This is a genomic window from Chryseobacterium sp. ERMR1:04 (assembly GCF_001297705.1).
Lineage (GTDB): Bacteria > Bacteroidota > Bacteroidia > Flavobacteriales > Weeksellaceae > Chryseobacterium.
The window spans coordinates 115,344-173,014 of the sequence record NZ_LIRF01000004.1 but is presented as its reverse complement, the minus strand read 5'-3'; the positions used below and the strand labels follow the sequence as shown (position 1 = coordinate 173,014).

The 57,671-nt window shown below is 33.6% G+C and carries 48 protein-coding genes and 3 pseudogenes (2 of these 51 cut by a window edge); 21 read left to right on the top strand and 30 right to left on the bottom strand.

Going from position 1 to position 57,671, the window contains the following annotated elements:
* On the top strand, positions 1-339 hold the 3' end of the coding sequence (locus tag AMQ68_RS08220) for an ammonium transporter (RefSeq protein WP_054510168.1). 1,008 nt of this gene lie to the left of the window's left edge; the window shows 339 of its 1,347 coding nt (coding positions 1,009-1,347); its start codon lies beyond the left edge, outside the window; it ends in the stop codon at positions 337-339.
* 98 nt (positions 340-437) lie between these two features.
* Entirely contained in the window at positions 438-1,859 is a 1,422-nt protein-coding gene (locus AMQ68_RS08215; RefSeq protein WP_054510167.1) for an L-serine ammonia-lyase, read from the top strand.
* Between the two features lie 76 nt (positions 1,860-1,935).
* Here AMQ68_RS08215 and AMQ68_RS08210 read toward each other — a convergent pair whose 3' ends face one another.
* The 4 genes and pseudogenes from AMQ68_RS08210 to AMQ68_RS08195 all read right to left on the bottom strand — a co-directional run bounded on the left by AMQ68_RS08210 (position 1,936) and on the right by AMQ68_RS08195 (position 5,459).
* On the bottom strand, positions 1,936-3,591 hold the full coding sequence (locus AMQ68_RS08210; protein WP_054510166.1) for a serine hydrolase: 1,656 nt from the start codon (positions 3,589-3,591) through the stop codon (positions 1,936-1,938).
* A 14-nt stretch (positions 3,592-3,605) separates the two neighbouring features.
* On the bottom strand, positions 3,606-4,178 hold the full coding sequence (locus AMQ68_RS08205) for a YIP1 family protein (protein WP_054510165.1): 573 nt from the start codon (positions 4,176-4,178) through the stop codon (positions 3,606-3,608).
* 10 nt (positions 4,179-4,188) lie between these two features.
* A pseudogene (locus tag AMQ68_RS08200) lies at positions 4,189-4,460 on the bottom strand (DUF2089 family protein).
* Positions 4,461-4,613: 153 nt separating this feature from the next.
* Positions 4,614-5,459, bottom strand: coding sequence for a prephenate dehydrogenase (locus AMQ68_RS08195; protein ID WP_054510164.1), 846 nt, complete (start codon positions 5,457-5,459; stop codon positions 4,614-4,616).
* A 540-nt stretch (positions 5,460-5,999) separates the two neighbouring features.
* Between AMQ68_RS08195 and AMQ68_RS08190 the strand changes: the two genes are divergently transcribed.
* Positions 6,000-6,491 (top strand): GNAT family N-acetyltransferase, encoded by a 492-nt coding sequence (locus tag AMQ68_RS08190; protein ID WP_054510569.1) that lies wholly within the window; start codon positions 6,000-6,002, stop codon positions 6,489-6,491.
* Between the two features lie 95 nt (positions 6,492-6,586).
* Here AMQ68_RS08190 and AMQ68_RS08185 read toward each other — a convergent pair whose 3' ends face one another.
* The 10 genes from AMQ68_RS08185 to AMQ68_RS08140 form a co-directional block, all read right to left on the bottom strand.
* Complete coding sequence (locus tag AMQ68_RS08185; RefSeq protein WP_054510163.1) at positions 6,587-6,937, bottom strand: hypothetical protein; 351 nt, start codon at positions 6,935-6,937, stop codon at positions 6,587-6,589.
* 926 nt (positions 6,938-7,863) lie between these two features.
* Positions 7,864-10,137 carry a cation:proton antiporter gene (locus tag AMQ68_RS08180; protein ID WP_082384018.1) on the bottom strand — a complete coding sequence of 758 codons (2,274 nt, stop codon included), beginning with the start codon at positions 10,135-10,137 and terminating at the stop codon, positions 7,864-7,866.
* Between the two features lie 104 nt (positions 10,138-10,241).
* A complete protein-coding gene (locus tag AMQ68_RS08175) occupies positions 10,242-10,631 on the bottom strand; it encodes a hypothetical protein (protein ID WP_054510568.1) in 390 nt (129 codons plus the stop codon).
* Between the two features lie 110 nt (positions 10,632-10,741).
* The gene (locus AMQ68_RS08170) at positions 10,742-11,452 is read right to left on the bottom strand and encodes a LytTR family DNA-binding domain-containing protein (RefSeq protein WP_185113393.1); all 711 of its coding nucleotides are present in this window, start codon (positions 11,450-11,452) and stop codon (positions 10,742-10,744) included.
* Positions 11,430-12,275 carry a histidine kinase gene (locus AMQ68_RS08165; RefSeq protein WP_082384004.1) on the bottom strand — a complete coding sequence of 282 codons (846 nt, stop codon included), beginning with the start codon at positions 12,273-12,275 and terminating at the stop codon, positions 11,430-11,432. Before AMQ68_RS08165 ends, AMQ68_RS08170 begins: the two co-directional genes overlap by 23 nt.
* Before the next feature lie 136 nt (positions 12,276-12,411).
* Positions 12,412-12,783, bottom strand: coding sequence for a hypothetical protein (locus AMQ68_RS08160; protein ID WP_054510159.1), 372 nt, complete (start codon positions 12,781-12,783; stop codon positions 12,412-12,414).
* Entirely contained in the window at positions 12,783-13,976 is a 1,194-nt protein-coding gene (locus AMQ68_RS08155) for an alanine dehydrogenase (RefSeq protein WP_054510158.1), read from the bottom strand. Before AMQ68_RS08155 ends, AMQ68_RS08160 begins: the two co-directional genes overlap by 1 nt.
* Before the next feature lie 73 nt (positions 13,977-14,049).
* The gene (tsaE, locus tag AMQ68_RS08150; protein ID WP_054510157.1) at positions 14,050-14,457 is read right to left on the bottom strand and encodes a tRNA (adenosine(37)-N6)-threonylcarbamoyltransferase complex ATPase subunit type 1 TsaE; all 408 of its coding nucleotides are present in this window, start codon (positions 14,455-14,457) and stop codon (positions 14,050-14,052) included.
* A 91-nt stretch (positions 14,458-14,548) separates the two neighbouring features.
* Positions 14,549-15,700 (bottom strand): zinc-dependent metalloprotease, encoded by a 1,152-nt coding sequence (locus AMQ68_RS08145; protein WP_054510156.1) that lies wholly within the window; start codon positions 15,698-15,700, stop codon positions 14,549-14,551.
* 171 nt (positions 15,701-15,871) lie between these two features.
* Positions 15,872-16,333, bottom strand: a complete 462-nt coding sequence (locus tag AMQ68_RS08140) for a hypothetical protein (RefSeq protein ID WP_054510155.1) — start codon at positions 16,331-16,333, stop codon at positions 15,872-15,874.
* A 301-nt stretch (positions 16,334-16,634) separates the two neighbouring features.
* Between AMQ68_RS08140 and dnaG the strand changes: the two genes are divergently transcribed.
* From dnaG to AMQ68_RS08120, 4 genes are all read left to right on the top strand, one after another.
* The gene (gene dnaG, locus AMQ68_RS08135; RefSeq protein ID WP_054510154.1) at positions 16,635-18,611 is read left to right on the top strand and encodes a DNA primase; all 1,977 of its coding nucleotides are present in this window, start codon (positions 16,635-16,637) and stop codon (positions 18,609-18,611) included.
* 55 nt (positions 18,612-18,666) lie between these two features.
* Positions 18,667-19,356, top strand: coding sequence for an ATP-dependent Clp endopeptidase proteolytic subunit ClpP (gene clpP, locus AMQ68_RS08130; RefSeq protein WP_054510153.1), 690 nt, complete (start codon positions 18,667-18,669; stop codon positions 19,354-19,356).
* Between the two features lie 491 nt (positions 19,357-19,847).
* Positions 19,848-21,116 (top strand): esterase-like activity of phytase family protein, encoded by a 1,269-nt coding sequence (locus AMQ68_RS08125; protein WP_054510152.1) that lies wholly within the window; start codon positions 19,848-19,850, stop codon positions 21,114-21,116.
* 184 nt (positions 21,117-21,300) lie between these two features.
* On the top strand, positions 21,301-21,522 hold the full coding sequence (locus AMQ68_RS08120; protein ID WP_054510151.1) for a hypothetical protein: 222 nt from the start codon (positions 21,301-21,303) through the stop codon (positions 21,520-21,522).
* A gap of 58 nt (positions 21,523-21,580) precedes the next feature.
* Here the strand turns inward: AMQ68_RS08120 and tpiA are convergent, their stop codons facing one another.
* From tpiA to AMQ68_RS08095, 5 genes and pseudogenes are all read right to left on the bottom strand, one after another.
* The gene (gene tpiA / locus AMQ68_RS08115) at positions 21,581-22,342 is read right to left on the bottom strand and encodes a triose-phosphate isomerase (RefSeq protein ID WP_054510150.1); all 762 of its coding nucleotides are present in this window, start codon (positions 22,340-22,342) and stop codon (positions 21,581-21,583) included.
* Between the two features lie 68 nt (positions 22,343-22,410).
* Positions 22,411-24,601: pseudogene (locus AMQ68_RS08110) on the bottom strand (S9 family peptidase).
* A 30-nt stretch (positions 24,602-24,631) separates the two neighbouring features.
* Positions 24,632-24,982: a hypothetical protein gene (locus AMQ68_RS08105; RefSeq protein ID WP_054510149.1), complete on the bottom strand. Its 351-nt coding sequence runs from the start codon at positions 24,980-24,982 to the stop codon at positions 24,632-24,634.
* Positions 24,983-25,063: 81 nt separating this feature from the next.
* Positions 25,064-26,176 (bottom strand): BT_3928 family protein, encoded by a 1,113-nt coding sequence (locus tag AMQ68_RS08100; protein WP_054510148.1) that lies wholly within the window; start codon positions 26,174-26,176, stop codon positions 25,064-25,066.
* A gap of 2 nt (positions 26,177-26,178) precedes the next feature.
* Positions 26,179-26,745, bottom strand: coding sequence for a DUF1599 domain-containing protein (locus AMQ68_RS08095; RefSeq protein WP_054510147.1), 567 nt, complete (start codon positions 26,743-26,745; stop codon positions 26,179-26,181).
* 320 nt (positions 26,746-27,065) lie between these two features.
* Between AMQ68_RS08095 and folP the strand changes: the two genes are divergently transcribed.
* The 7 genes and pseudogenes from folP to ilvA all read left to right on the top strand — a co-directional run bounded on the left by folP (position 27,066) and on the right by ilvA (position 35,449).
* Positions 27,066-27,845 carry a dihydropteroate synthase gene (folP, locus tag AMQ68_RS08090; protein WP_185113397.1) on the top strand — a complete coding sequence of 260 codons (780 nt, stop codon included), beginning with the start codon at positions 27,066-27,068 and terminating at the stop codon, positions 27,843-27,845.
* 342 nt (positions 27,846-28,187) lie between these two features.
* A pseudogene (locus AMQ68_RS25920) lies at positions 28,188-29,159 on the top strand (aminotransferase class IV).
* A gap of 214 nt (positions 29,160-29,373) precedes the next feature.
* Positions 29,374-31,050, top strand: coding sequence for a dihydroxy-acid dehydratase (gene ilvD, locus AMQ68_RS08080; RefSeq protein ID WP_054510145.1), 1,677 nt, complete (start codon positions 29,374-29,376; stop codon positions 31,048-31,050).
* Positions 31,051-31,061: 11 nt separating this feature from the next.
* Complete coding sequence (gene ilvB / locus AMQ68_RS08075; RefSeq protein ID WP_054510144.1) at positions 31,062-32,807, top strand: biosynthetic-type acetolactate synthase large subunit; 1,746 nt, start codon at positions 31,062-31,064, stop codon at positions 32,805-32,807.
* A gap of 11 nt (positions 32,808-32,818) precedes the next feature.
* Positions 32,819-33,100, top strand: a complete 282-nt coding sequence (locus tag AMQ68_RS08070) for an ACT domain-containing protein (protein ID WP_054510143.1) — start codon at positions 32,819-32,821, stop codon at positions 33,098-33,100.
* A gap of 34 nt (positions 33,101-33,134) precedes the next feature.
* Positions 33,135-34,181, top strand: coding sequence for a ketol-acid reductoisomerase (gene ilvC / locus AMQ68_RS08065; protein WP_054510142.1), 1,047 nt, complete (start codon positions 33,135-33,137; stop codon positions 34,179-34,181).
* A gap of 2 nt (positions 34,182-34,183) precedes the next feature.
* A complete protein-coding gene (gene ilvA / locus AMQ68_RS08060) occupies positions 34,184-35,449 on the top strand; it encodes a threonine ammonia-lyase IlvA (protein WP_082384003.1) in 1,266 nt (421 codons plus the stop codon).
* Positions 35,450-35,834: 385 nt separating this feature from the next.
* Here the strand turns inward: ilvA and AMQ68_RS08055 are convergent, their stop codons facing one another.
* The 5 genes from AMQ68_RS08055 to AMQ68_RS08035 all read right to left on the bottom strand — a co-directional run bounded on the left by AMQ68_RS08055 (position 35,835) and on the right by AMQ68_RS08035 (position 44,200).
* Positions 35,835-37,304: a M28 family peptidase gene (locus AMQ68_RS08055; RefSeq protein WP_054510141.1), complete on the bottom strand. Its 1,470-nt coding sequence runs from the start codon at positions 37,302-37,304 to the stop codon at positions 35,835-35,837.
* Positions 37,305-37,318: 14 nt separating this feature from the next.
* Positions 37,319-37,555, bottom strand: a complete 237-nt coding sequence (locus AMQ68_RS08050; RefSeq protein ID WP_054510140.1) for a hypothetical protein — start codon at positions 37,553-37,555, stop codon at positions 37,319-37,321.
* A 43-nt stretch (positions 37,556-37,598) separates the two neighbouring features.
* Positions 37,599-39,803 (bottom strand): hypothetical protein, encoded by a 2,205-nt coding sequence (locus AMQ68_RS08045; protein WP_054510139.1) that lies wholly within the window; start codon positions 39,801-39,803, stop codon positions 37,599-37,601.
* Between the two features lie 160 nt (positions 39,804-39,963).
* Positions 39,964-40,629, bottom strand: a complete 666-nt coding sequence (locus AMQ68_RS08040) for a hypothetical protein (RefSeq protein WP_054510138.1) — start codon at positions 40,627-40,629, stop codon at positions 39,964-39,966.
* A gap of 1,117 nt (positions 40,630-41,746) precedes the next feature.
* A complete protein-coding gene (locus AMQ68_RS08035) occupies positions 41,747-44,200 on the bottom strand; it encodes a DUF5686 family protein (RefSeq protein WP_054510137.1) in 2,454 nt (817 codons plus the stop codon).
* 380 nt (positions 44,201-44,580) lie between these two features.
* Here AMQ68_RS08035 and AMQ68_RS08030 point away from each other — a divergent pair, with 380 nt between their 5' ends.
* Positions 44,581-45,960 carry a hypothetical protein gene (locus AMQ68_RS08030; RefSeq protein WP_054510136.1) on the top strand — a complete coding sequence of 460 codons (1,380 nt, stop codon included), beginning with the start codon at positions 44,581-44,583 and terminating at the stop codon, positions 45,958-45,960.
* 237 nt (positions 45,961-46,197) lie between these two features.
* On the opposite strand, the gene alaS is transcribed toward AMQ68_RS08030, so the two are convergent.
* On the bottom strand, positions 46,198-48,801 hold the full coding sequence (gene alaS / locus AMQ68_RS08025) for an alanine--tRNA ligase (protein WP_054510135.1): 2,604 nt from the start codon (positions 48,799-48,801) through the stop codon (positions 46,198-46,200).
* 820 nt (positions 48,802-49,621) lie between these two features.
* On the opposite strand from alaS, the gene AMQ68_RS08020 reads away from it, so the two are divergent.
* The 5 genes from AMQ68_RS08020 to AMQ68_RS08000 all read left to right on the top strand — a co-directional run bounded on the left by AMQ68_RS08020 (position 49,622) and on the right by AMQ68_RS08000 (position 52,764).
* Positions 49,622-50,176 (top strand): RNA polymerase sigma factor, encoded by a 555-nt coding sequence (locus AMQ68_RS08020; RefSeq protein WP_054510134.1) that lies wholly within the window; start codon positions 49,622-49,624, stop codon positions 50,174-50,176.
* Positions 50,177-50,188: 12 nt separating this feature from the next.
* Positions 50,189-50,461 carry a hypothetical protein gene (locus tag AMQ68_RS08015; RefSeq protein WP_054510133.1) on the top strand — a complete coding sequence of 91 codons (273 nt, stop codon included), beginning with the start codon at positions 50,189-50,191 and terminating at the stop codon, positions 50,459-50,461.
* Positions 50,462-50,540: 79 nt separating this feature from the next.
* Positions 50,541-50,993 carry a DUF417 family protein gene (locus AMQ68_RS08010; RefSeq protein WP_054510132.1) on the top strand — a complete coding sequence of 151 codons (453 nt, stop codon included), beginning with the start codon at positions 50,541-50,543 and terminating at the stop codon, positions 50,991-50,993.
* 137 nt (positions 50,994-51,130) lie between these two features.
* Positions 51,131-52,117 (top strand): peptide-methionine (R)-S-oxide reductase MsrB, encoded by a 987-nt coding sequence (msrB, locus tag AMQ68_RS08005; RefSeq protein ID WP_241775099.1) that lies wholly within the window; start codon positions 51,131-51,133, stop codon positions 52,115-52,117.
* A gap of 95 nt (positions 52,118-52,212) precedes the next feature.
* On the top strand, positions 52,213-52,764 hold the full coding sequence (locus tag AMQ68_RS08000; RefSeq protein ID WP_054510131.1) for a DUF4468 domain-containing protein: 552 nt from the start codon (positions 52,213-52,215) through the stop codon (positions 52,762-52,764).
* A gap of 31 nt (positions 52,765-52,795) precedes the next feature.
* On the opposite strand, the gene AMQ68_RS07995 is transcribed toward AMQ68_RS08000, so the two are convergent.
* From AMQ68_RS07995 to AMQ68_RS07975, 5 genes are all read right to left on the bottom strand, one after another.
* Entirely contained in the window at positions 52,796-53,455 is a 660-nt protein-coding gene (locus tag AMQ68_RS07995; RefSeq protein WP_054510130.1) for a hypothetical protein, read from the bottom strand.
* Positions 53,452-54,084, bottom strand: a complete 633-nt coding sequence (locus tag AMQ68_RS07990; RefSeq protein ID WP_054510129.1) for a hypothetical protein — start codon at positions 54,082-54,084, stop codon at positions 53,452-53,454. Before AMQ68_RS07990 ends, AMQ68_RS07995 begins: the two co-directional genes overlap by 4 nt.
* Before the next feature lie 4 nt (positions 54,085-54,088).
* Positions 54,089-54,652: a murein L,D-transpeptidase catalytic domain-containing protein gene (locus tag AMQ68_RS07985; RefSeq protein ID WP_241775083.1), complete on the bottom strand. Its 564-nt coding sequence runs from the start codon at positions 54,650-54,652 to the stop codon at positions 54,089-54,091.
* A gap of 414 nt (positions 54,653-55,066) precedes the next feature.
* On the bottom strand, positions 55,067-55,912 hold the full coding sequence (locus AMQ68_RS07980) for an ABC transporter permease (protein WP_054510127.1): 846 nt from the start codon (positions 55,910-55,912) through the stop codon (positions 55,067-55,069).
* Entirely contained in the window at positions 55,905-56,813 is a 909-nt protein-coding gene (locus AMQ68_RS07975; protein WP_054510126.1) for an ABC transporter ATP-binding protein, read from the bottom strand. The genes AMQ68_RS07980 and AMQ68_RS07975 overlap by 8 nt, the downstream gene beginning before the upstream one ends.
* Positions 56,814-56,987: 174 nt before the next feature.
* Between AMQ68_RS07975 and AMQ68_RS07970 the strand changes: the two genes are divergently transcribed.
* A protein-coding gene (locus tag AMQ68_RS07970) for an ATP-binding protein (RefSeq protein WP_054510125.1) crosses the window boundary here: on the top strand, positions 56,988-57,671 show its 5' portion. Its footprint extends 681 nt past the window's final position; the window shows 684 of its 1,365 coding nt (coding positions 1-684); it begins with the start codon at positions 56,988-56,990; its stop codon lies off the right edge, out of view.

Here is a 57,671-nt window from a genome sequence, read left to right as displayed (position 1 = left end):
TTTATTTCAGCCATTGTTTCTAATATGATGCTGAATTGGAAAGCATTGAAAAAGATTGATGATACTTTAGATGTTTTTGCTTGCCATGGAGTAGGAGGAATTATGGGAATGATTCTTACTGCCATCTTTGCCCATGGTGAAAACGCAAGTCTTCTGCATGGTGGAATTGGCGTGTTTGCTCATCATATGATGGCTTTAGTACTTGTTTCTATATTTGCATTTTTTGGCTCGCTATTGTTATATAAAATCACCGATAAAATTATCACCCTAAGAGTTTCGGAAGAGTCTGAAGAGATGGGGCTTGATTTATCTCAGCATGAAGAAAGCCTTAAATGGTAAGTTCAAATTTTCAAATAATTACGAATCCGTAGAGAAGACCGAGCTTCATAAGGATTTATCATGTATCTTTGTTTTTGAGGTAATATGATGAATTATTTATGGAATCAATATCAGTTTTTGAGATTATTAAAGTAGGAATAGGGCCGTCCAGTTCGCATACAATGGGGCCATGGAATGCAGCCTCTGCATTTATCAGAATTATAAAAAGAGAAAGATCAATTGCTGAGGTTAAAGAAGTTTTTCTGGAATTTTTCGGTTCATTAGCTAAAACGGGGATTGGTCACGGTACCGATATTGCCGGAATGCTTGGTTTGAATGGTGAAGATTTCAAAACCATCAATACATCAAAAATTGATGAGATGGTGGAAACAATAAAAAGAGATCAGATCCTAAATCTGGGAGGTGAAAAGAAAATTCCGTTTATCTACGGGCATCACCTTGTTCTTAATATGAAAGAGTCTTTGGATTTCCATCCTAACGGAATGATCTTCAAAGCTATCTTTGAGGATGGAACAGAGCTTGTTCAGGATTTTTATTCTGTGGGAGGAGGTTTTATTGCAAGTCAGGAAAAAAATTCAATAGAAAAACAATGTGTACGTACATTATATCCTTGTCATCATGGAAAGGATATTGTAAAATATTGTGAGAAGTTAGGGTTTAGCAAGGTTTCAGATTTGATTTTAATTAATGAAGAAAGCTGGAGAACTCAAGAGGAAACAAGAGCCGAAGCCCTTTACATTTGGAAACAAATTAAAGAATGCATCTATAAAGGCGTCAATAAAGAAGGAATTCTTCCTGGAGGATTAAATGTTTCCAGAAGAGCTGCCGGAATCAACAGAAAATTATTAGGAGAAGATAAGATCTATAAAAATAAGGATGAATGGTTTCAGATGGTAGTAGATGCCGAAGAAAACTTCACCAATATCAATAAATGGATCGCCTGTTTTGCATTGGCTGTAAATGAAGAAAATGCAGCTTTCGGTAGAATTATTACGGCTCCTACTAACGGAGCGAGTGGGGTAATTCCGGCTGTATTAATGTATTCTCAGGCTTTCACGCCTTTCACAAGCGAAGATGATATTACAAGATTTTTATTGGTTGCAGGAGAAATAGGAACATTATTCAAAAAAAATGCAACAATCTCTGCAGCAATGGGAGGTTGCCAGGCTGAGGTCGGAGTTTCTTCGGCAATGGCTGCGGCGGGACTAACAGAGATTTTAGGAGGAAGCATTGGTCAGGTTTTAATGGCTGCGGAAATTGCGATGGAGCATCATCTTGGCTTAACTTGTGACCCAATAAAAGGATTGGTTCAAATTCCTTGTATTGAAAGAAATACGATGGGTGCAATGAAAGCTATCACGGCAGCAAATATTGCTCTTGAAAGTGATCCTGCAAAAGCAAGAGTAACTTTAGATGAGGTGATTCAAACCATGTGGGAAACTGCTTTATCAATGAACGACAGATTTAAAGAAACATCTGAAGGAGGATTGGCCATTGCGGTGAATGTTCCGGAATGTTAAATTTTCAACCTGAATATAAGATATACTAACAGATAAAAAAATCCTTAGATCATATGGTCTAAGGATTTTTTGTTATTTATTTTCTGTTAAATACATAGGTTTTTCCACCTTGTAGAAGCTGTAGCTGATGTTTTTCTGAGTCGAAAATAATTTTGATACCCGCATCGTCAAATTTAAACTGATCTTTTTCTATATATTCCAATGGAAATGGCGGCTGTCCACTTCCCTGTGCGAGTAGTTTTCCGTCTTTGGAAATAATTTTTAATGCTAAAGGGATATCTTTTGAAGAATAGTCTCCCAAATACTTTTCCAGTTCTGAGGCTGGAATTTTTGTCTCATTAAATACCGGAAACTCAAAATCCTGATTATATATAATTCTTAAAATATCAATATAAAGCTTATTGTGAGGGAGATTTTCACCATTTATGGTAACAGCGAATGATAACTGATCCACTGGTTCGAAAGACAGCGAAGAATGTGTTCCCGCCGTATCACCACCATGTCCAAAATAAGTAATATTGTAGAAAGGGAATTTCATGATTCCTCTACCGAAATGTTTTTCATCTTTTTGAGGCATCATGATTTCCAACGTTTCTTTTTTTATCAATTGATTGCTGAATAAGGCATTAATAAACATATTCATATCCGTTGGGGTAGAAGTGATATCTCCTAAACCGATACAGTTGTTAAAGTTGAAATCCTTAACCTCACTCCAGTTATTATTTTTATATTGATAAGGCTTAAAAGTATTTCCTGCGTTATCAAGTACGGAAAACGTATTGTTCATTTTAGCTTTGTCAAGGATGTTTTCTTTCAGGATTACATGATAAGGCTGATTTTTTATTTTTTCTAAAATTCTACTCAAAAGAAAATAGCCGGAATTTGAGTATTGAGTTTTTTCTCCGGGCTGAAAGCTTACTCCATCTTTTTTTATTGCTGAGATGATGGCATCATTTCCCACAGGTTTTCCAAATAACCAATTGTTCTCAAGTGATTTTCCTACATAATCTCCTAGTCCACTGGTATGGTTCATTATGCTTCCAATAGTGATTTTTGCGGCATTGGGAATTTCAGGATAAAATTTAGACAGTTTATCAGACAAGCTTAATTTATTATTCTCAATCAGCTGAAAAATCATAACGGCAGTCATTAATTTACTGATGGAACCAATTTGATATTTGGTAAGCTCATCGTAGCTGCTATTTTTTATCTGGTCTTGTCCGAAACTTTTTTTGTATACTTCCTGACCTTTTCTGAAAATAGAAACACTGCCAATTCCTTGCTTGTTTTTGGCGATATAATCTAGAAAATCATCCATCTTTTTGGTATCAATGGCATGATCTTTAAGGTAAGGAATATCTGTAGTTTTTTCAGCAGAGTCAGCTGTTGTTGGTTTATTGGTGAAATTTAAAGGAAGACTAGCCCCATTTTGGATGAGGTTTCCTTCAAAATGATCTTTTTTAAAGATTCCCTTATATATCGCTTTTATGCTTTTGACTTCAAAGGTTAATTCATTATTGATAAACTCTGTTTTGTCTATAGCAATATCTTTTGTGCTTTGTTTAGGGCTGTTGAGGGAGGAGATGTATCCTGTGTTTGTTTTCTTGATATTAAGGATAACAGGAAGTATTGTACCACCGGTATCAAGGTCTCCTTTCCAAATTCCTTCAATAGTTTGGGCGTGACAAATCTGTGCTAAAAATAATAGCACTAATAAAAGTTTTATTTTCATAATCGTATGTGGGTTTAGTTATTGAAAATTTGGCAAATGACCATCGTAAGAAATGAGACGACACAAAAAAGAACAACACTTTGCCATTTTTTTATATTGGTTGCTGTTTTAAAGCCGTTATAGTAGATAGCCATGCTGTAGATGAGTATAGTGCATACAAATATTATGGTTGAAATCATTATAATAAAGTCTACAATAGGGAATGATCCTGTAGGATTTTTTTGATAGATTCTAACTGTTTTTGCTGCAGTATTTATGAAGGTCAGTTTTTGAAAAAGCAATAAAAAGGCAAGAGGTATTTGTGAGATTAAAACAGTATTCACAATATCGATAAATCGTGTTTTGGAATTTAAAATTTTGCCTAAAATAAAAAGAATGATAATGGATGAAAGAAAACTTATCAATGTAGGAATTGCCACCCCTTGAACAGATATTTTTTCCAGATTATTAATTCGATAGATGCTGCTGAAATAGCTTCCGGAAAAGTAACCAATTGCTATAACCATCGGGATAGATAGAATTCCGGCAATCAGTAAAGTTTTATCATTAAACCTTTCAAACGGATTGAAGACTGTTTTCCAATTCATAAAAATGATTTTAATTGTTAGCTTTTAATTGATCTATTTTCAAAATCAGGTCGTCCATTTTATTTCTCATGGTAGGGTAGGAAAGATCTGCCTGTTTTGCCACTTCTTTGATACTTCCACTCGATAAAAAAAGTTGAGGATAAAATCCTGCTCTTCTCTGTTTAGTTTAAGAAAAACAGGAAGCTCATAATCTCCACTCACTTCTGTTGTACAGCTTGGGCATTTCATCTGACTTACATTAAGCGTGTGATCACAACTTGGACAAATAATTGGCAGTTTCATTGAATATTGTTTTTACAAAAGTAATTAAATTTTTAATAAAGTTAAAAAATATTTTAACTTTATTAAAAAACATGTTGAATTTAGGCATAAAAAAAACTTCCAATATCGGAAGTTTGTAGGGTTGATTTATAGTTAGAAATGGTGAAAATGCGCCTATTTATCAAGTATTCCTCTTATTTTGTTCGCATTCGATATCAATTCTCCTAAATATTCGTAATTTTCTTTTTCTAAAGCAGATTTGAATTTTCTTAATTGGCTGATATGTTCATTTAAAACATCCAACACATTTTCTTTATTTTGTTTGAAGATCGGAACCCACATTTCAGGATGAGATTTTGCTAAACGAACGGTACTCGAAAAACCGGAACTCGCCAATTGAAAAATAGTATCTTCTTCGCGTTCCTTTTCCAAAACAGTGTTGGCTAATGCGTAAGAGGTGATATGTGAAATATGCGAAATATAGGCAGTGTGAACATCATGAGCTTCTGCATCCATATAGATTAAATGCATATCAAGACTTTCAACAATTTTTTCTACTAAAAGCAAAGCGTCTTCAGCAGATTCTTCTTTATTACAAATCACGCCCGCTTTTCCTGAAAAACTTTCAGAGATGGCTGATTTCGGACCGCTATTTTCCGTACCCCACATTGGGTGAAAAGCAACAAATCTTGAACGCTTCGGATGATCTTTTACAGACGAAACGATTCCGGCTTTGGTAGAACCTGCGTCCATTACGGTTTGTTTGTCAGAGATTAAATCTAAAACGCCGGGTAGTATTTTCCTTGCAGAATCTACAGGAATAGCGATGATGATGAGGTCCGAATTTTTTATTCCGTATTCAAGATCTACCTTGGCATCAATGATCTTTAAATCTAATGCTTCGTTAAGGTGTTCGTTACTGTTATCTATTCCGTAAATAAAATCTGCAATTCCTTTTTGTCTTAATTTCAATGCGATAGATCCTCCAATGAGACCTACACCGATGATGCTTATTTTCATCTTGTTAAATTTTTTAAAATAAAAAACCCCGCCCAAGGACGAGGTTTATGTTATGTTTATAAGAATCCCTATCCCAAATTTGAGTTTAAAATTCTATAATAATATGTTCTGTTGTTTGTTATCATAAAGCGAAGGTATAAAATATTTTTTACAATGTAAATATGATTCTTACATTTTATAATGAATATTTTTCAAATCCAATTCAAAAGATAAAGTCCAATTGATTATTGAATAATTCAGGTTCTTTTCCTATTCAATAAATATCCGGTATTTTGCTTTCAAATCATATAAACTGATTCGGCAAATATCATTGATTATTTATCGAAAATTCATCAAAATATTTAAAATAAAAATCCCTGGGGTTAACCAGGGATAAAAACTAATAACCATGAAAACTCAAATTAAACATGAGTTATTTGTCTATATTAAATAATCGTGCCAAAGATTATTTTCAAAATATGATATATTTACATGTTTTAAAAATTAGAGAGAATAATATTGTTACAAATAGGTACTTGAATGTTACAAAATGGATTCAAAATGAGCAGTGTTAAAATTGAATACCGTCCGCTATTGCCCTGTGAAAGTAAAGATTACAGGATGATAAGATTGGAAAGTTTGAAAGTGTTTCCCGAATCTTTTGGTGCCAACTATGAAGAATCGTTAAAAATTGAAAAATTTACATTAGAAGATAATATAGAAAATCCGGTTCAGGAAAAATTAATATTTGGTGCCTTCGATAGGAGTGAATTAATTGGAATTTGTGTTTTTGTAAAAGAGGGGATTTCTACAGGCAGCATTTATCAAATGTATGTTAAGAAAAATTATCAGGGAAAGAATATCGGGTTCGGATTAATTCAGTCCGTTATTCATGAAGCGGAAAATAGATTTCATGATATTGACATTGTTTTAGAGGTTACCGCTCATAATCTTGCGGCCTATCATTTATATAAAAAATTAGGCTTTGAAGAAATCAATATTGATTCAGAAAAGAATAATGGAAATAAAGTCATGAAGTATAGAAGGAATTAACTTTACAAAAGAGCCTAGATTATAAACCCAAGCTCTAGTTTTTTTAATTTACCCATTTTGTGGGTTATCATTTCTTATAAATAATTGAATGTTGTTTATACATAATCGCCATCATCACAGGTACTTAAATTTTCTACAATATACTTAAAGCCCTCATTCAATAATTGTTCATTAACAGCAGGTTGGGCTTCATTACATTTTAAAATGTCGTTATCCATTTCGTACAGATGCATAAATGTCTCGATTAATAAGGGGTCTCCTAATTCGAGTTCTTTAATTCTGCTTACATATTCGTCTTCTAATTCTGGGTGTAAATCCATCAGATCATGATAAAGAAACCTTTTCAAGTATTTGAAATAAGGTGATTTTAGGATATCATTTCCGTCTGGGAATTGAGGATCTCTCTCGGAAAAGTCAATGGTAAATGAGTCGCTTCTAACAATCATAATTAATTTTTTTTTATTATTTGTTTCCTCTTGGGCAGAGGGTGTTTTTATAGAATGGAAATGGGGAAGTGCTAAGCTTTTATCTACTTAAAGGTAGGGAATCTATTTTAAATGATAAAAATCTATTCAGATAGAATATCCACAATAATTGATGGGTGAAAATTTTAAACCATAATTAGGATTGTTAGGATCAATACCTATTTCTCTTATGGTTTACATTTCATTCGTTAAGGGGAACAAGGATTTCCTGTCGGTCTGCTTTAAAAGTATGGGTATTGTTGTAGAGTAGATCATCACCTCCTCAGCTGTCGTGTTCCCAGAGTTTTAAATTATACTTTTTACCCACCACATTTTCTGCTTCAATAATCAGTTTGATGGCTTGTCCTGAATGTAGGTCTTCTTTTAAAAGGTTTTTAGGTTAAGCAAGAGTGATGTAGGTTTCTTAAAAACGTTCTATCATATACTTGCTCCGAAGTTGTATGTAATCTATTACCATCAAGTGTGTTATAGGATAAAATTAATGAAAAATATTTCTAATCCCTAAGTATTCGTGTTAAAATTGAAAAATTGTAGTAGAACTACGATTGGATGAAAGTGGGATTTTAGATTTTGAACCTGTTTAAACGAATTAACAATTTAACCGCAAAAGAATCAAAAGCTATCGTTGATTAATTAAGGATTGGTTATTGAGAAAGGAAAAGTCTACAAAAGAATAATATTTCGACTCCGCTCAATATGCAAAGATTTTTAAAAACTTATGTGCTCTTATTTGTAGCCTAATGCTCAACTTAAAGTCACTAATGTGTTAATCTTTTGTCACTTTTGCGGTTAAAATAAAAGTTTAAACAAGTTGTTTGAGTACTAGAGGTATAACAAAAAAACCAACTCGAAAAGTTGGTTTTAATATAGTGAAAATGCAAATCAATTTATGGATTTGAGATGATGAGGGTTGATGGAATATCCGATAACCAAAGACTTTTGGTGTCAATCAAACTTTTCCAGCTTTTGCTGCTGATTAACATGAGATCTTGAGAATCCAAAAATTCTTTCTCAATCTTCTTCTCGTTATATAAGGTGATGTGATTGGGGGCAACCTGTTCGATGCTTCTGATCAATTCTTTTACTTCAATATTACTTCTGATCTGTCCTCCTGCATCAAGAATGATGATCTGAGAATTGTTATTATTGATCAGCCTTTTCGCATATTCAAGCAAATAAAAATCACTTAAATTAAAGATGGGAACAAATACTCTTTCTGCCGATTTAAAATCTTTTTCAACCAAAACGCCAACCGGAATATTTGTTTTATCTAAGATCTGCAACGTAAAGTCGTCAAAAGGAGAGTTGTTGAAAATATTACCTTTCCCTTTTACGGTATTTAAAAGTTTTTCGGGATTAATGATTTTAGTGGTAAATCCTAATAATCTTCCCAGTAAACTTCCTTCGTACATTGATTTTCCAAGCATGATCAGAAGCAAATCATAATTTCCTTTATTGGTAATATGAGTCAGCTCATTTTCAATATCTGTGGAAGCTTTGAAAAGGGTAGTTACCTCTAATTGAAGTTCGTGTGAAGTTTCAATAACATTTTTAAACTGTTCACTTTCGTATTCATCGATTTCATAAGCATGCATTTCGTCCACGGGAGCAATATTCATGGCAGTGATGCTCTTGTTTCCGTTCATCTTATTGGTGAAGTCGTGTGCTAATTTCAACAACGTACTTCCGGATTCCGGATTGTCAAATGATAGAAGAACGCGGTATTTAGGATCATTATCATCTTGGGTTTCATCTTCGTCTTTTTTAGATTTGAAAACATAATTGATGAAATCCAGTGCCGGCCCCGTCATAAAAGTGGTAAACAAGGCCATAATAACCATCATGGCAAAGATCTCAGGACTTAAAACGCCTAAATCATATCCAATATTCAGAACAATTAATTCCATCAACCCTCTGGTATTCATTAAAGCTCCAATGGTTAAACTTTCTTTCCAATTGATTCCGAGGAATTTTGCGGCGAGCGCGCTTCCTGCAAATTTTCCTATGACCGCAGTTAGAATAATGAAACCTGCGATCATCCATAAATGACCGTCATTTAATAATCCTATTTGGGTACGAAGTCCTGTAAATACAAAGAATAATGGAAGTAAAAGAACCAATGCAACATCTTCTACTTTATCAATAAACATGGTACGGAATTTTGCATTTTCAGGCATAATAGCTCCTGCCATAAAAGCTCCAAATAAAGCATGGATTCCGATCACTTCTGTTACATATGCAGAAAGGATCAGGGTAAGGAAGAAAATGGCAACCATTGGTTTGTTGATGGTGTTTTTTCCTGCTTGCAAGTCTCCGATTCTTTTAAGGAAAGGTCTTACAATTTTGATCATTAAAAAGACATATCCAATCGCCATGATAATGACGTAGATTGAACTTGCGAAAGATCCTGCTTTTACAATAGCAATAACGGCTGCCAAAATACACCAGGCAGTAATATCATCGGCTGCAGCACAGGTAATAACAATGGTTCCTAGTTTTGTTTTTTGAAGATTTCTCTCCTGAACAATTCTTGCCAATACCGGAAATGCGGTGATACTCATGGCAATAGCGATAAATAAAGCGAAGGAGGTGAACTGAATTCCGTCCGGAGCAAATTCTTTATAGATAAAATAGGATAGCCCGATGCCTAATGCAAAAGGGATAATAATACTTGCATGGCTGATGACTACAGCATCATGAGCTTTTTTTCTTAAAACACTCAGATCCAGTTCCATTCCTACGATGTACATGAAGAGGATTAATCCTATCTGGCTCAAAAACTGTAGGTTACCTAAGGATTCTTTAGGGAAAAGGAAAGTTGAAAATTCAGGAAAATACATTCCCAAAAGTGAGGGTCCTAAAACGATACCCGCAATCATTTCTCCAATTACCGTGGGTTGTTTTATTTTCATACAAAACCATCCGAACAATCTCGCCACAAGAATAATGGTAACGATTTGTGCTAACAACAACGCCAGCGGATGATGCAGATTGGTTTTAAAAGATTCTACAAAGTTCTCCCAAGTGGAACCTGTGCTTGTTTTTACAACAATATTTTGTCCCGCTTCTAATGTTTGTCCTTCTACGATGAAGTAATACATCAGGCAGGAGAAAATGGCAATTGTAGCCACGTAAAAAATTAGATTTCTATACTTCCCCAAATTCATAATTCCAATATTTAAATGCAAAGTTGATAAGAATATAGTTATGTTAAATACTATTCTTTTTAAAATGTAATAAATGACCTCAATAATGTAATGAAAAGCTATTTGAAAGAATAGCCAAGACCAATGCCCACTTTCCACGAACCGTTTTCTGCAGCGGTTTTAGAGTTGTAATACATCGGGATTTGTAGTGCCATTTTTTTGTAAACTGCAGTGAGTCCTATTCCCAGATTGGGAGTGATCATATTGTTTTTAGTTCCAGAAGATTTGTCTTCTTTAATTCTCAATGATGGAAGCATTCCAAGGATGAATTTAACATCTTTGTGCGTTACATTTACATTCGGTCCGGTAAAGTTGATGAAGGCCCCATAATCCACATATCCGGCTACTGCAACTCCATCAAAAAAAGCAACTTTAACTTTAGCAGCTGATTCCTGAGCGAAACAACATCCGGATATGAGAATTCCACAAACATAAAAAAGTTTTTTCACAATCAAATTATTTAATCAAGCCGCAAAAGTACGCTGCCTACCTATGTTAAATAGGAGGGATGTAATGAAACGGATAAAATTTGTAATGAAATAGAAAACGTATGAAAAATCTACTTTCCAAACATTTCCAATAATGAATTTTTATAGGTGTCTCCAATCTGAAGTTTAATGAAGTTATCTCCGTCTACCAATATTGAGGTGATAATTTCGTTGGTTGAAAATACTTTGATGGAAGATAATGCAATGATCTCTTTTTTATTAACCTGTGCAAAATCTTTTGAGGGAAGCATTTCCAGAAGAGATTTAAAACTGAGGTTTTTCAGAACGATGGTTGTTCCATCGTTGAGCATGATTTCTTTATCGCGGCTATCGATTTCTGAAGTTTTAATGTAAGCAATCTGTTCGGTGAAGATAATGGTTTTCCCAATGTTGGTATTCCATTCAATAAAGTCTTTTTTTTGAGGGGCTGCAACCAATTCTTTTGCTTTTTCAAATGCTTGGATCAACCTTTCTTTTTTAATCGGTTTTCTTACATAATCTACCACATTTAAATCAAATGCTTCTGCCGCATATTCTTTATAAGCAGTTGTGAATATTATTTTTTTTGAATCTGAAATAAGTTCAGCTACCTGAATGCCTGTCATTCCCGGCATTTCAATGTCTAAAATGCAAAGATTACAATCAAGGTTGTCAATTTCGTTCAGGAAAATTTTAGGATCGTTGAATGCTTTTACCACTTCTACATTCTCAATTTGTTCACACAGAAGTTTTAAATAGCTGATCGCCAGTAATTCATCATCAAGAATAACGCACTTTATCATAGAATTCACCTAAATTAATTACCAATTCGGCTGTGAAGATACCGTTTTTTGAACTTTTAGTAAGCTGATAATAATTGTTGTAGATCATTTTTAATCTTTGATCTAAAGACTGGCTTCCAAATCCGCTTTTTTCTTTTTCCAACACATTCTTTAACGAAGCTTTATTGCTCACTTTCATGGTGAAAATCCTGTCTTCCAATTCTAATTGAATGGAAATAAAAGAATCCTGTGCTAAGAAATCGGTATGTTTAAAAGCATTCTCAATAAGATCAACCGTAATAAGAGGCGCGAAAACTTTCTCTTCAAAAATTTCATCCGATTTATCAATTTTAGATTTAATTCTAAAGTCGAAAAGTGGATTGATTTTTATTTTATTGATTTCAATTAAGCTCAAAGCAAAAGTAAGTTCTTCCTTTGGACTTACAAATTTATTGTTGCTTTCGTATAGAATATAATCAAGAACATTGGCTAGTTTATCCAATGACATATATGTTCTCTTTGGTTTTTTATGTGTTGCGTATAGAATATAATCAAGAACATTGGCTAGTTTATCCAATGACATATATGTTTGATAGGCATGGGACTGAACCGAATTTAGGATGTTTTTAAACAAATGAGGGTTCAGTTTTGTACCGATATGTTCTAACTGAACCTCGTTTAATCTTTGTTCGATCAGTTTATTGGTTTCAATCAGTTTCGTATTTTTCTGTTTGAATTTTTGATTCTGACTAAACAAATAAATCCCCACCGTTACAAAAAAGAAAATAGCAAATACTCCAATGAATATCAGGTAATCATGAATCATGTAGTAATTGCCATCCATTAGTTGTAATGTATTTTGGTTATTTTTTAACGCCTAGTATTAGTGATGTCATGCTGAGCGGAGCCGAAGCGTCTCTACATTGAATTTTAGCGCAAAGGTTACAAAGTTCTTTCGATATAATTTGCTTTAAGAAAATCTATTTCAATTTCTTCAAAGAATTCAGCGTTACAATTTCTTCACATTTTTCAAATGTAACCTCGTACGTTGGGTTTTCTTTTGGGTAAAACAACAAATAATCAGGACATGGTTTTTGTTGAGCATGACTTCTGTCAAAATCTATGGTACCATTGGTAATGATTTCGTCTTTTAAGAATTTTTCGTTGATTTTGTAGGTACTCATTTCACTTTTGAAACTGTCAGAATACTTAAAATCTTTAGAAAGAGTTTCTGCAATCACACGGCTATTGGGTAAATAACCGCTGCAGCTTGCTCCTTTTTTGTTTAATATAAAAAATACAATAATTAGTCCTGGAATAAGACCAACCATATAAAACTTAAGCTTTTTCATTAGAAAATTAAAAGATTGATATCGTGATAAGTAAGTCCGAAACGGTCGCAGATTACTTTTTTAGTATGCCTTCCTTTATACATATATAAACTCTGCTTCATTTCATTTTTGCGGGTCAGCATATTTTCAAAACCACCTTCTTCATCGTAATTTAAAATGTAAGAAAGGAAAAAGTTTGAGATTGCTTTTGTGGTTGTTCTTGGCATTTTTGAAGTCAGGTTCGGAAGTCCGCAATGGATTACACCATGTTTAATAATGTAAGGATTTTCCATGGTGGTAAGCTCAGATGTTTCAATTACTTTTCCGTTATCGATTGTGATATCGATGATTACGCTGCCTTTTTTCATTTTCATTACCATGTCTTCGGTAACGATAGGTTGCATATTTAATCTTGGAAGAGCACCAATTACTACATCTGCACGTCGTAATGCTTTGCTTAATTCCTTCGGATCAATAATGGAAGTCGGAACTCGGCTGTCAACAATGCTGTGAAGCCTTCTTAATTTTGATAACGAATTATCGAAAACTCTTACGCTGGCACCCAGACCGATGGCGGCTTTGGTTGCGAATTCGCCTACGATTCCTGCGCCCAAAATAAGAACCTCAGAAGGTCGAACTCCTGTGATTCCTCCTAACATTAATCCGTTGGATAATGCTAATAATTCAGAAGCGTATAAGATTGAAACGGTTCCTGCAATTTCACCTACCAATCGTACTAATGCCAATTGCTTATATTCATCAACGATAAATTCAAAAGCAATAGCGTTGATTTTTTTCTCTGCTAATTTTAAGAAATACGCTTTCTCCCTTAAATTAATCTGAAGCGCCGATACCAAATAGGTATTCGGTTTCATATAATCTATTTCGTCTTCTGTAGGAGGGTTTATTTTTAGAATAAGATCCTGCGTGAAAGCTTCTTTGGGATCATTTGTTATTCTTGCTCCTGATTCAGAATACTGTAAATCTGTAAAAAATGAACCTTGTCCGGCTCCTGATTCAATGATGATCTCATGGCCGTGCTCTACCAATACCTGTACGGCATCTGGTGTGATGCATGTTCTTCTTTCATGAAGACAGGTTTCTTTAGGAATACCAATACTGAATTGTTTTCCTTTTTTAATAACCTCCAACTTTTCTTCTTGCGGCATTAATTCTTCTTCAGTAAATGGAGTAAAAATATGTGTAGTACTCATTTTTTTTAAAATAAATTATGTCTTACAGATAATTATTTGATGATTGAATTTATGTGACAAAGATACATAATATTTAGTCGAATGTGATTTCTCTTTCTTCGCCTGTGTTCACAATACTCATTGTGTGGTAGTTAAGTCCATACAACTCATCTTCATACACTTCAGGCCATTCTATAATGCATAAAAAAGCATTGTCCAGATATTCTTCAATACCAATGTCATACACTTCTTCAATACTTTTTAAACGATACAGATCAAAATGAAAGATTTTCCCTTTGGGTGTATTGTATTCATTAACAATAGAATAAGTAGGAGAGTTTACTTCATCCGAGCTTCCTAAGTTTTTAAGTAAAAACTGAGTGAATGTTGTTTTTCCTGCTCCTAAATTTCCTTTTAGTAAAAGAATAGGATGTTTCATTTCAGGAATAATGTTGTTCACTATTTCCTGCCAGTCTTCGATAGTATGTATGGTATAATTCATTTTTTATGAATAGTAATTCGACCTCAAAAATAGATAAAATTTAGCATAAAAAGCGATCTTCCTGTTTTTGGAAAACCGCTTTTGGGTTGAATTATTTTTTAATTATTTTAAAAGTATTTTCTTTTTGGGTGGTTCTATTTCTTATTGTAATGAGATAGAGTCCTGCCGGTTTATCGGAAAACGGAATTTTTAAATAATTACTTGTTAGTGCTGTTTGATATATCATTAACCCAGAAGAATTAGAAATCTGAATATCGAAGTGATCATTAGATTCTGTTTCTATCGTTAGTTCATCGATGACAGGGTTGGGGTAGCCCCTGATTTTATGGTCTTGATGCTTATCTATTGCTGTCAAAAAAGGAGCTGATGATGGGATGAATCCTGATATGCTGTAAATTCCTAATGAAGAATAGCTTGTATATCCAGTGTCAGGAGTTCCTTCCCCAATGCCTGAGACTGCCACGTAATATTTTCCCGGATTTAGGGCTGTATTAATACTTATGGGAATACTAAGATTCCTGGGATCCCCGGTATAAGTACCCATTAAAGTATTCTTTTCATTGTATAGATCAACTTTTAAGAGCAGATTACTATGTCTTTCCGTTGCCTGTATATTGAGTTTTACATTTCCTCCGCTTGTTGTAAAGCTAAAGAGATCTATATCATCGGTATATCCAATAACCCCTTGGTTTTGAGAACCAGAAACCTGTTGCCCTGAAACAACAAGTGGCGTTGCTGTAGCGGATGTATTTCCATGATCATCTACTCTGTAACCAACGCCATTAGCTATGCTTGTGATGATAGCAAGATCGTCCTGATGATTTGTTCCATTGGTGTATTCTGCTTTGCTCCATTGGGTTACATTTCTGTAGTAACCTGCTCCCATAATCGGGGCCCAGTTTCCATGTCCACTATAATAGGTGTATTGGTTTTGTCCGTCGTGTCTTAAGCCTAAGGTGTGTCCAAATTCGTGAGATAAAATTTCACCTATGTATTTTCCGTAAGTGCCTGCTCCTGAAGTGAAGGCCCAGCATGGTAAATCTGAAAAGGAAGAGAAATTATTCACCAGTGCGAAACCTGCTCCTCCTGGATAAGCGGTATCGGTGGTTGTGACAACGCATCTCCTTCTTTTATTTTGCGGATAAGTATTAAAGACAGCTTCATTAGTGGTAACGTTGAGATTAAATGCACGAAAGTCTTCTGCAGTAATTTCCCAGGCTTCTAGAATTTCATCACTATTCATTCCTGAAGGAGCGGCATTGATAGGGTTTCCTGCATTCCAACCGCTACCTGCAGGAAGGTAATGCCCGTCAAAATCTAATAATAAACAACCCGCTGCTCCTGGAAGACTTTGGAGGTTAGCGATATCAATATTCTTTGTGTTCTTGCGTGAATATTTTCTCTTTTCCTGTATTTAGGAATTTGAAGGTCTGATAAAATCTGTACAAATGATGTTGTTTATATTATCTTCTTTAATAAAAGCTTCTTCATTGTTGTCAGAATAATAAGTGTATGCTTTTTTGTCTTTTAAAAAGATGAGTCTTCCTTCTAATTTTTTATCTTTTATGACAAGGCTGAAGCTTCCTGATGCTCTGCCCAATATCTCTCCTTCGAGTTGTATCTCAGAGGAAGATCTTTCTTTTAGGTAATTTACTTTTGCATGAAGTGTTTCTGAATGAGGTAAGGGTAGTTTTATTTCTGGATTGTTTTTAGATATTGTTGCTAATTGTGCTTGTATTTGTTTTAAAAACTCGTTTGTGGTTCCTAAGGAATAAGGATTTTGTGTCTCTGTAATGACTTGGGTATAATAATTAGATGTTGCAATAAAGAAAATAAATAGAAATACCCATTTTTTTAAAATTGTGTTTTTTTTCATTAGATAATAAATTGTGAATGAATTAATATTTTGTGTTTTGTTTATTTTTAAGTCATATATAAATGTTTATGTTTTTGTTTATTGTAAATTTAGTTACATATATCTTTTATATTCGTATTTTAATGATGCATAATAAAAATGACATATATGTGTATTATTAATAATATCTATAGTTGGGATTGGTTTTCTCGATAATTGTAATCTTTTTATGGGTTGCCTCTGTTTAATAATTCATAAATAATAGAGCTGTCTATTTTTAGTTTCTCGTCATAATAAAAAACTTATTCCTTATTTTTACACCATGATTTCTAAACAGACCATAGATAAAATATTCTCCACGATCAGAGTAGAAGAGATTGTGGGTGAATATGTGCAGTTGAAGAGGGCAGGGTCTAATTATAAAGGACTCAGTCCGTTCCATGAGGAAAAAACACCCAGTTTTGTAGTTTCGGCGAGTAAGCAGATTTGGAAAGATTTTTCCAGTGGGCAAGGAGGGACAGCGATCTCTTTTTTAATGGAAATCGAAAACTTTACCTATCCTGAAGCACTTCGCCACGCAGCAAAAAAATACGGGATTGAAATTGAAGAAGATCAGCGTGAATATTCAGAAGAAGCAAAAAATGCCCAGTCTGAAAGAGATGTACTCTATAAGATCCATGAAATAGCGAATGATTATTATCAAAATTTTCTTTGGGAGGTAGATGAAGGGAGATCAATTGGTTTAGCCTATTTTAAAGAGCGTGAACTAAAGGATGATATCATCAAAAAATTCCAATTGGGATATTCTCCTGAAAAGAAAAATGCTTTTACCGCTTTTGCTTTAGAGAAAGGATATGCGAAAGAAATTTTAGAGAAATCGGGACTTTCTATTTTTCCTGAAAATTCTCCTGCAGGAATCGACCGTTTCCGTGAAAGGGTAATTTTCCCCATTCATAGTTTTTCGGGCAGGGTGCTTGGTTTTGGGGCTAGAATTCTTAGAAATAATGTCAAAACAGCGAAATATCTCAACTCGCCTGAAACTGAAATTTATCATAAATCTAATGTTTTATATGGATTAAACCAAGGAAAACAGGCGATTTCGAGAAAAAACATCTGTCTTTTGGTGGAAGGATATATGGATGTGATTTCACTTCATATGTCGGGTATCGAAAATGTTGTGGCAAGTTCAGGAACTTCTTTAACGACGGAGCAAATTAAGCTTATCAAAAGATTGACGGAAAATGTAACGATTCTTTTTGATGGAGATAATGCGGGAATCAAAGCGAGTTTCCGAAGTATTGATATGTTGCTGACGGAAGGGATGAACATTCGTGTTCTTTTATTCCCGGAAGGTGATGACCCTGATTCTTTTGCCAGAAAACATCCGCAGGATTATGTTGAAAAATTCATCGAAAATGAAGCGATGGATTTTATTGATTTTAAAGCAGAAATTCTTTTAAAAGATGCCGGAAGTGATCCGATCAAGAAAGCAGACGCCATCAGGAATATCGTAAAATCGGTTTCTTTTGTACAAAATGCGCTTAAAAGAGAGGTTTATCTTAAAGAAGTATCCAATAAATTCGGATTGTCCGAGCAGAGTTTGTTTAATGAACTTGATGTTCAAAGACAGGTTACGCAAAATCAGACGCAACATGTTCAGCAACAGAAAGAGCAGAAGCCTACGAAGTTAGAAATTGTACCGAAACCTGAAAAGGAAGTAGATTCTATACAGTTTAATATTCTTCATCAGGAAAATAAACTGATTGACACGATGTTGATGTTCGGTGATGTGGTTCTGCACAGAGAAAATGACAAGAATGAAGAATATGAAGTAACGGTAATTGAGGAAATTCTTAATCATTTTGAAGAAGAACAGTATGAATTCCAGATAGAAACCAATCAAAAGATCATCAATAACATCAAAGAAGGTATTGAACATGATGAATTAAGATCAGGAAGTTTTTTTATCACGTTGATGGATGCAGATATTACCTTAAAAGTAGCAGACGCTTTGATGCACCCTAATGAATTGAGTGATTGGGCTACCCGAAATATATTTCCACCCAATATGGGAGATCACATTGCTGAAGAAGTGGAAAATAACATCTTAATTCACAAATATTATTACATTCATGTGATGATCAAGCAAACGACAGCAGATCTTGAAGAATATCGTGACACCAATCCGGAAAAGTATTTTGATGCGATCAAGAAAATCATGATGCTAAACGACTTCTCTAAGCAGATTATTGAAAAAATAGGCTGGTCGCCTGTGACAAAAAGTCCTATAAAATTTTAGGAATAATAGTTGTAATTTAAATCTCAAATAAATTTTAAATAATACGAATAGAAATATGGACATTAAAAAAGAATTCAGAGATTTCTCTGTAAAGCATTTAGGAAACAGCGGTCTTGCTACCGATCAGTATATGGGAATGTATGGTCCAACCAATCTTACACCGTACATCATGGAAGAAAGAAGAATGAACGTAGCTCAGATGGACGTTTTTTCTCGTTTGATGATGGACAGGATTATCTTCCTGGGAACAGGAATTGATGATCAGGTTGCTAATATCGTAACTGCACAGCTTTTGTTCTTGGAGAGTTCAGATCCTTCAAAAGACATCCAAATTTACATCAACTCTCCTGGAGGAAGTGTATATGCAGGATTAGGAATTTATGACACCATGCAGATCATTAAGCCTGATGTAGCAACTATCTGTACAGGTATTGCAGCTTCAATGGGAGCGGTATTATTGGTGGCAGGAGAAAAAGGTAAGCGTTCTGCGCTTAAGCATTCAAGAGTAATGATTCACCAGCCTTCAGGAGGTGCACAAGGGGTGGCTTCTGATATGGAGATCAACTTAAGAGAAATGTTGAAATTGAAAAAAGAATTATATGACATTATTTCTGAACATTCAGGTCAATCATACGAATGGGTAGAAAAAGCGTCTGACAGAGATTACTGGATGACTTCTACGGAAGCAAAAGACTTCGGAATGGTAGATGAGGTTTTACAGAGAGCAACGAAAGATAAGAAATAATTTTTCTTTGAAAAATAAAACAATGAAACGCGTCAATCTTGGCGCGTTTTTTTATTAGTTCATTGGGAGGAGCGAAGCTAGCCTGTGCTGAGCCTGTCGAAGTAAAGCAATCTCAAAATCCCTTTAATAGTACATTCTCATCACCCAAAAAGTTTGTCATTCCGGAGGAATCTAAACTCATTTTATAGAGATCGAATTATAAAAAACTTTTGTGGAGATTCTTTCAGAATGACAAAAAAATACTTACTTAATAGTGAAGTTATACTTAGAAAGAACGACAAAAATTCCCTGGTGGCTGAGGCTCTCGAAGCCACCATTCCTATAACCCTAGCCCCGATTGCAGAGAAAATCCTTTTTTGGAAAAAAAGATTGCAACGGAAAGCGGGAAACAGCTCCTAAAAAAAATAATAAACAAAATTTAAAACAGATTTATCATTCCATTCAAGATCAGTTTACATTCAGTACTTACTTTCGCTGCCATAAAAGTAACTATGAAAAAAATCCTATTACCAGTTCTTGCCTTCATGGCTTTAGCGGCTTGTAACAATAATAATGATGATAATGTAGATAATCAGGATATCAACTATTCTAAACTTCCACAGGAATTTCCGTTCACTACTTTGGCAATGGTAAATGGCATCGATGTGATCAATGGAGGTTTTGGCTCTGGAGCTACAGCACATCCTACAAGAAAAGGAGAATTCTATGTCATTACAGACCGAGGCCCGAATACAGCTTATTTAAGTGGAGTGAAATTTCTGGTTCCTAATTTTACGCCAACGATTATGCATTTTAAGATCAATGCACAAGGAAATATTGAAGTGATTAAATACATCAAACTTAAAAATCCTTCAGGACAGCCTATTTCAGGTCGTCCAAATCCTGTTGGAATGGGAAGTACAGGGGAAACGGCGTATGATGTTGCCGGAAATGTATTGCCAACGGATAATTATGGGTTGGATAGTGAAAGTATTGTCGCTGCGGCAGATGGCACATTCTGGGTTTCGGATGAATACGGCCCTCACATTGTGCATTATAACGCAGATGGAGTAGAGTTGGAAAGAATAAGCCCAATCGGAGTCAATACCGGACCAAGAAAGTTACCGGCAGTCTTAGCCAAAAGAAGACCGAATAGAGGGATGGAAGGGATGTGTATGACACCGGACGGGAAAATGTTGGTGGGCACCATGCAATCTACAATGTATGTTCCTAATAAAACTTTAGCGACGAATACTACATTAACGAGAATTGTAACTTTTGATCTTGCAACAGGGCAAACGAAACAATATTTATATAAACAAAATGGAGGGGGGTCAGATTCTGTTTGTGATATTACAGCAATCAGTAACACCGAATTTTTAGTGATTGAAAGGGATGGAAACTTCGGTTCACAAGGCGGAACTAAAAAGGTATACAGAATAAACTTAACAGGTGCTTCAGATGTGAGCGGATCTGATCTTACAGCGGTTGACGGGTTGAAAATTAATAATAAAACGCTTGAGCAATCTACTTGGGATGAGATAAACACGGCAGGATTAAAACCTGTTTCCAAAACGTTGGCTGTTGATTTGGTCGCTAAGATAGGTTATGAACATGATAAGTTTGAAGGAATTGTTTATTTAGGAAATAACAAACTGGCAGTTTTCAATGATGATGATTTCGGTGTTACAGACGATGGAAATGGAAACCCAAAAGCGAAAATTCTTCCTAAAACAGGGAAGGTAGACAAAGGAACAATGTATGTAGTCGATATTCAGTAATTTTCAATTTTACCACATGAAAAAGTCTCTCAATTTTGAGAGACTTTTTGTTCTTTATAATAGCTATATTTGTTAGTGTATAAAATGGGTTGAAGATCAATTTTACATAGAATTTGTAGTTTTTAAATCTGAAAATAAAGATTCTTCGTATATCATTTTTTAACATTAAACTAATAGACTGACTATGTCGTTATCCAAAAATGATTTCTTAGATCTTATTGCGATTGAGATTGAACAATTTTATGGAATAACAATTCCAGACTATACTGAAGAAGAAAAGATGAATTATATACTTTTTACATCTTTTTTCGGAATTTTCAAAAAAGAACTTTACGTTTATTTTCTAGCTGGAAAAGCGGTTAATTACCAGGTTTACTATTTTATTTTTAACGTTAAAATATTCTAACCATATCCAAAAAAAACCACCAAATATGGTGGTTTTCAATATTTTTTTTATTCTATTATTATGAATTAAATCCTTCAATAATCTTAGAAAAATCTTCTAATTTCAAAGCAGCTCCACCAATCAAACCACCGTCAATATCAGGTTGAGAGAAAATCTCTTTGGCGTTGTCTGGTTTTACAGAACCTCCGTAAAGGATAGAAACTTCGTCAGCAACTTCCTTTCCGTATTTTGCAGCGATGATGCTTCTGATATGAGCGTGGATTTCCTGAGCTTGTTCAGGGCTTGCCGTTTCTCCGGTTCCGATTGCCCAAACAGGTTCGTAAGCAATTACTACTTTTTTAATTTCTTCTGCAGAAAGCGTGAAAAGAGCAACTTCAGTTTGGTTTTTTACCACTTCAAAATGTTGACCCGCTTTTCTTTGCTCCAATGTTTCTCCGTTACAGTAAATAGGAATTAAACCTTTGTCTAAAGCTAATTTTACTTTTACGTTACAGTGAGAATCTGTTTCTCCGTGATATTGTCTTCTTTCAGAGTGTCCGATTAAAGAACCTGTTGCATCAATTGATTCCAACATGTCAGCAGAGATTTCTCCTGTATAAGCGCCACTTACATGCTCGCTCATATCCTGAGAAAATACACCGATCTCATTTTTTTCGAAGATGTCTTTTGCCATCATTAAGTATAAAGATGGAGGTGCAATCCAAACTTCGCAGTTGGTTTTGTGGTTGTTTTTATAACTTAATAACTGAACCATCAATTGTTGAGCTTCAATTATGTTTTTGTTCATTTTCCAGTTTCCTGCAACTATTTTTCTTCTCATATTTTTTATCTAAAATTATTTATTTATTATTTCTCGCAGATTTTTCATTCTTAATCTGCATGATATTTTTATTTAGTAATTCCTTCTAATTTAAACATAAAAGCATACACCAAGGCAAGATCTTTCAGGTAATCAAATCTTCCTGAAGCACCGCCGTGGCCATAAGCCATGTCTGTTTTTAATAATAATACATTTTTATCTGTTTTCATATCCCTTAATTTTGCTACCCATTTTGCAGGCTCAAAATATTGTACCTGAGAATCATGAAGTCCTGTTGTTACCAGGATGTTAGGATAGTTTTTCTTTTCTACGTTTTCATACGGAGAGTAGGATTTCATGTAGAAATACGCTTCTTTATTGCTTGGATTTCCCCATTCGTCATATTCATTGGTGGTTAATGGAATCGTTTCATCCATCATCGTGTTCACAACATCTACAAAGGGAACCTGTGAAATAACGCCGTTCCATAATTCAGGTTTCATATTGACAATAGCACCCATCAATAGACCTCCTGCACTTCCTCCCTGTGCATACAAATGTTTTGGAGATGTATATTTCTCCTTCACTAAATATTCTCCGGAATCAATAAAATCGGTAAATGTATTTTTCTTTTTCATCATTTTACCGTCTTCATACCATTGTCTTCCCATTTCCTGGCCGCCACGGATATGAGCGATTGCAAATGCAAAACCTCTGTCCAGAAGACTGAGCCTTGTGCTGCTGAATGCGGCATCTATAGAGTTTCCATAAGAACCGTAAGCATACAGTAGGAGTGGGCTGTTTCCATCTTTTTTGTATCCTTTTTTATAAACGATAGAAATAGGAATTTTTGTTCCGTCTTTTGCGGTAGCAAAAAGTCTTTCTGTGGTGTAATTTTCTTTATTGTACCCCCCTAAAACCTCCTGTTGTTTCAGTAAAGTTCTTTTTCCTGTCTTTAAATCTTGTTCAAATTGAGAACTTGGGGTAATCATAGAAGTATATCCAAAACGGAAATTATCTGTATTGTATTCCGGATTTCCTGATGCATAAACAGTATAAGTAGGCTCATCGAATTTCAGGAATTCTTTTTTACCCGTTTTTCTGTCGTAAATAACCAATTGTGAAAGTCCGTTTTGTCTTTCACTGAAATTGTTTTTTTTCCCGTTTAAATTATAAATTTTGTATTAAATTTTGAAAAAACATCTCACTGAAAACAAGGTAATTTTTAAATTCACTGATTCCCTGCATCAATACATCTTTTCTGTGCGGAACGAAATCCTTCCAGTTTTCAACACCTGTTTTGTCTAGAGGAGTTTCTACAACTTTGAAATTGAGTGCATCTTTATTGGTGGTGATTAAAAATTTATCTTCCAAAGCAGTCACATCATACAATACATCTTTCATTCTCGGTTGGAAAACTTTGAATGTTCCGTTAGGATTTTCGGCATCAAGATATCTTGTCTCAGAAGAGGTTGTAGCACCGGAATAAATCATAATGAATTTTTCATTCTTTGATTTTCCAACCCCAATATAATTGGTCTTGTCTTTCTCTTCATACACCAAAACATCTTTAGCGGCATCTGTTCCCAGAGAATGTCTGAAGATTTTCTCGGTTAAAAGCGTTTCGGCATTTTTTCCGGTGTAAAAGATTGTTTTATTATCATTCGCCCAAGTGGCAGAACCTGTCGTGTTTTTAATGCCAAGATCTGTTATTTTTCCGGTAGAAAGATCTTTTAAAAATAGTTTATACTGCCTTCTGGAAACATCATCTACTCCGTAAATTAATTTGGTATTGTCAGGGCTAATGCTAAATCCTGAAGCCGAGTAGTAAGCATGCCCTTCGGCAAGTTGATCTACATCCAGCAGGATTTCCTCCGGAGCATTTAGGTTTCCTTTCTTCCTGCAATATTTGAAATACTGTTTTCCGGTTTCAGTTCGGGTATAGTAATAATAACCTTTTTTGAAGGTAGGAACGGACTCGTCTTTCTCCTTGATTCTTGCTTTCATTTCCTTGAAAAGCTGATCTCTGAAAGGTTCTGTGTCTTTCATCATCCCTTCCCAATAGGTGTTTTCTGCCTTCAGGTAATCAACTACTTTTGTAGAATCTTTTCCTTTTTTGAAGTAATCAATCATCCAATAATAAGGATCATTTACTTTATCACCATGTATTTCACGGAGATGTTCCTGCTTTTCAGCAATAGGAGCTTTCAGATCAGGGAATTTTTGAGATTGAATTGTTGAAACACTCATAACTAGTAATCCTAAATAAAATCTTTTCATATTTATATTTTGTTTTTTGGCTTGCGAGAATTACTCCAGTTGCCAGATATTCTTCAGGTGCTTATAATAAGTATGTTCTTCATCAGTTACTTTGTTATCAGCTTTTATCAGTGTTTTGGCAAACTGAGCAAATTTCTTACGTTCAGGCTCTGTAGAGTCATCATAGAAACATCCGGCATGGAATTCAAAATGGTTTTTCCATTCTTCGGGTTGCAATAATGCAATGGTTTCCAACTCGTCATCCAAGTTCATTTTGAACGGAAATTCATCCGCTAAATATTGCTGAACAAGCATTCCTTCTTCAGGAGCAAATTCTCCGTCTACAGAAGAAAGTATCATTAATAAGTGGTAACCAGCGATAGGTTTATTTGATTTATGCATTGTATGTTTAGTGTTTTAAATTAATTGATAAGGAATGGTTTTTATACTAATCTACAAATAACCATTCACCATTTATATATATTATTTAATATAGTCTTTTGCAGGTTGTTTATCTACAATTTTTCCTTTTTCTAGAATCAATACAAAAGGATTACTTCTTGCAATCGTTTTAATGGCAGTTCCGTCCATCATTGCATTTTTAATCGTTTTAAAAGTGTTATGATCGGTTGAAACACCATAGATAACCGCTCCTTTTTGAGCATTAACTTTAGCTTCCAATTTTTGAAGTAAGTCTGCTGGAACTTCTTTCGGATGGTAAGAGAAAACTAAGATTGCTTTTGGCGCATTAATGATCTCGTCATTAATTTCTTTTCCTGTAAGATCTTCAATCTTAAACTTAGCGATTTCAGATTTATATCCTTCTTTTACTAAAACAGATTCGTTTTTTCCTTCCTCGATTTTCCACGGAGATCCTTCTTCCCAATATTTTGTTTCTTTAATATAATCGTCCTGATTTACTTTTAAAATTTCTCCCGTTTTTTGATTTTTAAGAGAGTAAAAAGTTTTGTATTCAGACGGGTTTTTATTGATCTTTTCTTTTTCACCTTTAATATCGGTTCCTATTTTATAATCACGGAAATCAATTAAAGGTTCATGCATAATTCCTTGAGCCATAATGTAGATCATCCCCAAAGAAAATAGTCCTAAAAGAATATATTTAAATGTATTTGAAGGGTCTTTTTTAGAGCTGAAAGTATAATCATCCTTTTTCTTAAACTCTTTTCGGTAAAGAATAAATACAATGATTAACCCAACTAAAAGTACAATATCTTTAATGAAACTCTGCCAAGGGGTGAATTTGATGGCATCTCCAAAACATCCGCAATCTGTTACCACATTGAAATAGGCTGAGTAAAAAGTAAGGAAGCCAAAGAAGATGCAAAGTGCAATAAGCGCTGAGAGCGTGAACTTCAGTTTTAACTTTAATAAAAGCATAAATCCAAGAAAAAGCTCTAAAACAACTACAATTATCGAAAATAATAAGGCAAATTTTTCTAAAAATGGCATGTTGAAAACAGAAGGAGCGAAATACTCTTCCATTTTAAAAGAAAAACCTACCAAATCCACCGCTTTTACAAAGCCTGAAAGGATGAAAATAATAGCAATAATGAAACGTAATAGACCTTTGATCATGATTAAATAGTTTTAGATTGGAAGTTATCTTGTTTTTCGGAGAATTTTATAAGACAGAAAACGGCGTAGTTCAGCATATCGAAATAGTTGGCATCTAACCCTTCAGAAACGATGGTAACGCCTTGGTTATCTTCAATTTGTTTTGTTCTTAGCACCTTTTGGTAAATAAGATCTGTAATCGAAGAAATTCTCATATCTCTCCACGCTTCACCGTAATCATGATTTTTTCTTTCCATTAAAGCCTGAGCTTCTTTAGAATATTTATCATACAGATTTAAAATCTCCTCTTTGTCTTCGTTAAAATCATTAGAAAGTCCTTTTTCAAGCTGAATCAACCCGATGATAGAATAGTTTACAATCGCGATAAATTCACTTTCTTCGCTTTCATCGATCATTTTTACATCAGTCATCTGTAACGTGCGGATTCTGTTGACTTTAATGTAAATTTGATCCGTAATGGAGCTCGGTCTTAAAACCCTCCAAGCTGCACCGTAATCCTGTAATTTTTTTGAAAATAAATCACGGCACTCATTGATAACTTTCTCGAACTGTATTGAAGTTTTTAACATAAATTCTCTTAAGCTTTCAAATATACGAATTAGCTTTTATCTAGCAGGATTCAAAGAGGAGTTTTTTATGGTTTGAGAGGATGAGGATGGGAGTGTTTGAGCGTTGGAATTGCTTATCGTTAAAAGTTATTTTAAGTTGCAGGATATCATTGTTAGTCCTTAAATTTGTATTGCTAAAGGCCAATAATGGTTATTTAGTATTTATAAGTTATATTTTTCTTAACCCCTAAACGCTCATGTACTCAAACACTCAAACATATAAAGCCTCATATTCTATCAATTGTAACGGAAGACTTGTAGATTTAACCAGTCCGAAAATCATGGGAATTTTAAATCTCACTCCAGATTCTTTTTCAGATGGAGGGAAATTTAATAATGAAAAATCAGCTTTGTTTCATGCTGAAAAATTATTGAAAGAGGGCGCTGAAATTATTGATATTGGACCGCAATCTACCCGTCCAAACGCAGGGTTTTTAAGCAGTGAAGAAGAAATCCGAAGAATAGGAACGTTAATTTCTCAAATCAAGAAAGAATTTCCTGAAGCTTTGATTTCGTTGGATACTTTTTATGCTGAAACTGTTAAGTTTGGCTTTAATGAAGGGATGGATATTATTAATGATATTTCAGGCGGTCAATATGATGACGCTATGTTTGATACAGCCGCCGAAACAAAACTTCCTTATATTTTAATGCATGTAAATCCTTCGTATGAAACGATGCATGATAAAATACAATTTGAAGATATTACGTTGGAAATCAACCGGTATTTTTCTGAAAAAACAAGCCGGCTTCTTGAAAAAGGAGTAAAAGATATTATTTTAGATCCCGGTTTTGGTTTTGGCAAAACGGTTGAAGACCAAATGAAAATGATTAATGAAACAGAATATTTAGGTTTTGGTAGATGGCCATTATTGATTGGTATTTCCCGAAAATCATTTATCTATAAACCACTCGGAAAATCGGCATTGGATATTAATGAAGAAACACAAAAGCTTCATATGAAAGTACTGCATCAAGGTGCTAAAATTTTGAGGGTTCATGATGTTTTGGAAGCTCAAAAAACACGATTAGAATTTAATGCTCAAAAAATAAAAAGTTAAAAAAAGCTAAAAAATAGTGTGGAATATCAAAAAAATAATACCTTTACACCATGAATTTTACGAATCAGAAAAATATTATTGTCATTTCTATTATTAATACTATTGTCATTCAATAGTAAAGAGCGGTAGATATAACAATAAAATTATTTTAAATTATATAGAGCCGCTTCAAAATGAAGCGGCTTTTTTTTATTCCAAAATTATGTATCAATTAACAACAATTATTATCGTCATTATTATTCCCTTACTACCGTGAGAAGGAAAGATATTGCCATATATTCTAAGCCCTCTCACATTGTGAGAGGGCTTTTTTATTTCAACAAACTTTAAACTGAATAAAAAATGTATTACAACAATGAAACCCTCATTTATTTTAACGGAAAATTTGTAAAAGCAAAAGATGCCCAAACGGATCTTTACGGGCAATCCCTGCATTATGGATATTCTGTTTTTGAAGGAATAAAATCTTATAAAACCGATCATGGAACAAAGATCTTTAAAGCGGAAGAACATTATGACCGTTTGCGCCGTTCTGCAGAGTTGATGCATATTCCATTTTCTTATACCACTCAGGAACTCAAAGATCTTACGTATGAACTGTTAGAGCGTAACCAATTGGATGACGCATATATTCGTCCGCTGGTTTTTTGTTCTCCTAATATGCGGCACTTCAAGGAACATCAACAATCTATAGAATTGCAGAGCGTATGAGAATTGGATGACGCATATATTCGTCCGCTGGTTTTTTGTTCTCCTAATATGGGTTTAACCAAAGGAAAAGAATCCTACCTCACGATATTAGCATGGGAGTGGAATAATGGGTATTTATCGGATAGAGTTCGAGTTATGACTTCAAGTTTTCAGAGACCCAATCCTCAGGCTTTTTTACTGGAGGCAAAAGTAGGAGGACACTATGTAAATTCAATTTTAGCCAGTCAGGAAGCGAAAGATAAAGGATATGATGAAGCTTTAGTATTGGATGAAAAAGGAAATGTTGCAGAAAGTTCAGGAGCCAATGTTTTCTATGAAAAAGATGGTGTTCTTTTTACCCCGGCGAAAGGAAGTATACTGCCGGGCATCACACGACAGACTGTTTTTGAAATATGTAATGCACTTAATATTCCTGTTAAAGAAACTTTCTTTAAACCTGAAGAAATGAGAGGGGCCGATGCCGCTTTCTTCTGTGGAACAGCTGCTGAAATTGTAGGCTTAGATTCTCTGGATGATATTCCGTTTACCAAAAATTGGGATGATACGAGCAGTAAGTTGATACAAGAGGCTTATCAGAAAGTGGTAAGAGTTCGGTCATTGTAGATTTTTGTAATGTAAATAATTGATTACTAAATAAATGTGTTCATTTTTTAAACGGTTGAATATTGTAATTTTTATAAAATTGAAAATAAGAAAAATATTACAAATTGTAGTTTTGGATGGAAATTAAGTAAAAAACTTCATTTATGAATTCCGAAAAAAATGAAATTTCTGATACAATGCTGAAAGATAATAAAAACAATAAATGTAGGATAATATGTTAAATAAATATTCGAAAACCTTCACACAAAATACTGAACAACCTGCGGCAAAAGCTATGTTGTACGGAATAGGATTTACAGATGAAGATATGCAAAAGGCTCAAGTAGGAATTGCAAGCATGGGATACGATGGTAATACCTGTAATATGCACCTTAATGATTTAGCACAAATCGTTAAAAAAGGAACATGGGAGAAAGGGCTGGCCGGTTTAGTATTCAATACCATTGGAGTAAGTGACGGAATGAGTAACGGAACAGACGGAATGCGTTATTCGTTGGTAAGCCGTGATGTTATTGCAGACAGTATTGAGGCAATATGTGGAGCGCAGTATTATGACGGACTAATCGCTTTGCCGGGTTGTGATAAAAATATGCCGGGAACCATTATGGCAATGGGAAGATTAAACAGACCTTCAATCATGGTATATGGCGGAACAATTGCCCCGGGATGTTACAAAGGAAATCAACTGAACATTGTTTCTGCTTTTGAAGCATTAGGACAAAAGATAGCAGGAGAAATCTCGGAAGAAGATTTTAATGGAGTGATTAAAAATTCTTGCCCCGGAGCAGGAGCTTGTGGAGGAATGTATACCGCTAATACCATGGCATCAGCCATTGAAGCATTAGGAATGAGTTTGCCTTATTCATCATCTAATCCCGCAACAAGTCAGGAAAAACAAAACGAATGTTTAGAGGCGGGAGGATATTTGAAAAAATTATTAGAAAAAGATATTAAACCTTCTGATATCATGACACGCAAAGCATTTGAAAATGCACTCCGTATCATCATTGTTTTGGGAGGAAGTACCAATGCCGTTCTGCATTTTATTGCAATGGCCAAAAGCGTAGATGTTGTGGTAACACAGGATGATTTTCAAAAAATGAGCGATGTTACACCAATGCTTGCCGATTTAAAACCCAGTGGGAAATATCTGATGCAGGATCTTCATGAGCATGGAGGAATACCGGCAGTGATGAAATACCTTTTGAATGAAGGATTGCTTCATGGCGATTGTCTTACGGTGACAGGAAAAACCCTTGCGGAAAATTTAGAACATATACCAAGTCTTGATTTCACAAAACAAAAAGTAATACGACCTATTTCTGACCCTATAAAAGCAACCGGACATATAAGAATATTGTATGGAAACCTTGCTGAGAAGGGAAGTGTAGCTAAAATAACAGGTAAAGAAGGCGAGAAGTTCTTAGGGAAAGCGAGAGTATTTGACGGAGAGAAAAATTTAATTGAAGGCATCAGAAATGGAAAAGTGAAGCACGGAGATGTGATTGTAATTCGTAATGAAGGACCAAAAGGGGCTCCCGGAATGCCAGAAATGCTAAAACCGACAAGTGCTTTAATCGGCGCGGGTTTTGGAAATAGCGTAGCCTTAATTACCGATGGAAGGTTCAGTGGCGGGACGCATGGTTTTGTTGTGGGACATATTACGCCTGAGGCTCAGGAAGGAGGTTTGATTGCTTTTGTAGAAGATGATGACCTCATCGAAATAGATGCGGTAAACAATACCATACAGCTGAATGTTTCGGATGCAGAAATTGAAATTAGAAAACAAGGTTGGGTAAAGCCCGCTTTGAAAGTTACAAAAGGGCTGCTGTATAAATATGCATTAACAGTTTCTTCAGCAGCAGAAGGTTGCGTAACAGATGAAATATAAAATAACACACAATGAAAAATCAAGATTTAACCCAGGATAAAGAGAGTCTGTTGACGGGGATAGAACTTAGTGGAAGCCAAATTATTCTCGAAACATTTTTACAGGAAGGGGTAAAAACAATGTTTGGGTATCCGGGTGGCGCTATCATTCCGATCTATGATGCTCTTTATGATTACAAAGACAGTTTAGAACACATACTTGTAAGGCACGAACAAGGGGCGGTACACGCAGCTCAAGGTTTTGCAAGAGTATCCGGAGAAGTAGGTGTGGTATTGGCAACCAGTGGTCCGGGAGCTACTAATCTTGTCACAGGACTGGCTGATGCTATGTTAGATAGCACACCGCTTGTATGCATTACAGGTCAAGTGTACGCTCATCTTTTAGGAACAGATGCTTTTCAGGAAATAGATGTTATTAATATTACAATCCCTGTTACCAAATGGAATTATCAGGTAACAGATGCAGATGAACTTGCTGAAGTATTAGCCAAAGCATTTTATATTGCCAGATCTGGTAGACCAGGACCTGTTCTTATCGATATAACAAAAAATGCACAGTTGCAGAAAAGTGTATATCAAGGGTATAAAGCTTGTGATTTTCTTAGAAGTTATCAACCCAATCCTGAAATACAGTCTGAGTTCATAACGAAAGCCGCAGCGCTTATCAACAATGCAAAGAATCCCTTTATCATTGTAGGCCAAGGTGTTATTTTGGGCAAGGCTGAAAAAGAATTTTTACAGTTTATTGAAAAATCAGGAATTCCAACAGCATGGACGATTATGGGAATGAGTGCAATACCTACAGACCATCCTCAAGCAGTGGGAATGGTAGGAATGCATGGAAACTACGGTCCCAATTTACTCACCAATGAATGTGATGTTCTTATTGCGATAGGAATGCGCTTTGATGACCGCGTAACCGGTAAGTTGGATGAATATGCAAAACAGGCAGAAATAATTCATCTTGATATTGATAAAGCTGAAATCAATAAAAACGTAAAAGTTGCCGTACCCGTAATTGGTAATTGTAAAGAAACATTGCCATTGCTTACTTCGTTGATTAACCCTAAAGAATATGTGGATTGGCATACAAGATTTAAAGATTGCCACGAAATAGAGCATATTAATTTAATAAGTAACGAGCTTAACCCTTCCGAAGGAGATATTACGATGGGCGAAGTTATCAAATGTTTGAATGAATTGACCCAAGGAGATGCAGTAATTGTAACCGATGTTGGGCAACATCAAATGGTAACCTGTCGATATGCTGAATTTAATCAGTCTAAAAGTAATATTACAAGCGGCGGACTTGGAACAATGGGGTTTTGTCTTCCCGCAGCAATCGGAGCGTCATACGCAACAGACCGTCAGATTATTGCAGTGATGGGAGATGGAGGCGCTCAAATGAATATACAGGAATTGGGAACAGTTATGCAATATCATCCCAATATTAAAATTATGATTCTTAATAACTGCTTTCTAGGGATGGTAAGGCAGTGGCAGGAATTATTTCATGAAGAAAGATACTCTTTTGTAGATATTCAAAGTCCTGATTTTGTACAAGTAGCTAAAGGATATGGAATACCCGGTGAAAAAGTATTGCACAGAGATCATTTAAAAGAATCAATTCGTGAAATGCTGGATAATGAAGGAGCTTATCTTATGGAAATCATGGTAGAAAAAGAATACAATGTTTTCCCAATGGTTCCTCAAGGTAAAAGTGTAGCAGAGATCGTATTGACCCATAATAAAAATTAAAAGACAACAACATGAATGAAGAAAAAAAAGAATATATGATCACCACTCATATAGAAGGGTATACAGGATTTATCAATCGGGTTAATAATATTTTTTCCAGAAGGAGAATTAATATTGTCAGCGTTAATGTAGGCCCATCAGAAAAAAAAGATTGTAAAAAACTGATTTTTGTAGTGAAAGAAACCGATGAAGTCATACAAAAGCTTATTCAGCAAATAGAAAAGCAGATAGATGTGTTGGAAGTATTTTATCGCCCCAATATCTACCTTGAAACAATAGAAAATATCAACTAATTATTAAAATTAATCATAAAAAAATATCAATAAAATGGCAAAATTAAATTTCGGAGGAGTAGAAGAAAATGTAGTAACAAGGCAAGAGTTTCCATTAGAAAAAGCTCAGGAAGTACTGAAAGATGAGGTGGTAGCGGTTATCGGATACGGAGTTCAGGGTCCGGGACAAGCATTAAATCAAAAAGATAACGGTATCAATGTAATTGTAGGACAAAGAAAAAACTCAAAATCTTGGGATAAAGCCATTGCAGACGGATTCGTTCCCGGAGAAACGTTATTTGAAATTGAAGAAGCGCTTAAAAAAGGAACCATTATCTGCTATCTTTTAAGTGATGCCGCTCAGATAGAATATTGGCCAAAAGTAAAAGAACATTTAACGCCAGGTAAAGCATTGTATTTCTCACACGGTTTTGGAATTACGTTTAGCGAACGTACAGGAATTGTACCGCCAGCCGATGTAGATGTTTTTTTGGTAGCTCCAAAAGGTTCAGGTACATCACTAAGAAGAATGTTCCTTCAAAATAGAGGATTGAACAGCAGTTTCGCCGTTTATCAGGATGTGACAGGTAAAGCTAGAGATCGAGTAATTGCATTGGGAATAGCAGTTGGAAGCGGTTATTTGTTTGAGACTGATTTCAAAAAAGAAGTATACAGTGATCTTACAGGAGAAAGAGGAACATTAATGGGGGCCGTTCAGGGAATTTTTGCTGCACAATATGAAGTGTTGAGAAAAAACGGGCACAGTCCTTCCGAAGCATTTAATGAAACTGTAGAAGAGCTTACGCAATCATTAATGCCATTGGTTGCAGAAAACGGAATGGATTGGATGTATGCTAACTGCAGTACCACGGCTCAAAGAGGAGCACTAGATTGGTGGAAACGTTTTAAGGATGCTACTTCTCCCATATTTGAAGAATTATACAACAATGTAGCTTCCGGAAATGAGGCGCAATTATCTATTGACAGCAACAGCAAATCAGATTATAGAGAAAAACTGGATGCCGAATTAGCAGAACTTCGCGAAAGTGAAATGTGGCAGGCGGGAAAAACCGTCCGTAGTCTGAGACCGGAAAATAATTGATTATGATGAAAGAGAAAAATCGGCAGGCTGTTACGTTGGAGAATATCCGAAAGGCGGCTGAGAGACTCAAAGAAGTCAGTGTCCGAACTCCATTGTCAGTCAATAATAATTTATCGACGGTTTATGAGTCTAACATTAATTTTAAAAGAGAAGATTTACAACAGGTAAGATCTTATAAAATACGAGGAGCTTATAATAAAATGGCAACGCTGTCTAAAGAAAATCTTTCAAAAGGAGTGGTGTGTGCCAGCGCAGGAAATCATGCGCAGGGCGTTGCTTTTGCATGCAGTGCGATGAAAACAAAAGGCACCATATTTATGCCTTTGCCAACACCCGGTCAAAAACTGGAGCAGGTAAAAATGTTTGGTGGTAATTATGTAGATGTAGTTCTGTATGGAGATACTTTTGATGAAGCTAAAGATGCGGCCTTGGAGTTTTGTGAAAAGAATGAAGGCGTATTTATTCATCCGTTTGATGATCCTGCGATTATTGAAGGGCAAGCTACGGTAGCATTAGAAATCTTGGAACAGGCAGATGGACTTATCGATTATCTTTTTCTACCCATTGGTGGTGGTGGATTAGCGGCTGGCATTTGCAGTGTCTTTCAAAATCTCTCTCCAAAAACTAAGATTATCGGAACAGAACCTTCCGGAGCAGCCAGCATGACCAAAGCAATGGAGGAAGGGAAACCTTTTCATTTAGAAAAAATCAGTCGTTTTGTGGATGGAGCGGCGGTGCAGAAAGTAGGAGATCTTAACTTCAATATCTGTCAGAATGCATTGCATGATGTCGTTACGATTGAGGAAGGGATGATTTGTGAAACCATACTTTCGCTGTATAACAAAGATGCAGTGGTGGTAGAACCTGCGGGAGCTTTATCGGTGGCTGCTTTAGAGAAATACAAAGAAGAAATAAAAGGGAAAAATGTAGTATGCATTATCAGTGGAAGCAATAATGACATTACCCGAATGGAAGAAATAAAAGAAAAGGCATTGTTATACGCAGGGTTAAAACATTATTTTTTGGTGAGATTTCCTCAGCGTCCGGGTGCTTTAAAGTCTTTTGTGATGGATGTTTTGGGACCCAATGATGATATTACCACTTTTGAATACACCAAGAAGAATTCAAAAGAAAAAGGGATAGCAGTTGTGGGGATTGTGCTAAAGAATAATGAAGATTTTGAGCCTTTATTATCTAACATGAAAAAATATGATTTTTTCGTGAACTATCTTAATAATGATCCTTCCTTAATGAATATTCTTATTTAATTATAGTATTCTAAAAATCAATGATGAAAAGAAAGCTTCACAATTTGTGAAGCTTTTGGTTTTATAAATGTCAAATATTAATGTGTGATAAAAAAATAACCGCAAAAGGGACAAAAGCTATTATTAAACGATTTAAAGCTTCATCTGATGATAGTAAGTAAAGATCACATAAGAAGAAAATCAAAGATTTTCAAAAACTTTAGTGTACTTATTAGCAGCATGACTTTTACTTAAATAAATCTTAAGTGTTAAAATTTTTTGCTTCTTTTGTGGTTAAAATAAAAATATTAAATACGTTCATTATTCAAATCTGAGAAAAAAGAGTTGTCATTCAGATCGAAGTGTAAGCAGAGTGAAAAATCAACTAGAATAAAATAAGATTTCACTATCTCTCCAATGTAAAATTCGGAATCACTTTGGGACGTTCCGCTTCATTGGCTACTTTCCATGACGTTCTGTACATCCATTCCGTCATTTTATAGAGCTTTTTAAAATTAATATTTTCAGATTCGTCTTGTGGTGTATGGTACTGATCGTGTAAAACGCTCGTGAAAAATATCGCAGGAATTCCCACTTTCGCATACGGAAGATGATCACTTCTAAAATAGAAATATTCAGCATGATTTGGGGAATCCCAATCTTTCAGATACTTGAATTTTGTACTTTCATTATTGGCATCTTCAGCCATTTTTACCAATTCTTCTGAGTTTTTATGAGGAGCATTTCCGCCTAATAAAGCCGCTTCATTATTATCATTTCTCCCTATCATATCGCCATTCAGAACGGCAACTATTTTTGCTTTAGGAACAACAGGATGTGTTGCATGCCATCTTGAACCTAATAATCCTCTTTCTTCAGCCCCGTGAAAAACAAATAAAATACTTCTTTTTCCCGGTTGTTTTTTATAAGCTCGGGCCATAGCCAACATGGCAACGCAAGTACTTGCATTGTCATCAGCGCCGTTGTAGATCGTGTCATTTTTTACAGGATGTCTTATTCCGTCATGATCTTGGTGTCCGCTTAGCAACACATATTCCTCTTTTAATTGAGGATCTGTTCCTTCTATTTTTCCGATGATGTTCACCGAAGGATATTTATAAGTTTCTGTGATGAGGTTTAAAGAAATTTTAGGATTGCTTTTTACCCAATTCGCATTTTCTTTTTTGATCCAAAGAACAGGAATATTGTTCGTTACCTTTTCTCTTAATCCTTCAACTCCGTAAGAGCCTCTCGTCATTTGAGGCAATACTTCAACCCAACTTTTTTCTGAGATATCATCTGTGATGAATATGATTCCTTTTGCACCTAATTCATAGGCTTTGTTGTAGTATTTTGTTCTTACAAATCCGGGATATCTTCTTACGAAAAGAGTCATTTCTTTATCGATATTTTTATCGGATGCGTTGATGGCAAGAATTTTTCCTTTTAGATTTAATTTAGATAAACCTTCGGGTTCGGTAGTTCCTGCATACATAATCTCGGCATCAATACTGGCATTTACAGGTTCTGCGACTAAGAAGTCTTTCCATAATTTTAAGGTATTGTCTCCAATTTTCAAGCTGCTTTGTGGAATTACCTGATGTCTGTACATATCAAAAAACTGAAAGAAAGTTCCGTTATCTCCTGCGGGTTTCATTCCTGCTTCCTTGGCTTTGTCGGCCAGCCACATCGATACTTTTAATTCATCTAACGTTCCGGCTTCACGTCCCCAAAACTGGTCGGCCGCCAATTCATACATATCTTTTTTAAGATCTGCTTCTTTGATGGCTGAAACCAACGGTTTTTTATAGTTTTGAGCATTTCCCAAACTAAAAATAAATACGGCTACAATTGATAACAGATATCCTTTTTTCATTTTGCTATTTTAACTTAATTAAAGGTAGCCAATTTTTCAGAAAACTCCTTTGAGAATTCTTTTCGGTCTTCTTCTAACTTTTCCTTATTGGAAGGTAAAATATAATTGAAAAGTACTTTGTCTTCGTTATCTAGAAAAATCATTTCCTTTTCTTCTCCATCAATCATTTGAGCAAAAATCTCCCACATTGGCGTGTCTTTTAATCTTAATAATTCAAAAAACTGCTCTGCTTTTATTTGTATTGTCTTCATTTTATTTTTTTATTATTGATTGCTCATTATCTATTATTTGCCATTAAAATTCTAGTAATTTTAATTTAAACTGTATGGCAAAGTTTTGTTTAAAATTTGGGGTTGTATAGTAACCCACTCTGTAGAATACGCCTAAATTGAAATAGCTTGAAAGGAAATTTGTCCATTCCAACCCAACTTCCTGATACAGGTGATCTAGTTTTCTAAATTTGAACTCGTGGTATTCAGGATGCTTCATATCTCCAATCGTTCCTCTTAATACAAAGTCGAAGCTTGAAATATTCTGTCCGAAACTTTTAAAATACCAAGGAATTTTATGGGTGAAGTAGTAGGCAACAAATTTATCATTATAATATTTTCCACCTTCCAATGTGGCAAATCCCAGAAAAGAGGTTAAGTTAAAATTGAAATCTTTTCTTGAAGATGCAAGCCCATTCATCGTAAAGTTTTTCCAGATCGGGGCATCACCTAACACCATTCCTCCATACAGCCTGAAACCTGTGGTTCCGAACATTGTTTTAAAATTATGAAGGAACAGCAAATCAAAACGCGAATAATTGAAATCACCGCCTAATGTTTTGTAACTCTGCTCATAATTCAGATAGATTTCCGGAAATTTCTGGTCAATCAGTGATTTTCCTTGCGGCGTCATGATATTGGTAGAGTTCGGAGAATATTTTAAAGTAACCAAGGTACTCACGTTATCAAAAGACGATCCTCTGCCTCTGAATGAGTAATCAAACAAAGCTTCTTCAAGGTTTCTTCTGGTGGCGAAAACCAAGGTGAGCGCATTGGTGATATCATTGTTATAAGATAAAGAGGCTCCTCTGAAATGAAAATATCTGTCGTTGTTGATATTATTTCCATAGTTCATAGTACGCATTTTAAAGCTCCAAAGTTTTCTGTAAAATTCTCCGGAAGCGGTCACATCATTGTAATATTCAACTCTAAAATAGGAGTTTTTTTCCAATGTTGTTTTCATATCAAGCCCAATTCCGTATTTCCATTTATCGTCTTTGAAACCGTAGGCAAAATAGTAATCAGGGGAGAAATAAGGATTAAAATTTTCATTAAGTTTACCCTTTAAACCCACTCTGAATCCTTCATATAAGTTGAAATTTACAACCTCATCAATTGCGAAATCTACGCTTCCCACTCGGATTTGTCCATTTAATAATCCGGATAAAATCTGAGCTTTGTTGTCTATATTATATTTTTTTCCGAGGCTGTCGATCGTTTTATAGGTGTTTCTTTCTCTTTCCGTTAAAGGATCAGTTCGGTAGCGGTCCAGACTTTTCCCGTCGGCATTTTTAACCGAGAAGGTATAGCCTTTAAAATCTTTTTTATCTTCTTCAATAGGTGTTTTAAAATCAAAATATCTCGACGAAAGAAACGCATAGGTTCCGAAACTTTGCTTGTCTTTTTTAGTAGGCTTTTCTTCAGGATGCTCTTTATTATCTTCCTGCATAGCCATTTTGTTCATCCTTAATTTTACGGTTTCATGAGCCAAAAACCATTTGTCATTATAGAAGATCCAGGTGCTGGTAATAATACCGTCGTTTTTATTCTTGCTGAAGTTTTCTATCTTTTTGATTCCGTAGGTCTCCGTATCAATATAAATAGCACCATTGTATTTCCTTTTTTTATCAGGTTTCTTGTAATTTACTTCACGAAAACGGATGACGAAGTTTTTTCTGCCATCCATCTCAAGCGTATCCGTTAAAAAGAATCTGTACAATCCTCTGTTTTCCTGTTTTAGCTGATTGGGGATTTTATCTCTGTTGCTTTGTTGCAAAGCGATCATCTCATAAATAGGTTGTTTAAGACCTGAAATTCTGTTGTCCAGAATATTGATCTTTTCTCCATATTTTGTGGAATATAAAAATTCCTGAGCTCTTTCCCAGAGGAATAATTTACTTTTGGCAAATATCTGTCTCGCAGAAATGTTGTTTAAGGAATCTTTCTCTCTTTTTTTCTTGAATAGATTATTGTCTTCAAAGAATCTGTTATACTGAGAAATACTGTCTTCATCAATATCCAATGAGATTTTTTCGTAAGATTTATAGGCGTAAGATTCTAAACTTTTTGGGGAATTTCTGGTGAAGTATTGATTCACTTTTTTAAGGATTTCCAATGCACGAGGATCACTTTTGTCTGTGATGACAACAGTTTCAATATCCGTAACTTTTGATTGTGAAAAACCAAAAATAAATGCAAAAAAAAATATAATTAATAACCCCCTTTTCATATGAAAAAACCTACGTCAAAAGTAATGATATTTCTTGTTTCGGGAAAGTTTTAATCATTGATATTCAAATGACCTTTAATAGAAAATATCTTAAGCCTAAAGTAGGAATGTCTTAGATTTTCGAATCTCCATTATTCTGCATTCTGTAAAAAAAATGCTTTCATTTCAATGCATTGCTTACAAAAAAATATATTGCACTCAATTTAAGATCTTCTTGATCTAGTGTGTTGCTTTCTAATTCCATGGAGAGAAATAAATTGTGTTTTTTTTGGATCCTTGTATGCCCATTGTATTGTTTTCCATTCTTTTTGTAATCATAGCTTATGATTCTAGCTCCAGGTTCTTGAGAGATAGTTAATATATTCTGAATATTCTTTTTCTTTTGCTTGCTCAACGATATGAAATCTTCCAATTCATCACTATCGTTAGTATTGTTACTAGGGAAATCTTTATACCAGTATATGAAAATAGTGGTGTTGTCGGGAAGTTTTGCGGCAATGTGTATGAGAGGATCAGAATAATTTTGAATATAACTACCAGCCTCGATATTTATTTTTTCATTAGGTATAGGTAAAACAGTATCTTTTTTTACTTTTATTATCTGAAATTCATTGAGTTCTGAGGTGTTAAGTTTGTTGATACTATCATAATTTTCATAAAAAATATCATGAGATAGATTTTTAATGGTATTGTTTTCATGCATATCTATCTGATTACTCTCCTCATTACTGAAAGTAGGTTCATGATTATGCATTTTATTACAAGCTATTGCGAGAGTAAGTAAAGCAAAAATTACAACTATTTGCTTAATATTTTTAGTATCCATTGTTTTAAATTTTATTTGTTATTAAGTAATGTATTGATAGATTTGAAGTTGTGACTTAACAAAATTTTCGAAAATCCGGGACATCTAATTCAATGAGTGTGAGTTGTTTTATCAGTTTTTTAGTGTTATCAGATAATAAATCTAAATTGTTTTCACTAGGATTATGATGTAGTTTAACAAGAGTAATTAATGTTATTTTTTTTTGATAGTGTAATAATCTAAAAGATCTATTCTTAATGATGTTGAAGAGAGATGTTTTGTGGTTTAATTAGAAAATTGTTTTAAATTAAGGAGTTGAGTATATTTGAGCTCATTTAAACTTTTAATACTTAAGTAAAAGCCATCCTATTAAATAGTAGACATAAGATTCTACCTTGAGCTACAAATAAAATTTGGGTTTTTGTAGTCTTATCTTACAGTCCGGTTGAAAGCCAGACGCTATAGTGTATGACACTATTCTATTTCTCTCCAATTCTATATAATGATAAAATTAGTTATGTAAATAAATTATTTATTTGTATGTTTTTACGTGCAAATAATAGTTTATTTACATCAAATAAACTATTTATTTTTAATAAAAACAAATTTATATTTATTTTGTTGATTTTGTTGTTATTTTCGCTTGTTGCAAAAGTTAACAGTAACGATCTTATTTATTTAATGTTTTATACTTAAATAAGATAAAGGATAATATTAATTGTATTTTTTGTTTTTTTAAATAAAATAATAAATATTGAAAATACCGATCATTTTAAAACCGACATTATTAAAATTTTGGCTTACCCAGTAATTAAAAAAAAGAACGTCCGAAAATTTTGGACATTCTTCTATTATCTTTTAAAGCAAAACTCCCGAAAAATATTCCGAGAGCACTTTTATGTATAAACTTGTTTAAGCTTTTTATTTAACCACAAGAGGTTACAAAAGATAATATAAAGCTTATCTTTAAACTGAAAAAAAGAAAACATTAGTCTTTGAAAATCTTTGCCTATTGAGCGGAGTCGAAATATTATTCTTTTGAGAACTTTTAGTCATCTATTAACAATTGTAAAAATAGCTTTTGCCTCTTTTGCGGTTAAATTTAAAATTAGTTTAAACAGACTTTATGTCTAATTTTTTACAAGACATTTAATCTAAACTTTATTCCAACATTATCTTTAAACTGAGAAGTCTGGTAATATCCTAACCTGTAAGAAAGGCCAACATCTAAACTTCTGCCCAAAAATCTGTTCCACATAAACCCGACTTCCTGATAATAATGATCTAAAACCTGGAATTGGAACTGATGATCTGCCCTGTTTTTTAAATTTCCGATAGCAGATTGATATTCAATTTCGATAGTAGAATACTTGTTCCCAAGAGTTTTAAATCTAAAAGGAAGAGATTGAGAAACTTTAAATGCCACAAATTTATCAACAAAGAAAGTTCCTGAAGGCATGGTTGTAAAGCCCATATTGGAAGGCGTACTGATGTTCGAATACCATTTGTCGACGTTCGTATCATTTTGTCCTGCAATTTCAAAGTTTTTCCAGATCGGGGCATTCCCTGAAGAAATTCCACCAAAAAGTTTGATGTTGGTGTAGCCCAGTTTTGATCTGAACTGATGAATGATTAATACATCTAATCGGTGATAATCTAAATTTCCACCTAACGTTTCAAACCCTTTTTCATAATTCATAAAGAGTTGAGGATAGCCTTTTTCATATGTATATTTCCCGCTTGGCGTCATGATATTTTTATCATTCGGAGAATATTTTAAAGATAATGTTGCACTTGTATTATCGAAACTGTTGCCCAAATTTTTGTATTGATAATCGAAAAGAGCCCGTTGTTTTTCTTTGTTCACCGTAATTTTCATGCTTAATGAGTTGGAAACATCATAAAGAAATGAAGCTCCCCATTTCTGATTTTTGTAGAAAGTTCCATTATGAAGATCCAGATTCATATCCGTAATTTTCATCATCATATCCCACATATTATTGCTGAATCTTCCCGCAGCAAATACATCGTCTACATAATCAATCCTGAAAATTGACGTTCTCTTGTCAGACAATTTTACATCCAGACCTAAACCGTATTTCCATGTATGGTCTTTAAATCCGTAACCGAAATAGCCATCAGGAGAAAATGTTGTATTGAATTTTTCATTTAATTTCAAACCGGCCCCCAAACGCAACCCTTGATATTTATCGTAACTGAAGAGTTTAGTAATATCAAAATCAATCATTTTATAGCGGATATTTCCGCGCATCAATTGGGTTAAAGTGTTTAATTTTTTCTCAAAATCATGCTTTTGTACAAAGCTGTCAATTTTTGTGTAGGTTAGGCTTTCTCTTGCCGTAAGACTGTCGGTTCTGTATTGATTTAAAAGGCTTCCGTCGGAATTTTTCATTTCCAGAGAATAGCCTTTGAACTCTGATGCTTTTTGCTGTTGATTCAATTCAAAATCAAAAAATCGGTTTTTAACATAGAGATAGTTTCCAAACTTCTTTTTATTGTATTTTGTTTTTTCTCCAGGCTTTAGGCTGTCTTTTTTTGAAGTATTAAAACTTTGGTTTCCCATTTTGAGTTTAATATCTTCATAGTCCAAAAACCATTTTCCATCGATAGGTTTCCAGACCGAAACAATATTTCCTTCGTTTTGTTTTTTGTTGATACTTTCAAACTTTTTCAAGGCATAGGTCTGATAATCAATAAATATTTTCCCGTTGAATTTTCTCGGATTTTGTTTCTTTTTATCTGTAATTTCTTTGAATTTAATAACGTAGGTTTTTCTACCATCAAGCTGTAAAGTATCAGAAAGATAGAAATTAAACAGCTTTCTGTTTTCAGGTCTTAATTGTCTTGGAGTTCTGTCTAAATTAGAAATATTAATGGCCAACGCTTCATAAATAGGGTTTTTAAAACCTGACATTTTATTGTCTATAATATTGGTTTTTTCTCCAAAACTTTTTGAATATTTGTACTCCGTCGCTTTTTCCCAAAGAAACATCTGGCTTTCTTCTGTAGCAGTGAGAAAATCTTCGGTAGTTAATGAGTCTTTTTTATCCTTTTCTTTTTGTTTAAAAGCTTTGTGATCTACTTTAGAAAGTGAATCTTTTCTTATCGCCAAGAAATCTTTAAAGGTGTCAATGGAATCTTTATCTACATCAATGGAAAATTTAGTATAAGATTTAAAATTATAAGTATCTAATGATTTCGGAGAGTTTTCTTTAGCTCTTTTATTCACCTCATCCAAAATTTTTAATGCTCTAGCATCGCTTTTATCAGTAATGACAACTCTGTCGATATTATCCAGTTTTTCAGATAGTGGTTTCATTGAAACTTCCATCGATTTTTTTACATCAGCCAAAGCATCTTCAAAATTACTGGCCAAAATTTCTACCTTTTTACATTTTGTTTTAAAAGATAATATACCTTCATGATTGGTTTTCCCCAGCAGATTGTCATCACAGTAAACAGCTACATTTTGGATGGGCTGCTTGTTGTTTTTGTTGAATACCTTCAGTTGCGTCTGACCGAAAAATAATATCGTAAAAAATAAAAAGAGTGGAGATAAAAGTTTTGTCATTAGTTTTTTATAGATAAGACAAAACTATTGATAAGAAGGTTACAAAAGCGCGCATGAAAATATAATCTTTTGTTAAAAATAAAACCGATTGTATTTCATAGAGATACAATCGGTTTTTTAATGGATTCAAGTCTCATTAGAATGAAAAATGAATTTTATTTAAGATTTTTTAAGGCTTTCTAATTCGTTGGTTAGATACAAAATTATTAAAAGAATAATTTTGTATCTAGAACAGTATAACTTCGGTTTTTTTTCATTGGGTTTTGGATTAAAATTGTTTTGCGAGCGATATTTAGTTATTTTTATCGAAATTATTGCTTGAATTTACGCATTGTTTAAAGGCAAATATTATAATTAGTTTTAACATAACTTGTACTAAAATGAAAGATATCATTTCGATTGATTATGAATTATTCCTTGACGAAGTAAAACTTGTAGATTTTGAAACAAAACATTCTCTTTCGGATGCTGATATTATAATTTGCAGTCCACATATTAATATGAACAATGGTTATAGTTCAAATTATCGTGGGAAAACGTCATATAATTTAGATGTATCTTCAAAAATAAAAGATTTTACTATTCACTGGAATAGAGAGATAAATTCTGCATTGGAAGCAGGCAAAAATATTTTCATCTTTCTAGATGAAAAGGAACAGTTTTATATTGATACAGGGCAAAGGAATACAAGTGGAACAGGAAGAAATCAAAAAGTAACAAATATTGTTGAAAATTTTGATAATTATAAAATTTTACCCTTTAAAATAGATGTTCACAATTCCAAAGGAGAAAAAATTGTAGCTAAAAGTAATTTAATAAAAACTTTTATAGAAAATTTTAAAAATATTTTATCATATAAAGCATACATTGAATCTAAAGATTTAGAAATACAGCCTCTCATATATAACAAAACTCAGGATAAAATTATTTCAGGAATAATTAAACGTAAAAATGGGAATATTATAATCTTACCTTTTATTGAGCCACATAATGAAGAGTTCTATGATGAGGAGGACGAATTTACAGATGAGGGTTATAAGCATCAACGTAAGATTTTAAGTACAATTCTTGAAATAGATAAAACTCTATCAAGTGATATTGAAAGATCACCTAAACCAATTTGGCTTGTAGAAGAAAAATATAAGTTGAATAAAGTAGAAAAACTTAAACTAGAAATTGAAGGGAAAATTGAATCAATAAAAAAAATTGAACATGAAATCGAATCGTTAGAAACAATTAAAGAATCTGAAGAATCTCTCCAAGATTTAATTTTTGAAACGGGTAAGCAACTTGAGAATGCTGTAATAAAAGCATTAAAAATACTAGGATTTGAAGCAGATAACTTTGATAATGGAGTACTTGAATTAGACCAAGTTATTATTTCTCCTGAAAAAATTAGATATATAGGAGAATGTGAGGGTAAAGATTCAAAGTCTATCGACATTAGTAAATTTCGACAATTACAAGATTCATTAAATGAAGATTTTCAAAGAGAAGAAGTTGATGAGAAAGCATTTGGACTTTTATTCGGAAATCCTTTTAGAAATTCTAAAATTGAAGAAAGACAAGATTATTTTACTACTAAATGTTTAAAAGGGGCTGAAAGAGAAAGGATTGGTTTAATACGAACTACTGATTTATTTTTTATTTGTAAATATTTGTCCGAACACAAAAATGAAAAGTTCAAAAAGAAATGCAGACAACAAATATTTAATGATTTAGGGAAAATCATAAATTTCCCAGAATTACCAACAAAATAAAAAGTGGAGATAACATTGTATTAGCAAAATACGCGGTTTAAGAAAGGTTGTATTTTAGTGGTTCGTAACTTTTTTGAAAAATAGGTCAATTAAACATCCTATCTTAATTAGATTTTAATGATTTTTTAAATCAAAAAATAATAGACATAAATAATCCCTTTCAAAAATGAAAGGGATTATTGTTTAAAGTAATTCGTATAATAAAACCTTGCAAAACTGCAAAGCATAAATGTTTTACTAAATACTCAAAGCCTTCTGATAAGCATTCTCCAAGCCATCAAGGTTTTTACCTCCAGCTGTTGCGAAACCTGGGTTTCCACCACCACCGCCTTGGATTTCTTTTGCTAATTCTTTAATAAGTGCTCCAGCCTGATAAATTCCTGCTAAATCATCAGAAACACCAACGGTAATCATTGGTTTTCCGTCTGCGTCAGAAAGGATAATCGTTATAGAAGTTGGGATTTCTTTCTTCAACTGGAAGACGATGTCTTTCACCGAACCGGCATCCAAAGAAGTTCTTTTCACTAAAATTAATTTATCGCCTTTTTGCTCATAAGCACCTTTCCAGTCACCGATTTCGCCTTTTGCTTTTTCTTTTTTGAATGCTTCAACTTCTGCTTTTAATGCAGCGTTTTCTTCAATTAATTTTTCGATAGAACGTACAACATCTTTAGATTTTAGCAATTGAGAAAGCTCAAGAACTTGTTTTTCTAAATTTTTGAAATATTCCTCAGATTTATCACCTGAGATCGCTTCAATTCTTCTGATTCCTGCTGCTGCAGAACTTTCTGAAGTCAATTTGAAATGACCGATTTCGCTTGTATTTTTCACGTGAGTTCCACCGCAAAGTTCTTTTGAACTTCCAAACTGGATCATTCTTACACTATCACCATATTTTTCACCAAACAAAGCCATGGCACCTTTGTCAATTGCTTCTTGGATAGGAATATTTCTGAATTCCTGTAACGCAATACTTTCTTTGATTTTTGCATTCACTTTTTCTTCAACCAACGCTAATTCTTCCTCCGTCATTTTATTGAAGTGAGAGAAGTCAAAACGAAGATATTCAGGACCAACATAAGAACCTTTTTGTTCAACATGAGTTCCTAAAACATCTCTCAACGCTTCATGCAATAAGTGAGTTACTGAGTGATTAGCCTGAGAGTTTTTTCTGTCGGTTACATCTACTTTAGCAATAAAAGAAGCAGTAACATTTTCAGGAAGTTTATTGATTAAAGAAATAATCAATCCGTTTTCCTTTTTAGTTTCCAATACTTCGAAACTTTCAGTACCATTTTCAAGAACACCTTTATCACCAACCTGTCCACCACCTTCGGGGTAGAAAGGAGAGTTGCTCAATACAACCTGATAAAATTCACCGTCTTTATTTTCTACTTTTCTGTATCTTGTAATATAAGTTTCAGCCTCAATTTGGTCATAACCCACGAAGTTTTCTTCTCTTTCTTCTAAGTTTACCCAGTCGTAAACTTTCTGAGCAGAATCTTTTCTACTATCTTCTACTCTTATTTCCATTTGCTTTTCAAAGCCTTCTTCATCAATTGTTAATTGCTTTTCTTCAGCAATAATTCTTGAAAGATCAGCTGGAAAACCATACGTGTCATATAGTTCGAAAATTTTATCTCCGGCAAGAGTTTTTTCTCCTTTTTCTTGAGTTTCTTTAATAATACTATCTAATCGAATTAGGCCTCTCTCAATCGTTCTTAAGAAAGATTCTTCTTCACTTTTGATGACTTCGGTAACTAATTTTCCTTGTTTTTCTAGTTCAGGGAATACTGATCCCATCTGTTCCTGAAGAACAGCAACCAATTTGTAAAGGAAAGGCTCTTTTATATCCAGAAATCTGTAAGAATAAGAAATTCCTCTTCTCAAAATTCTTCTGATTACATAACCTGCTCCGCCGTTTGATGGTAATTGTCCGTCAGCAATCGCAAAAGAAACCGCTCTGATGTGGTCTACCACAACACGGATGGCAATATCTTTTTCGTCTTCTAGAATTCCGGTATATTTTTTACCTGAAAGTTCTTCAACTTTAGCAATCAACGGGGTGAAAACGTCTGTATCATAATTGGAAGATTTCCCTTGAAGCGCCATGCAAAGACGCTCGAAGCCCATTCCTGTATCTACGTGTTGAGCAGGAAGTTTTTCTAACGAACCATCTGCTTTTCTGTTGAATTCCATAAAAACCAGATTCCAAACTTCCACCACTTGAGGATGATCATTGTTCACCAATTCAAGTCCTGAAACTTGAGCTTTTTCTTCCGGAGTTCTCAAGTCAACATGGATTTCAGAGCATGGTCCACAAGGCCCGCTTGCTCCCATTTCCCAGAAGTTATCTTTTTTATTTCCGTTGATAATTCTGTCTTCAGAAATTACCGCTTTCCAGTAATCATAAGCAGTCTGATCTCTTTCCAGATTTTCAGAAGCGTCTCCTTCAAAAATGGTTACATATAGGTTTTCTTTCGGAATTCCGTACACTCCCGTTAATAATTCCCAGGCAAAAGCAATAGCATCTTTTTTGAAATAATCACCAAAAGACCAGTTTCCTAACATCTCAAACATGGTGTGGTGGTAAGTGTCTCTACCTACATCATCCAAATCATTATGTTTCCCTGAAACTCTCAAACATTTCTGTGTATCGGCAATTCTTGGGGCGGTAGGCGTTTTGTAGCCTAAGAAAAAATCTTTGAACTGCGTCATTCCAGAGTTGGAAAACATTAGGGTAGGGTCGTCTTTCAGCACAATTGGAGCTGAAGGAACAATAAGGTGGTCTTTACTTTTAAAATAATCTAAAAATTTTTGACGTATCTCTTGTGATGTCATAATGATATATATTGCTTTGCTTTTTACAAATTTTCGATAAGATGCAAATTTACTATTTTTACAACTAAAATAATAATTAACTATTATTTTGTCATCATGAAGTTTAATTAGCATAAATGTTTTGGGGAGCTATTTCCCGCTTTTCGTTGCAATTTTTTTTTCAAAAATGGATTTTAACTCCAATCGGGGCTAGGGTTATAGCCTTGTTTTGAATATTTAAAGTACGAATTAATCATACAGTTTGTCATCCTGAAAGGATATAAACTCGAATCTTTCCACACCATAAATTTAAACCTAACAGGTTTTTAAAACCTGTTAGGTTTGTTTTAGCACTTAGAAAAAGGATGTTTCAGCATCTCATTTTTTGCGCCTCTTAACTTTATAACAAACAAACTATAGACAGGTCAATAAATATGATTTTTAATTTAAAATTTTAACCTTTAACCTGAATAATTTGCATATTAACATAGAATCAGGACTATGTTGTAGCCAATATTTTAAATATTCGAAGTAAGAATTATCCGTACAGTTTGTCATCCTGAAAGGATCTAAATAATAGTATTAGAGATTCTATTTTCATTAACAATTGTGTTATTTATAAAAAGATGCGTGCTATTTATGTTTAAAATAAGAGATTGCTTCTTCGTTTCGCTTTTCACAATGACCAAATGATTATCATAAAAATTTTGCACTTTAGAATTTAACTTTCTATATTCGTTTTAATATTAAATAAAAACGCTCACGGTTTCTCTGATTTTATAATAGATTTTAAAACTTAATTATCTGTATAAATCTGTGGGCAAATAATATTAAGTAAAAAATGATGAAAAACGAAGTATTGAAAAGCTGGGTAGAGCAATATTCTGAGCCTCTTTTAAAGAGAGCCGTTTATTTGCTTTCGGATAGGGAAGATGCTGAGGATGTTGTTCAGGAAGTTTTTATTGCTGCTTTTTCGTCGTATGATTCTTTTGAAGAAAAAAGTAAACCGCTAACGTGGTTGCAAACGATTCTTAAAAATAAAGTAGCCGATTTTTATAGAAAGAAATATAGAGCTGAACCTCAGATAAGACTGGATCATTTTTTTGATGAAACAGGTTCATGGAAAAATGATGATGTGCTCCATGATTGGGATGCTACCAATAAAGAAGCTGAACTTTTGGATAATGATGATTTTAATAAAACGTTAGAAGATTGTATTGAAGAATTGCCCTCCCGATGGAAGATCCCTATGAAAATGTATTATCTTCAAGAAAAAAAAGCGCCTGAAGTGAGTCAGGAATTGGATATTTCTACGACTAATCTATGGAAGATTTTGCAAAGAAGTAGAATGCAGTTAAGAGAATGTCTGGATTTTAACTGGTTTGCACAATCATAAAGAATAAAAAAAATGGTTAAAAGATTTATTCACCTGTTATTTTTACCATGCAGTGAAGCGACACTGCTGTTGGAAAAAAGAAATGCAAATTCCATCTCTCGGAAAGAGGACTGGAGGCTTTCTATGCACCTTAAAATATGTAAATGGTGTAAAGCATACGAGAAAAAACTGAAAATATTAGATGAGATTTTAAAAAGAAAACTTTTTCAGGATAAAAAAACTGAAATTAATAAATCTGATATTCAGAATTTTAAAGATAAGATGATGAATAAGTTTGATCTTTAAATAAAATTTTGTCAGGATTTTGAAATTGTTCCGACTATACTTTTGAAAATAGCAAAGTATTAATTCAAAATCTTAAACAATGAACGGAACAACACAGAAAATTAGCAAAGAAGTATCGGCCTCTACCATTGGATATTATATCTCCCTTTTTGGCACCGCTCTTATTTTAATCTGGATAGGGATCTTCAAATTTACTCCCACGGAAGCTGCCGGAATAAAGAACCTTGTAGAAAACCATTTCCTTACTTTTTACGTATATGATATCATGAGCGTTCAGGCAGTATCAAATGCTATCGGAGCGATAGAAATTATCATTGCCTTACTCCTTATATTTAGTGTGAAATTTGCATTCTTACGAAAGTATGCTGCCATAGGAATGATTGTAACTTTCCTTACAACGCTGAGTTATTTATTTACAACTCCCGGAATTTGGAAAGTAGTAGACGGAATACCCGTGACGGACTTTTTTATTCTAAAAGACCTTATGTTTTTAGGATTCGCATTAATGATACTTCAAAATGACAAAAAATGAATAATTATAAAAAGATAAAAATGAGAAACATATTAGTATTGCTTGGCATGATGCTTGGCATTGCAGTATTTGCAACAAGCTGTGGAGATTCTTTAAAAAAGAAATCAGGAGAAACTAAAAAAGATAATGAGACCGTTATGAACAATAAAAATCTTAAAGAAGTTTATTTTGCAGGAGGATGTTTTTGGGGAACAGAACATTTTTTTCAACAAGTTCGTGGAGTAGTGGGAACAGAAGTTGGCTATGCTAACGGAAAGACTCAGAATCCAACCTATGAAGAAGTGGTAAGTCATACAACTGGTTTTGCTGAAACCGTAAAAGTAAAATACGACCCTGAACAAGTTGATTTAAAACTGTTAATTGATCTTTATTTCAAAACAATTGACCCTACAAGTTTGAATAAACAGGGAAATGACAGAGGAGATCAGTACAGAACAGGAATTTATTCTACCGATAAAGAGACGGAAGCTATTGTAAAAGAAGAAGTTCAAAAATTGGCTAAAAATTATAGCAAACCTTTGGTTGTAGAAACAATTGCTCTTAAAAACTTCTATAAAGCAGAAGATTATCACCAGGATTATTTGGATAAAAATCCTGGAGGATATTGCCATATTGAACCAGGACTTTTTGAAATGGCAAAAAATGCAAACCCTCTTCCTAAGAAAGATGCAAAAGCAAAATATCAAAAAGAAGATAAAAAAGTTTTAAAAGAAAAGTTAACGTCTGAACAATATAAAGTGACTCAGGAAAATGGTACAGAAATGCCTTTTAAAAATGAATATTGGGATGAAAGCCGTGAAGGTATTTATGTTGATATCACTACCGGAGAACCTTTATTTATTTCAACAGACAAATTTGAATCTGGTTGTGGATGGCCAAGTTTTTCAAAACCAATTTCTAAAAAATTAATTGACGAAAAATTAGATACATCAGCCGGAATGGATAGAACAGAAGTAAGAAGTAAAACTGGAGATGCCCACCTGGGACACGTCTTCAATGACGGGCCAGCAGATAAAGGAGGACTTCGTTACTGTATCAACAGTGCTTCTCTGAAGTTTGTTCCAAAAGCAGAAATGGCGAAAAAAGGATACGGAGACTATCTTTCTCTGTTAGATAAAAAGTAAGTGAAAGGAAGGTTGTCGAAAGGCAACCTTTTTTAATGGTTATCCGTAAAGTTAGTATTATGTTTTTTTGATATTTTTGTAGAAACTTTTAATTAATGAAAAAACTATTTGTATTTATTATTTTATTTTTAACAATTACATTACATGCTCAAGATAAAGAGATTATTAAATATACAGAAGTTATAAAGACTTTAGATTCTACAAAACCGGCTAAGGTATTATATGCTGCTGCAAAAATATGGTTCACTCAAACTTTTAAAAACCCTAAAGAAGTTATTATTCTTGAAGATGCTGATAACAATATATTAGTTGGAAGAGGTAGTATGAAGTATTCAAGTAAAGTTTTTATGGGATCTGGAGCTAGAGAAGGATGGATTAGTTTTGATATAACGATAGCTTGTAAAGATGGAAGATATAAATATGATTTTACGAATTTTATCCACGAAGGGAATACTGTTAGTTTAGGAATTATTACTAATGAAGAAATGTTATCAACTTTGACAGGAATGTTGGCAGGAGGGCCTAAAGGGTATAAGATAAAAGTGACTAATGAAATAAGAGAAATAATTTCGAATAAGGTTAATTCTGAAATTGAAGATTTAAAGAAAACAATGAATAAACCAATAATTTCAAAAGAAGAATGGTAATAATACATTAATTAGAATACTAATTTTTTTGTTAAAATTGAAATCTTTCTTTAATGCTCAACATAGAAATATGCAACAAAAATAAAAATCCGAAAATAATAAGAAATGCCCGTTTAGGCAATTGTGTTAAAATTTGTGTGAACTTGTCATATCCTTTGGGTTCTATAAACTTCAAATAAGCTTCCCAATTATTAATAGTATCATTACCCATTGGAATTTCTGTATAATCTTTGCCAAAAAAGTTATCTTTAGTAATAGATAGAAAATAGTTTTGAATGACAAATAGATGTCCTGTTTTTTCTAAGTCAACAGCATATTCTTCAGATTTTGTAATATGCATATCATTAAGCAATGAGACAAAATCACCATAGGTATTGTTATTATCAAAAATAAATTCAATTCCGCTTCTTTGTTGATTTCTTTTTTGAAGTTTTTTCATTTCGGAAACATATAAATTTGAATTTTCTTTAGCCTTACCAGAATTCACTTTAATTTTTTTATAATTCCAGTTTCTTGCAGACTCAAAAGTGTAAATGTTATTTATATTATCTCCTGGCCTTACTTTAGGAGGAATAGCAATATCAATAACATTAAGATTGATTTCTTCAAATTTTCGATTTCCATAATACCAAAACAAAATAGGAATAATGATGGCACTTATCAATCCCGGAAAATAATATATCTTTTTCATATGATTGTTTTTCTATTGATTTGAAATCTCTCTTTAATACTCAACATAGAAATGTTTAAAAACAATAAGAATCCGAAGATAATATAATATGATTGCCTTGGAAGTCCTTTAATATCTGCGAAACTAAGACCTTCTTTTTGTTTATAATCTGTTGGTCCGCCAACTACACCACCGCAAATAGCATAATTTTTATTTGGATCTTGATAAAAATGAACTGCAAAAAAATGGCCGGTATTTCCTACATCAACCCCGTAAGTTTCTTGTTTTGCTAATTGCATGGTATTGATCAAAGTAACCAGATCCTGATAATTATTTTTATCATCAATTATAAATTCAATCCCTGTTTCTTTTTCATTTCTCTGCTGAAGCTTTTTAAGTTCAGAAATATAATACTGTTGGTTTTGTAGCGCTGTATTAGGTTTTACAATGATCTTTTGATATTTCCAGTTTCGTACGGATTCAAAAGTATTATCAATCGTGTCATTATATTTATGTTTTGAGGGAATTCCTAGATCAAGTACAGTATAAGGTTGATGAGCTCTCGGGCCTGCATAATACCAAAATAGAATCGGAATTAACAAGGCACTTATCAATCCCAGAAAATAATATATTTTCTTACTTTTCCTCATAGCTTTAATTATAAATCCACATCAGAACAGGCTGAGAAGAATTCTGCAATATCGGATCAATCTTTTTTAATGCATCATTAGAAACCGTCGGGCAGCCCCAGCCTTCAGGTGAACCTTTTGGGAAAACTTCATCATTGCTCATTTTATCCCAAGAGTGAAAAACGATGGTTCTTTTTAATGCATTCGTATTGGTTGTTTCCAAGCCGTGCATTAAATATTTTACATTAATTCCCCATTCGCTTCTTCCTCTTTCTCCGATTTTATATTTTCCTAATGATGAAAGATGGCTTCCGTCTTCATTGCTGAAATCAGGCTTCTCTTTTGATTGGTCCCAACTCCAGATATTATTTCCGCATCCATGACCGACTAAATATTTTTGTATAATTTTCTTTTGTTGAAGATCATAGACAAAAAATCTGTTGATTCCAGAATGTAAACTCATGTCTATTAAGATACAAAAATCGGTATTGAACTTATTTTTCTTACAAAATTCAAGAGCTTCTTCTCCTTTTTTATCGGTTTTATTGAGGTCAAGTATAGGTTTTGTAACTGGCTTGGGTTTTATCATTGAAACCGATTTTTCAATAATATTTTCCACTTTTTGATTACATGAACTAAAGATAATTAATGATACTATCGAAAATGATTTTATAAAGAAGAAGGATAAATTTTTCATCATGAGTTTCAAAGAAAATTAAAATTAAACAAAAAAGTGATTCAAAACATGAACCACTTTAATTTTTTATAATGTAAACTTTTTATTTTAACCACAAAAGAGTCAAAAGAATTACGCATTATTTAAGCTAGTTTTGAACTGTAAACAAGAATACATAAGTTTAAAAAAATCTTTGATTTTTATTCTTTTGCAAGCCTATATTTTCCTAATAGCTAAGCTATAAATAGTTCAATAATAGCTTTTGCGCCTAAATTTTTAATTAGTTTAAACAGACTTAGTAAAAACTTTAATCTTTTAAAATAAGGCTTACCAATCTCTTTTTTTCAAGATCCAGTAAGATCCGAAGATAAAAATTACGCACCAAATGATACACGCAATTAAGCTTTCTGTAGGGTAGGTGAATTCATATTTAAATCCAATCATTTTGGCCATATCTAATCTCATTATTGGATTAGGGATAAGGCTAGACATGCTTTCTAAAGGGAGAAGATGAGTAAAGAAAAAATCATCTTTCATGATCTTCATTCTTTCTAATTCCTGAGTTCCACGCACTTTTTGAAATACTTCTACCGCTGTTAAAATACCTTCAAAGATCCAATAAACAAAGAATCCAAGAAATACAAACATCGATTTTCTCAGCAATATAGAAAGGAACATTAAGAAACAGAAAAATGTAAACAGCTTTACAAAGTAGTTCCCAATGAAGAATATTTCCTTGAAAACCATTTCAGAATCTGTGTTCTTTGAATAAGTGTTACCTAAAAATAAGGTGATGATAAACACAAGAAGGGTAGAAACAATGGTGAAAACTGAAATTGTTAATAGTTTTGAAGCAATAAACTCTTTTCTGCTCAGTCCGTCAATTGTATTTTGTTTAAACATCCTGTTGCTGAATTCCTGCGAGATTGAAAAAACAATGATCAATCCGAGAAATATTTTTAATAACGCAACAATCCATGTGGTAAAGTTCCAGATTTCCGGGAAATTATAAATTCCTTGTTGTTTTAAATTAATGGTAGCTCCAAAAACATCTAAATCTACGAGTCCGATAAAAAGAAGTGCTACTAAAATAGTAAAATATAGGATGGTGAAAACCTTGAATGGTCTATAATTAAGGTTTTTGTAATATTCGAGTTTTAATAGTTTAAGCATGATTTGTGTTTTTTACAAGTTCAAGGAATTGAGTTTCAAGAGACAGTTTTTTCTTATTCAGATGCGATAAGAAAATTCCTTTTTCTGCCAGTTTCTGATTTAAAGCAGAAGCGGAAATTGAAGCGTCATCACGAATTTGAGCTTTAATAATTTCGCCGTCTATTCTCACCGAAGTAAACCACTGAAGTTCTTCTAACACGCTTAAAAGTAAAGTGTTATTATCTGCTTTTAATTCAAAATATCCTTTGTTACTGGTCATTTCATCCACTCTTCCGGAATAGATGGCATTTCCTTCTTTTAAAACAATAACATGGCTGCATATTTTTTCAATTTCATCCAAAAGGTGACTTGCAATGATAATCGTAATTCCTTGTTTTGCAATACTGTTGATGATATCTCTGATTTGGATAATTCCTTCGGGATCAAGTCCGTTAGTGGGCTCATCCAAAATAAGAACTTCAGGATTATTTAAAATAGCTGACGCTATGGCCAGACGTTGTTTCATCCCTAAAGAGAACGTTTTAAAAGTGTCTTTTTTTCTTTCATAAAGGTTCACAGTTTTCAAGACTTCATCTATTCTTTCGTAAGGCGTTCCTTTGATTTCGGCAACAATTTTAAGGTTGGTTTCTGCACTTAAATAAGGATAAAAGTTAGGTTGTTCGATGATGGCTCCTATTTTTTTCAGGGTATCAGAATTGGTTCCTTTCTTTCCAAACCAAAACCAATCTCCACTTGTAGGATTGATGGTTGAAAGCAGCATTCCAAAAGTAGTAGATTTTCCACTTCCGTTAGGGCCGAGAAGACCATAAACATTGCCCTTCTCAACATCAAAAGAAATATTGTTTACCACAACTCTTTTGAATTTTTTGGTGAGATTCTTTACTGATAATATTTTTTCCATGTAATTTGTTTTACATAGTAATAGTGTACGAAATTGATAAAATGTTACAGATTCTTTTTAATTTTATGTAGTAAATGATAGGTTTCTGATGATTAATTTAGCCTATTTAAGGTGTTTGACCTATTGCTCATTCACTTTTAAATGCTAAATTTGATAGAATACTAATCAATCACTATGAAGTTAATTGAACTGGCAGAGGAGCTCCATGTTTCTGCAGAAGCTATCAAACAATTTATCCAGGATTTTGATCTCGAGCTTGGCGTTTGTATCAGTACCAATTTTGAAATAAAAGAAGATTTTGAAAAATTTGCCCGGGAGAATATAGATTTTCTAAAGAAATATGAAAAAGATCTTGACCAAAATAAAACATTGGAGCAGATTGCAGAAACCATCAATCAGCCTAAAGATAAAGTAGAGAAAACCATAAAAGAAACCACTCCCAATATTTTTGATAACGGATTTTTTAAATCTTCTATTTCAAGCTATGGAATTGATAATAAATTAGGCGGAAATTATAAGTTCGTGTATAATTATTTTGGGCATAAAACAAGCCTTCAACACAGAGATTTTATTGGGTATAGAGATCTTTTCTTTTATATATCAAGTGTTTTGGAGCCGTTTTTAAATCCACAACAGATAAAAGATTGGGGAATTAATAAGCCTGCCGGAATGATTTTATATGGACCTCCCGGAAGTGGTAAGATTTTCTGGGCCAATAAAATTGCAGAAATTATCAATTATCAATTCAAGGAAGTTAAAAAACATTATTTGGGAACCTCATTTGTAGATGGAACCGAAACCAATTTCAATGATTTTCTTCTCGAGGTGATGAAGCAGAATAAAGTATTGTTATTTCTA

Bases quoted from the DNA above. Each gene is read 5' to 3' on its own strand.
- AMQ68_RS08165 (WP_082384004.1), bottom strand. From the start codon at position 12,275: ATGGATGGCAATTACTACATGATTCATGATTACCTGATATTCATTGGA.
- AMQ68_RS07985 (WP_241775083.1), bottom strand. From the start codon at position 54,652: ATGATAAAACCCAAGCCAGTTACAAAACCTATACTTGACCTCAATAAA.
- clpP (WP_054510153.1), top strand. From the start codon at position 18,667: ATGGACATTAAAAAAGAATTCAGAGATTTCTCTGTAAAGCATTTAGGA.
- AMQ68_RS08160 (WP_054510159.1), bottom strand. From the start codon at position 12,783: ATGAAAAAGCTTAAGTTTTATATGGTTGGTCTTATTCCAGGACTAATT.
- AMQ68_RS08145 (WP_054510156.1), bottom strand. From the start codon at position 15,700: ATGAATAGTGATGAAATTCTAGAAGCCTGGGAAATTACTGCAGAAGAC.
- dnaG (WP_054510154.1), top strand. From the start codon at position 16,635: ATGATTTCTAAACAGACCATAGATAAAATATTCTCCACGATCAGAGTA.
- AMQ68_RS08105 (WP_054510149.1), bottom strand. From the start codon at position 24,982: ATGCATAAATCAAATAAACCTATCGCTGGTTACCACTTATTAATGATA.
- alaS (WP_054510135.1), bottom strand. From the start codon at position 48,801: ATGACATCACAAGAGATACGTCAAAAATTTTTAGATTATTTTAAAAGT.
- AMQ68_RS08155 (WP_054510158.1), bottom strand. From the start codon at position 13,976: ATGAGTACTACACATATTTTTACTCCATTTACTGAAGAAGAATTAATG.
- msrB (WP_241775099.1), top strand. From the start codon at position 51,131: ATGAACAATAAAAATCTTAAAGAAGTTTATTTTGCAGGAGGATGTTTT.
- AMQ68_RS08190 (WP_054510569.1), top strand. From the start codon at position 6,000: ATGAGCAGTGTTAAAATTGAATACCGTCCGCTATTGCCCTGTGAAAGT.
- ilvB (WP_054510144.1), top strand. From the start codon at position 31,062: ATGAAAAATCAAGATTTAACCCAGGATAAAGAGAGTCTGTTGACGGGG.
- folP (WP_185113397.1), top strand. From the start codon at position 27,066: ATGGGAATTTTAAATCTCACTCCAGATTCTTTTTCAGATGGAGGGAAA.
- AMQ68_RS08185 (WP_054510163.1), bottom strand. From the start codon at position 6,937: ATGATTGTTAGAAGCGACTCATTTACCATTGACTTTTCCGAGAGAGAT.
- AMQ68_RS08170 (WP_185113393.1), bottom strand. From the start codon at position 11,452: ATGATAAAGTGCGTTATTCTTGATGATGAATTACTGGCGATCAGCTAT.
- tpiA (WP_054510150.1), bottom strand. From the start codon at position 22,342: ATGAGAAGAAAAATAGTTGCAGGAAACTGGAAAATGAACAAAAACATA.
- ilvC (WP_054510142.1), top strand. From the start codon at position 33,135: ATGGCAAAATTAAATTTCGGAGGAGTAGAAGAAAATGTAGTAACAAGG.
- AMQ68_RS08095 (WP_054510147.1), bottom strand. From the start codon at position 26,745: ATGTTAAAAACTTCAATACAGTTCGAGAAAGTTATCAATGAGTGCCGT.
- tsaE (WP_054510157.1), bottom strand. From the start codon at position 14,457: ATGAATTATACCATACATACTATCGAAGACTGGCAGGAAATAGTGAAC.
- ilvA (WP_082384003.1), top strand. From the start codon at position 34,184: ATGATGAAAGAGAAAAATCGGCAGGCTGTTACGTTGGAGAATATCCGA.
- AMQ68_RS08070 (WP_054510143.1), top strand. From the start codon at position 32,819: ATGAATGAAGAAAAAAAAGAATATATGATCACCACTCATATAGAAGGG.
- AMQ68_RS08195 (WP_054510164.1), bottom strand. From the start codon at position 5,459: ATGAAAATAAGCATCATCGGTGTAGGTCTCATTGGAGGATCTATCGCA.
- AMQ68_RS08040 (WP_054510138.1), bottom strand. From the start codon at position 40,629: ATGGATACTAAAAATATTAAGCAAATAGTTGTAATTTTTGCTTTACTT.
- AMQ68_RS07975 (WP_054510126.1), bottom strand. From the start codon at position 56,813: ATGGAAAAAATATTATCAGTAAAGAATCTCACCAAAAAATTCAAAAGA.
- AMQ68_RS08055 (WP_054510141.1), bottom strand. From the start codon at position 37,304: ATGAAAAAAGGATATCTGTTATCAATTGTAGCCGTATTTATTTTTAGT.
- AMQ68_RS08215 (WP_054510167.1), top strand. From the start codon at position 438: ATGGAATCAATATCAGTTTTTGAGATTATTAAAGTAGGAATAGGGCCG.
- AMQ68_RS08020 (WP_054510134.1), top strand. From the start codon at position 49,622: ATGATGAAAAACGAAGTATTGAAAAGCTGGGTAGAGCAATATTCTGAG.
- AMQ68_RS07990 (WP_054510129.1), bottom strand. From the start codon at position 54,084: ATGAGGAAAAGTAAGAAAATATATTATTTTCTGGGATTGATAAGTGCC.
- AMQ68_RS08010 (WP_054510132.1), top strand. From the start codon at position 50,541: ATGAACGGAACAACACAGAAAATTAGCAAAGAAGTATCGGCCTCTACC.
- AMQ68_RS07980 (WP_054510127.1), bottom strand. From the start codon at position 55,912: ATGCTTAAACTATTAAAACTCGAATATTACAAAAACCTTAATTATAGA.
- AMQ68_RS08205 (WP_054510165.1), bottom strand. From the start codon at position 4,178: ATGAATTGGAAAACAGTCTTCAATCCGTTTGAAAGGTTTAATGATAAA.
- AMQ68_RS08045 (WP_054510139.1), bottom strand. From the start codon at position 39,803: ATGAAAAGGGGGTTATTAATTATATTTTTTTTTGCATTTATTTTTGGT.
- AMQ68_RS07995 (WP_054510130.1), bottom strand. From the start codon at position 53,455: ATGAAAAAGATATATTATTTTCCGGGATTGATAAGTGCCATCATTATT.
- AMQ68_RS08000 (WP_054510131.1), top strand. From the start codon at position 52,213: ATGAAAAAACTATTTGTATTTATTATTTTATTTTTAACAATTACATTA.
- AMQ68_RS08120 (WP_054510151.1), top strand. From the start codon at position 21,301: ATGTCGTTATCCAAAAATGATTTCTTAGATCTTATTGCGATTGAGATT.
- AMQ68_RS08100 (WP_054510148.1), bottom strand. From the start codon at position 26,176: ATGATCAAAGGTCTATTACGTTTCATTATTGCTATTATTTTCATCCTT.
- AMQ68_RS08050 (WP_054510140.1), bottom strand. From the start codon at position 37,555: ATGAAGACAATACAAATAAAAGCAGAGCAGTTTTTTGAATTATTAAGA.
- AMQ68_RS08015 (WP_054510133.1), top strand. From the start codon at position 50,189: ATGGTTAAAAGATTTATTCACCTGTTATTTTTACCATGCAGTGAAGCG.
- AMQ68_RS08140 (WP_054510155.1), bottom strand. From the start codon at position 16,333: ATGAAAAAAAACACAATTTTAAAAAAATGGGTATTTCTATTTATTTTC.
- AMQ68_RS08125 (WP_054510152.1), top strand. From the start codon at position 19,848: ATGAAAAAAATCCTATTACCAGTTCTTGCCTTCATGGCTTTAGCGGCT.
- AMQ68_RS08030 (WP_054510136.1), top strand. From the start codon at position 44,581: ATGAAAGATATCATTTCGATTGATTATGAATTATTCCTTGACGAAGTA.
- ilvD (WP_054510145.1), top strand. From the start codon at position 29,374: ATGTTAAATAAATATTCGAAAACCTTCACACAAAATACTGAACAACCT.
- AMQ68_RS08035 (WP_054510137.1), bottom strand. From the start codon at position 44,200: ATGACAAAACTTTTATCTCCACTCTTTTTATTTTTTACGATATTATTT.
- AMQ68_RS08210 (WP_054510166.1), bottom strand. From the start codon at position 3,591: ATGAAAATAAAACTTTTATTAGTGCTATTATTTTTAGCACAGATTTGT.